At 63.8% G+C, this 57,671-nt stretch carries 46 protein-coding genes and 1 pseudogene (2 of these 47 cut by a window edge); 11 read left to right on the top strand and 36 right to left on the bottom strand.

Features of this window, described 5'->3' with window-relative positions; translation table 11 throughout:
- From VKR55_RS27170 to VKR55_RS27135, 8 genes are all read right to left on the bottom strand, one after another.
- Positions 1-678: the 5' portion of an adenylate/guanylate cyclase domain-containing protein gene (locus tag VKR55_RS27170; protein ID WP_324408254.1), read on the bottom strand. The gene continues 579 nt to the left of window position 1, outside the view; 678 of the gene's 1,257 nt are visible here — the first part of the coding sequence; the start codon lies at positions 676-678; the stop codon falls past the left edge of the window.
- Positions 675-1,064: a response regulator gene (locus VKR55_RS27165; RefSeq protein WP_324408253.1), complete on the bottom strand. Its 390-nt coding sequence runs from the start codon at positions 1,062-1,064 to the stop codon at positions 675-677. The genes VKR55_RS27170 and VKR55_RS27165 overlap by 4 nt, the downstream gene beginning before the upstream one ends.
- Positions 1,061-4,210: a GAF domain-containing protein gene (locus VKR55_RS27160; protein ID WP_324408252.1), complete on the bottom strand. Its 3,150-nt coding sequence runs from the start codon at positions 4,208-4,210 to the stop codon at positions 1,061-1,063. Before VKR55_RS27160 ends, VKR55_RS27165 begins: the two co-directional genes overlap by 4 nt.
- A 129-nt stretch (positions 4,211-4,339) precedes the next feature.
- On the bottom strand, positions 4,340-7,435 hold the full coding sequence (locus VKR55_RS27155; protein WP_324408250.1) for a multidrug efflux RND transporter permease subunit: 3,096 nt from the start codon (positions 7,433-7,435) through the stop codon (positions 4,340-4,342).
- A gap of 73 nt (positions 7,436-7,508) precedes the next feature.
- Positions 7,509-8,702, bottom strand: coding sequence for an efflux RND transporter periplasmic adaptor subunit (locus VKR55_RS27150; RefSeq protein ID WP_324408280.1), 1,194 nt, complete (start codon positions 8,700-8,702; stop codon positions 7,509-7,511).
- Between the two features lie 2 nt (positions 8,703-8,704).
- Positions 8,705-9,409, bottom strand: a complete 705-nt coding sequence (locus tag VKR55_RS27145; RefSeq protein WP_324408248.1) for a TetR/AcrR family transcriptional regulator — start codon at positions 9,407-9,409, stop codon at positions 8,705-8,707.
- A gap of 246 nt (positions 9,410-9,655) precedes the next feature.
- Positions 9,656-10,246 carry a thiamine pyrophosphate-dependent enzyme gene (locus VKR55_RS27140; RefSeq protein ID WP_324408246.1) on the bottom strand — a complete coding sequence of 197 codons (591 nt, stop codon included), beginning with the start codon at positions 10,244-10,246 and terminating at the stop codon, positions 9,656-9,658.
- Positions 10,243-10,785 (bottom strand): phosphonopyruvate decarboxylase, encoded by a 543-nt coding sequence (locus tag VKR55_RS27135; protein WP_324408244.1) that lies wholly within the window; start codon positions 10,783-10,785, stop codon positions 10,243-10,245. Before VKR55_RS27135 ends, VKR55_RS27140 begins: the two co-directional genes overlap by 4 nt.
- 203 nt (positions 10,786-10,988) lie before the next feature.
- Between VKR55_RS27135 and VKR55_RS27130 the strand changes: the two genes are divergently transcribed.
- A complete protein-coding gene (locus VKR55_RS27130; protein WP_324408243.1) occupies positions 10,989-12,212 on the top strand; it encodes a cytochrome P450 in 1,224 nt (407 codons plus the stop codon).
- Between the two features lie 301 nt (positions 12,213-12,513).
- On the opposite strand, the gene VKR55_RS27125 is transcribed toward VKR55_RS27130, so the two are convergent.
- From VKR55_RS27125 to VKR55_RS27105, 5 genes are all read right to left on the bottom strand, one after another.
- Positions 12,514-13,377, bottom strand: coding sequence for a sugar phosphate isomerase/epimerase family protein (locus VKR55_RS27125; protein ID WP_324408241.1), 864 nt, complete (start codon positions 13,375-13,377; stop codon positions 12,514-12,516).
- A 92-nt stretch (positions 13,378-13,469) separates the two neighbouring features.
- Positions 13,470-14,660, bottom strand: a complete 1,191-nt coding sequence (locus VKR55_RS27120) for a dihydrodipicolinate synthase family protein (RefSeq protein WP_324408240.1) — start codon at positions 14,658-14,660, stop codon at positions 13,470-13,472.
- Between the two features lie 139 nt (positions 14,661-14,799).
- Positions 14,800-15,951 (bottom strand): Gfo/Idh/MocA family protein, encoded by a 1,152-nt coding sequence (locus tag VKR55_RS27115; RefSeq protein WP_324408238.1) that lies wholly within the window; start codon positions 15,949-15,951, stop codon positions 14,800-14,802.
- An 887-nt stretch (positions 15,952-16,838) separates the two neighbouring features.
- On the bottom strand, positions 16,839-17,546 hold the full coding sequence (locus VKR55_RS27110) for a TetR family transcriptional regulator (RefSeq protein ID WP_414642462.1): 708 nt from the start codon (positions 17,544-17,546) through the stop codon (positions 16,839-16,841).
- Positions 17,547-17,650: 104 nt separating this feature from the next.
- Positions 17,651-18,493 carry a VOC family protein gene (locus VKR55_RS27105; RefSeq protein WP_324408236.1) on the bottom strand — a complete coding sequence of 281 codons (843 nt, stop codon included), beginning with the start codon at positions 18,491-18,493 and terminating at the stop codon, positions 17,651-17,653.
- Positions 18,494-18,704: 211 nt separating this feature from the next.
- On the opposite strand from VKR55_RS27105, the gene VKR55_RS27100 reads away from it, so the two are divergent.
- Positions 18,705-19,628 (top strand): sugar kinase, encoded by a 924-nt coding sequence (locus VKR55_RS27100; RefSeq protein WP_324408276.1) that lies wholly within the window; start codon positions 18,705-18,707, stop codon positions 19,626-19,628.
- Here VKR55_RS27100 and VKR55_RS27095 read toward each other — a convergent pair.
- Positions 19,609-20,829: an NAD(P)/FAD-dependent oxidoreductase gene (locus tag VKR55_RS27095; RefSeq protein ID WP_324408234.1), complete on the bottom strand. Its 1,221-nt coding sequence runs from the start codon at positions 20,827-20,829 to the stop codon at positions 19,609-19,611. The genes VKR55_RS27100 and VKR55_RS27095 overlap by 20 nt on opposite strands.
- A gap of 180 nt (positions 20,830-21,009) precedes the next feature.
- The gene (locus VKR55_RS27090) at positions 21,010-22,206 is read right to left on the bottom strand and encodes a cytochrome P450 (protein ID WP_324408232.1); all 1,197 of its coding nucleotides are present in this window, start codon (positions 22,204-22,206) and stop codon (positions 21,010-21,012) included.
- Positions 22,207-22,351: 145 nt separating this feature from the next.
- On the opposite strand from VKR55_RS27090, the gene VKR55_RS27085 reads away from it, so the two are divergent.
- The gene (locus VKR55_RS27085; RefSeq protein WP_324408230.1) at positions 22,352-23,155 is read left to right on the top strand and encodes an enoyl-CoA hydratase/isomerase family protein; all 804 of its coding nucleotides are present in this window, start codon (positions 22,352-22,354) and stop codon (positions 23,153-23,155) included.
- 1 nt (position 23,156) lies between these two features.
- Here VKR55_RS27085 and VKR55_RS27080 read toward each other — a convergent pair whose 3' ends face one another.
- The 6 genes and pseudogenes from VKR55_RS27080 to VKR55_RS27055 form a co-directional block, all read right to left on the bottom strand.
- Positions 23,157-24,500, bottom strand: a complete 1,344-nt coding sequence (locus VKR55_RS27080; RefSeq protein ID WP_324408229.1) for a TRAP transporter large permease — start codon at positions 24,498-24,500, stop codon at positions 23,157-23,159.
- 2 nt (positions 24,501-24,502) lie between these two features.
- Positions 24,503-25,081 (bottom strand): TRAP transporter small permease, encoded by a 579-nt coding sequence (locus VKR55_RS27075; protein ID WP_324408227.1) that lies wholly within the window; start codon positions 25,079-25,081, stop codon positions 24,503-24,505.
- A gap of 140 nt (positions 25,082-25,221) precedes the next feature.
- Positions 25,222-26,171, bottom strand: a pseudogene (locus VKR55_RS27070) (TRAP transporter substrate-binding protein).
- Positions 26,172-26,349: 178 nt separating this feature from the next.
- Complete coding sequence (locus VKR55_RS27065) at positions 26,350-27,348, bottom strand: TRAP transporter substrate-binding protein (RefSeq protein ID WP_324408226.1); 999 nt, start codon at positions 27,346-27,348, stop codon at positions 26,350-26,352.
- A gap of 93 nt (positions 27,349-27,441) precedes the next feature.
- A complete protein-coding gene (locus VKR55_RS27060; protein ID WP_324408224.1) occupies positions 27,442-29,148 on the bottom strand; it encodes an IlvD/Edd family dehydratase in 1,707 nt (568 codons plus the stop codon).
- A 102-nt stretch (positions 29,149-29,250) separates the two neighbouring features.
- Entirely contained in the window at positions 29,251-30,063 is an 813-nt protein-coding gene (locus VKR55_RS27055; protein WP_324408222.1) for an NAD-dependent epimerase/dehydratase family protein, read from the bottom strand.
- An 88-nt stretch (positions 30,064-30,151) separates the two neighbouring features.
- Between VKR55_RS27055 and VKR55_RS27050 the strand changes: the two genes are divergently transcribed.
- Positions 30,152-31,120: an SMP-30/gluconolactonase/LRE family protein gene (locus tag VKR55_RS27050; RefSeq protein ID WP_324408221.1), complete on the top strand. Its 969-nt coding sequence runs from the start codon at positions 30,152-30,154 to the stop codon at positions 31,118-31,120.
- A 116-nt stretch (positions 31,121-31,236) separates the two neighbouring features.
- Here VKR55_RS27050 and VKR55_RS27045 read toward each other — a convergent pair whose 3' ends face one another.
- Positions 31,237-32,667, bottom strand: coding sequence for an aldehyde dehydrogenase family protein (locus VKR55_RS27045; RefSeq protein WP_324408219.1), 1,431 nt, complete (start codon positions 32,665-32,667; stop codon positions 31,237-31,239).
- Between the two features lie 282 nt (positions 32,668-32,949).
- On the bottom strand, positions 32,950-35,310 hold the full coding sequence (locus VKR55_RS27040) for a transketolase (RefSeq protein ID WP_324408218.1): 2,361 nt from the start codon (positions 35,308-35,310) through the stop codon (positions 32,950-32,952).
- A gap of 134 nt (positions 35,311-35,444) precedes the next feature.
- Between VKR55_RS27040 and VKR55_RS27035 the strand changes: the two genes are divergently transcribed.
- Complete coding sequence (locus VKR55_RS27035) at positions 35,445-35,906, top strand: Lrp/AsnC family transcriptional regulator (protein WP_324408216.1); 462 nt, start codon at positions 35,445-35,447, stop codon at positions 35,904-35,906.
- 651 nt (positions 35,907-36,557) lie between these two features.
- On the opposite strand, the gene VKR55_RS27030 is transcribed toward VKR55_RS27035, so the two are convergent.
- Positions 36,558-37,451, bottom strand: a complete 894-nt coding sequence (locus VKR55_RS27030) for a LysR family transcriptional regulator (protein WP_324408214.1) — start codon at positions 37,449-37,451, stop codon at positions 36,558-36,560.
- Between the two features lie 128 nt (positions 37,452-37,579).
- Here VKR55_RS27030 and VKR55_RS27025 point away from each other — a divergent pair, with 128 nt between their 5' ends.
- The 5 genes from VKR55_RS27025 to VKR55_RS27005 all read left to right on the top strand — a co-directional run bounded on the left by VKR55_RS27025 (position 37,580) and on the right by VKR55_RS27005 (position 39,960).
- Positions 37,580-37,810, top strand: a complete 231-nt coding sequence (locus tag VKR55_RS27025; RefSeq protein ID WP_324408210.1) for a tautomerase family protein — start codon at positions 37,580-37,582, stop codon at positions 37,808-37,810.
- 40 nt (positions 37,811-37,850) lie between these two features.
- Entirely contained in the window at positions 37,851-38,246 is a 396-nt protein-coding gene (locus VKR55_RS27020; RefSeq protein WP_324408208.1) for a (R)-mandelonitrile lyase, read from the top strand.
- A complete protein-coding gene (locus VKR55_RS27015; RefSeq protein WP_324408207.1) occupies positions 38,227-38,559 on the top strand; it encodes a putative quinol monooxygenase in 333 nt (110 codons plus the stop codon). The genes VKR55_RS27020 and VKR55_RS27015 overlap by 20 nt, the downstream gene beginning before the upstream one ends.
- Positions 38,560-38,686: 127 nt before the next feature.
- Positions 38,687-39,565, top strand: a complete 879-nt coding sequence (locus tag VKR55_RS27010; RefSeq protein ID WP_324408205.1) for a transporter substrate-binding domain-containing protein — start codon at positions 38,687-38,689, stop codon at positions 39,563-39,565.
- A 113-nt stretch (positions 39,566-39,678) separates the two neighbouring features.
- Positions 39,679-39,960 (top strand): DUF3551 domain-containing protein, encoded by a 282-nt coding sequence (locus VKR55_RS27005; protein ID WP_324408203.1) that lies wholly within the window; start codon positions 39,679-39,681, stop codon positions 39,958-39,960.
- A gap of 15 nt (positions 39,961-39,975) precedes the next feature.
- On the opposite strand, the gene VKR55_RS27000 is transcribed toward VKR55_RS27005, so the two are convergent.
- From VKR55_RS27000 to VKR55_RS26965, 8 genes are all read right to left on the bottom strand, one after another.
- Positions 39,976-40,644: an amino acid ABC transporter permease gene (locus VKR55_RS27000; RefSeq protein WP_324408202.1), complete on the bottom strand. Its 669-nt coding sequence runs from the start codon at positions 40,642-40,644 to the stop codon at positions 39,976-39,978.
- A gap of 128 nt (positions 40,645-40,772) precedes the next feature.
- Complete coding sequence (locus VKR55_RS26995; protein WP_324408201.1) at positions 40,773-42,026, bottom strand: NAD(P)/FAD-dependent oxidoreductase; 1,254 nt, start codon at positions 42,024-42,026, stop codon at positions 40,773-40,775.
- A gap of 12 nt (positions 42,027-42,038) precedes the next feature.
- Entirely contained in the window at positions 42,039-42,797 is a 759-nt protein-coding gene (locus VKR55_RS26990; RefSeq protein WP_324408200.1) for an SDR family NAD(P)-dependent oxidoreductase, read from the bottom strand.
- Between the two features lie 165 nt (positions 42,798-42,962).
- On the bottom strand, positions 42,963-44,045 hold the full coding sequence (locus VKR55_RS26985; protein WP_324408198.1) for a zinc-binding dehydrogenase: 1,083 nt from the start codon (positions 44,043-44,045) through the stop codon (positions 42,963-42,965).
- 36 nt (positions 44,046-44,081) lie between these two features.
- Positions 44,082-48,014 (bottom strand): autotransporter domain-containing protein, encoded by a 3,933-nt coding sequence (locus VKR55_RS26980; protein WP_324408196.1) that lies wholly within the window; start codon positions 48,012-48,014, stop codon positions 44,082-44,084.
- A 456-nt stretch (positions 48,015-48,470) separates the two neighbouring features.
- On the bottom strand, positions 48,471-49,409 hold the full coding sequence (locus VKR55_RS26975; RefSeq protein WP_324408274.1) for a DMT family transporter: 939 nt from the start codon (positions 49,407-49,409) through the stop codon (positions 48,471-48,473).
- Between the two features lie 269 nt (positions 49,410-49,678).
- Positions 49,679-50,518 carry an aldo/keto reductase gene (locus VKR55_RS26970; protein WP_324408195.1) on the bottom strand — a complete coding sequence of 280 codons (840 nt, stop codon included), beginning with the start codon at positions 50,516-50,518 and terminating at the stop codon, positions 49,679-49,681.
- Between the two features lie 104 nt (positions 50,519-50,622).
- The gene (locus VKR55_RS26965; RefSeq protein ID WP_324408272.1) at positions 50,623-51,522 is read right to left on the bottom strand and encodes an SMP-30/gluconolactonase/LRE family protein; all 900 of its coding nucleotides are present in this window, start codon (positions 51,520-51,522) and stop codon (positions 50,623-50,625) included.
- 613 nt (positions 51,523-52,135) lie between these two features.
- Between VKR55_RS26965 and VKR55_RS26960 the strand changes: the two genes are divergently transcribed.
- The gene (locus tag VKR55_RS26960; protein WP_324408194.1) at positions 52,136-52,351 is read left to right on the top strand and encodes a hypothetical protein; all 216 of its coding nucleotides are present in this window, start codon (positions 52,136-52,138) and stop codon (positions 52,349-52,351) included.
- On the opposite strand, the gene VKR55_RS26955 is transcribed toward VKR55_RS26960, so the two are convergent.
- The 4 genes from VKR55_RS26955 to VKR55_RS26940 all read right to left on the bottom strand — a co-directional run.
- Positions 52,348-55,056: a nitrate reductase gene (locus VKR55_RS26955; protein WP_324408192.1), complete on the bottom strand. Its 2,709-nt coding sequence runs from the start codon at positions 55,054-55,056 to the stop codon at positions 52,348-52,350. The genes VKR55_RS26960 and VKR55_RS26955 overlap by 4 nt on opposite strands.
- 13 nt (positions 55,057-55,069) lie before the next feature.
- Positions 55,070-56,287: an NAD(P)/FAD-dependent oxidoreductase gene (locus VKR55_RS26950; protein ID WP_324408191.1), complete on the bottom strand. Its 1,218-nt coding sequence runs from the start codon at positions 56,285-56,287 to the stop codon at positions 55,070-55,072.
- 13 nt (positions 56,288-56,300) lie between these two features.
- Positions 56,301-56,726, bottom strand: a complete 426-nt coding sequence (locus tag VKR55_RS26945) for a globin family protein (RefSeq protein ID WP_324408189.1) — start codon at positions 56,724-56,726, stop codon at positions 56,301-56,303.
- A 124-nt stretch (positions 56,727-56,850) separates the two neighbouring features.
- Positions 56,851-57,671, bottom strand: partial view of an MFS transporter gene (locus VKR55_RS26940; RefSeq protein WP_324408187.1) — the 3' portion only. Its footprint extends 562 nt past the window's final position; only the last 821 of its 1,383 coding nucleotides appear in the window; its start codon lies off the right edge, out of view — the gene reads right to left on this strand; it ends in the stop codon at positions 56,851-56,853.

The raw sequence follows: 57,671 nt of genomic DNA, 5'->3' as shown, positions 1-57,671 counted from the left end.
GTCCCCAATCACCTTGGCCACCGTGCCCTCGTGCGCGAACACGATGTCGGTCATCCCCTCGACATACTCGTTCAGCAGCGCGCCGAGCACGTCCGGCTTGGCCGACTCCACCAGCGTCGTGAATCCCTGGATGTCGGTGAAGATGGTCCCGACATCGCGCCACTGCACCTCCATGCTGTCGCCCGCGCCGTGGGAGACAAGGCGTTTTGCGACTTGCGGCGAGAAATAGCGGGATAGCGAGGCGTGCGCCCGCTCGGCTTCCGCCTGGCGCAAACGCGCATCGCGCAACATCACGACATGGCGGATCGTCTTGTCGATGGTGGTTTCGAGGTCGCTGAAATCGATCGGCTTGGTGAGGAAGTCGAACGCGCCGCGATTCATCGCGGTGCGGATGTTGCTCATGTCGCCATAAGCCGAGACGATGATGGTGGATTTCCGGTCGTTGTCGTCGACCTCCTGCAGCCTCGCGAGCAGTGACAGCCCGTCCATACGCGGCATGTTGATGTCGGACACCACCATGTCGACGCCGGGATTTTGCTCGAGCGTCTGCAGTGCCTCGAGGCCGTCATGGGCAAACATGACCTTCACGGCCCCGTCGCGGATCTGCCTGCGGAATTTTTGCAGGACGAGCGCCTCGAGGTCGGGTTCATCGTCGACGAACAGGATCGTCGCTGTCATGCCGGCTGTCCGAGCCTGGTGTCGATCTCCTGGCGGAGCACCGCAAAGTCGATCGGCTTGGTCAACAATCCTTCCGCGCCGCGTTCGATCGCTTTCTTGCGCGTCTCCGTATCGCCATAGGCCGTGATCATGATCACGGGTACGTCGGGACGTTTGGCGCGCACCTCCGGCAGCATCTCCAGCCCGCTCATGCCGGGCATGTTGATGTCGGAGAGGATCAGGACCAGCGAGGGATCGCCGACATCGACCGCGCGCTCGAGCGCGGCCGGCGCCGACGGAGCAAATTCCATGTGAAACCGGCCCGCGCGCAAATCACGCCGGAACTGCTGACGGAACAAGGCCTCAACATCCGGCTCGTCGTCGACAACGAGGATGTAAACGCTCAATGTGGGCCTCCAGTATTTTTCTGTGCTACCAGAATACGCGGCAGCGTAATGATGAATTCAGTAAAAAGGCCGGGCTTCGTATCTACGTCGATCGTTCCGCCATGTTGTTTGACCACGATGTCGTGACTCATCGATAGCCCCAGCCCGGTTCCCTCGCCGGCCGGCTTGGTGGTGAAGAAGGGATTGAACATCTTCTCCTTTACGTCCTCCGGTATGCCGGTGCCGTTGTCGCGAATCCGGATTTCGACTTTGCTGCCGAGGTTCTTCGTGCTCGCGCTCAAGGTCGGCTCGAAGTCGCCGCCCGCCGCCTGCTTGCGCTTGGTGGCGGCATAGAAACCATTTGAGATCAGGTTGAGGAGAACCCGCGTGATCTCCTGCGGATAGAGGTCGACCTGGCCGGCCGCGGGATCGAGCTCGCGCTTGAGCGTGATGTTGAAGCCGCTCTTTTCGGCGCGCGCGCCGTGGTAGGCGAGATTGAGGCTCTCCTCGACGAGCGCGTTGATGTCGGTCGGGCGATGCTCGCCCGAACCCTCTCGCGAATGCAACAGCATGTTCTTGACGATCGAGTCCGCGCGCCTGCCGTGCTGCACGACCTTCTCGAGATTGCCCTTCAGCGTATGGGTCAATTCATCGAGCTCTTCACGCGACTTGTCGTCGAGACTGATATCCTTAAGCAAGTCGTTCATCTCGTCGATCAACTCCCCCGACAGCGCCGAGAAATTATTGACGAAGTTGAGCGGGTTCTTGATCTCGTGCGCAATTCCGGCGGTGAGCTGGCCGAGCGAAGCCAGCTTCTCGGTCTGGATCAGGCGATCCTGCGCGGTGCGCAGATCGTCCAGCGATTGCGACAGCTCGGTCGTTCGTTCGCGCAATTCGTTGAGCAGGCGCGCATTCTCGATGGCGATCACGGCCTGCTTGGTGAAGTTCTCCACCACGGTAACTTGCTTGTCTGTGAACTGGCGCACTTCCTGGCGAAAAATCGTTATCGCTCCGAGCAGCTCATCGTCCTTCAACATCGGCACGACGAGGATCGTCCGGGCACCCGCAATATCAGCCAACCCGACAACGTTGGGGACGCCGGCCTTGTAAGTCGGGCTATTCCTGAGGTCCTCAACCTGGACTGCTCGATGCGTTTCAACGACCGCCGCAAGGGAACTGCCGGCATGCGGAGGAATCGGCGCCCGCTGGCGGTAAGCCGAAAATTCAGGCGGTATGTTGTGGTCGGCGACGAGATTGTATTTCCCGCCGTCCCACAGATTCATGGTGCCGAAATTTGCGCCACAAACCCGGGTGGCATTTTCGAGCATCTTCTGGAATACGGGCTTGAGCTCGCCCTGCGACGACGAGATCACCTGCAGCACTTCAGACGTGGCGGTCTGCTGCTCGAGCGACTCGCTGAGATCGTTGGTGCGTTGGCGCAGCTCCCTGAGCAGTCGCGCATTCTCGATCGCGATCACCGCCTGACTGGCGAAGTTTGCCACCAGCTCGGTCTGCTTTTCTGTGAACGGCTTCACTTCCTGGCGGAAAATAGTGATCGACCCCACCAGCTCATTTTCCTTGAGCATGGGAACGATGACGATGGTCCGGGCCCCCGCAAGATCGGCCAGCGCACGCACATTCGCATTGCCTTCAACATAAGGCGCCTCAGCCCTGATGTCGGCGATGTGAACAGGCTGATGCGTTTTCTCAACCGCGCTCAGGCCGCTTTCCGGATGAGGACGAATGACTTTGTAGAGCTGAGTCTCCTCATAGACCTTGGGCGCGTTGTACAAGGCGACGGTGCGGAAGCCGCCGCCCTCGTAGAGGGTCATCGTTCCGAAATTGGCGCCGCAGATGCGGGTAGCATTCTCCAGCATCTTGTTGAAGACCGGCTCCAGTTCACCGGCTGACGAGGAGATCACCTGCAGCACTTCCGACGTCGCGGTTTGCTGCTCGAGCGATGCGGTCAATTCCGACGTGCGCTGCTCGACCTTGTTCTCGAGGTCGGCATAGGATTCCTGCAGCCGCGCGCCCATGTCGTTGAACTGGTTGGCAAGGCCCTCCAGCTCGTCGCCGGTTTTGATCGCAATGCGCTGGGCGAAATCGCCGCCGCCGATCCGCTCGGCGCCGGCGCGCAAGGCCTGGATTGGGCCGACCATGCGGCGAGCGAGGAAGATCCCGGCGAGCACCGCGAAGATCGAGGCCGCGAGCAGCACCACGGCCAGCCGCTGCAGCGCCGCGTAGAGCGAGGCGTAGGCCTCCTGTACCGGCAGCTCGACGAACATGGTCCAGCGCAGCGGCAGGATCGGCGCGGAGGCCGTCAGCACCTCCCGCCCCTCGATGTTTTTCGCGTCTTCGAGCGAATGCGGAATCACGCCGCCGTTGGCCTGTGCCATCTGCACCTGCGGCAGCCTGGACATGTCGGTGTTGCGCAACACAAGGCTGATGTCGGGATGCGCGATCAGGCGGCCCTGCGCGCCGACCACGTAGGCATGGCCGTGCTCGCCGACCTTGATCTGGGAGACGATGTCCCAGATCAGCTTCAGATTGACCTCCGCGATGGAGACGCCGGCGTCCTTGCGGGTGCCGGCGACCGCCAGCGTCATGTAGGGCTCGGACTCACGCCGGAAATAGACCGGCCCGTAATAGACCTTGTGGGCGACGGCTTCGGTGAATTTCGGATCCTTGGAGAGGTCGAGCCCGGAGTTGATCACGTCCATCGCAAGCCGCGAGACCCGCAAGCGCTCGTGTCCGGTCGCATCGACCTGCGCGAGCTCGGTGATGGCCGGAACCTGCCTGAGCAGGCGGAGCGCGTCGAATCGCCGGCTTTCGAGCGAGGACGCCGACCACGGGAGCTGGGTGGTCCAGCCGAGCTGGCTCTCGATTTCCTTGATGAACTGGCTGATCTTCGCCGCCGCCGCCTGGGCCTGCTCCTGCTGAATCCGGATCAGCGCCGCCTTGTGCTCGCGGTAATAGAAAATGACCTCGAAAATGCCGTTGGAAAGCAGCGCGACGGCGACCACCGCGACGAAAAGCGCGACATATTTGGTGAAAAGCCGGCTGCGGATCTTCGTCCCCGAGGCTCCCGCCGCCGGCGCGGCGCCCGAGACGGGCGGTCCCGCCAGCGTCCGGCCTTGCGGCGTATCTGGGTGAACGGACATCGTCATCGGGTGCCTTGTTTAGCAAGAAGGCACGCCCTTGTCTCTTGCCGCAACGCGGCTGGACACGCTCGGGGATAAGACGAAAGTGGCGGCGGTCATGCCGCCGCCCCCGGAAACGCCAGCGTGAATGCAACCTCAGGTCGGCTTGAGCTGCCGGCCGAGATCATATTCGGCGATCTGCTTGGTCCGTTCGGAGTTGGCCTCCGCCTGGTGGTCGGTCGCAATCGTCACATAGACGGCGGGCAGCACGAACAGGGTGAACAGCGTGCCGATCGACATGCCCGCCACCACGACGAGGCCGATCGAGAAGCGGCTCGCCGCGCCGGCGCCGGTTGCGGTGAGCAGCGGAAGCAGGCCGGTCACCATCGCCGCCGTCGTCATCAGGATCGGACGCAGCCGGATGCGCGCCGCCATCTCGATCGCCGAACGGCGGTCGAGCCCTTCATTGAGCTGCAGCTCGTTGGCGAACTCGACCATCAGGATGCCGTGCTTGGTGATCAGGCCGATCAGCGTCAACAAACCCACCTGGGAGTAGATGTTGATTGTCGTAATGCCAAAGAACAGCGGGACGAGCGCGCCCACGATCGCCATCGGCACGCTGATCATGATGACGAGGGGATCGCGCAGGCTCTCGAACTGCGCCGCCAGCACCAGGAAGATGATGATGACCGCGAATCCGATGGTGACGAGGAGCTGATTGCCTTCCTGCACATATTGGCGGGAGTCGGAAAGATAGTCATGGCTGAAGCCGGGCGGCATCTTCTTCGCCTCGCCTTCAAGGAAGTCGACCGCCTGCCCGATGGTCACGCCGGGCATCGGCACGGCCTGGAAGGTCGCGGAGTTGAGCTGGTTATAATGCGTCAGCGCGTTCGGATCGATGCCGGTCTCGATCGACATCACCGTCGAAAGCGGCAGCTGCTGGCCGGTCGCGGTCGTGACGTAGTAGCTGCCGAGCGCTTCCGGCGAGAGCCGCTTGTCGCGCGGCACTTGCGGGATCACCTGGTAGGACCGACCTTGCAGGTTGAAGCGGTTGACGTAGTTGCCGCCGAGCAGGGTCGCGAGCGCGCCGCCGATGTTTTGCATGGTGATGCCAAGATCGTTGGCCTTCGAGCGATCGACCTTGACCCGCACCACCGGCTGATTGAAGGCGAGATCGGAGTCGGAGACGATGAACAGGCCGCTCTTGCGCGCCGCGTCCTTCAGCTTCTCCATCTGCTCGTAGACGGCCTGAAAGCCCGCGGTCGAATTGATCACCATCTGCACCGGCAGACCGCCGACATTTCCCGGCAGCGGCGGCAGGTTGAAGGCGAAGGCGTTGACGCCCTCGATCTTGGAAAGCTCGGCCTGCACCAGCGGCTTCAGCTTGATCGAGGAGCGCTTGCGCTCATCCCAGGGCTTCAGCAGCATGCCGGCGATGCCGTTCTGCGGGCCGTTGATGCCGTTGAGCACGAAGCGCAGGTCGGTCTCCGGGAATTTCTTGAACGCGTTGTCAAGCTTCCGGCCATAGTAATCGAGATAGTCGATGTTGGCGTATTTCGGCGCCTTGGTCACCGCGAACACGATGCCCTGATCCTCTTCCGGCGCGAGCTCCTTGGAGGTGTGCATGTAGAGGAAGCCGACGAGACCCAGCATCGTCAGCGCGAACAGGCCGGTGATCGGCCGATAGTCGAGCGAGCGGTCGAGCCTGCGGCCGTACCAGCGGGTGATCGCGCCGAAGGCGCGGTTGACGAGCCTGGCGAAACGCCCCTCTTCCGCGCTCTTCAGGAACACCGAGCACATCATCGGCGACAGCGTCAGCGCGATCACGCCGGACACGATCACCGAGCCTGCGAGCGTGAAGGCGAATTCGCGGAACAGCGTGCCGGTGATGCCGCCGAGGAAGCCGATCGGCGCGTAAACGGCGGCGAGCGTGATGGTCATCGTGATGACGGGGCCGACGATTTCACGCGCGCCCTTCAGCGCCGCCTGCACCGGCGGCATGCCCTCTTCGAGATGGCGGTGGATATTCTCCACCACCACGATGGCGTCGTCGACCACAAGGCCGATCGCCAGCACCATGGCGAGCAGCGTGAGCAGGTTGAAGGTGAAACCGGCCAACAGCATCAGTGTGCAGACGCCGATCAGCGACAGCGGCATGGTGACGACCGGGATGATCACGGAGCGGAACGTCGCCAGGAACAGGAAGATCACGACGATGACGATGATCACCGCCTCGCCCAGCGTCTTCTCGACCTCGTTGATCGACGACTGGATGAATTTCGTGGAATCGAAGGCGACCTTCATCTTCATCGACGGCGGCAGATTGCGCTCCAGCTCCGGAAACAGCGCGCGCACGCCCTTCACCAGCGTCAGCGGATTGCCCTGCGGTGTCGCCTGCACGCCGATGAAGATCGCGTGCTCGCCGTTGAAGGCCACGCTCGCATCCGTGCTTTGGGCTGCGAGTTCGACGGTTGCGATGTCCTCCATGCGCACGAAACCGCCGTCCTTGGCCTTGACGATCATCCGCTTGAACTGCTGCACGTTCTGCAGATCGGTGTTGGCCGAGACGTTGGAGACGACGAAGTAGCCCTTGGCCTGACCGGCCGCGGCCTGGAAGTTGTTGGCGGCGATCGCGGCCGACACATCGTTCGGCGACACGCCGCGCCCGGCCATCTTCACCGGATCAAGCCACAGCCGCATCGCAAAGGTCTGCCCGCCCAGAATGTCGGCGGAGGCAACGCCATCGACGGTCGACAGCACCGGCTGCACCACGCGCGTCAGATAGTCGGAGATCGCGCTGCCCGACAGCTCATCGGAGGAAAAGCCGATATACATCACGGCCGTGGTCTGACCGGTGGTCTTGGTGACGATCGGGTCGTTCGATTCCTTTGGAATGAGATATTTGACCGAGTTCACCTTGGCCAAAACCTCGGTCAGCGCCTGGTTCGGATCGAAATTGAGCTTGATGTAGACCTGGATCGTCGAGGTCCCGAGCACGGACGACGAGGTGATGTAGTCGACGCCTTCGGCGGAAGCGACCGCCTGCTCGATCGGCGTGGTGATGAAGCCCTGGATCAGCTCCGCTGAGGCGCCGGGATAGGTGGTGGTGACGTTGACGACCGTGTTCGACAGCCGCGGGTACTGGCGGATCGGCATCACGGTCGCAGCGCGCAGGCCGATCAGCAGGATCAGCAGGCTGACGACCAGCGACAGCACCGGTCGCTTGATGAAGATATCGGTTAGACCACTCATCGCGGCAAAATCTCGTTCTATTTGCGCATGATCCTCATCGCGGGATCATGCTCTTTGGCAAGTGAAGCGCGTTTCAGTAACGCGGCGCGTGGGCCGGGATCGGCGGCGGCGGATCGGTCGAGATCGTAACCGCCGCGCCCGGTTGCAGCTTGAGCTGGCCGACGGCGACGACACGGTCGCCGGCCTTCAGACCTTTGAGGATCTCGACGCGCCCGTTGATCCGGTCGCCGGTCTCGACGAAGGTGCGCTCCGCAGTGAGCGAGGTCTTGCCGTCATCGCCCTTCTTCTCGGTGATCAGGAACACCGAGTCGCCATAGAGCGTGTAGTCGACGGCCGTCTCGGGCACCGTGATCACGGGCGGCTTGTCCGGCAACACAACCGTCGTGGAGGCGAACATGCCGGGCTTCAGGACGTGACTGGGATTCTGGATCGTCGCCTGCACGCGGATGTTGCGCGTATCGGTTGCGACCTGCGGCTCGATGGTCGTGATCGTGCCGTCGAAGGTGCGGCCCGGATAGGCGTCGACCGAGATGCGGACGACCTGGTTGACCTTGAGCTCCGCGCTGTCCTTCTCGGGGACGGTGAAGTTGCCATAGAGCTCGTCAAGGTCGGTCAGCGAGACGATCTTGGTGCCGGCCGTCAGATATTGGCCGACCTCGGCCTGACGCGTGCCGAGCTCGCCGTCGAACGGAGCCTTCACCAGCTTTTGCGAGATGATCGCCTCGGTCTTGGCGATTCCGGCCAGAGCCTGGTCATAAGTCGCCTGCGCCTGGTCGACAGTCGACTGCGGGCCGAACTGGCGCGCGGCGAGCTGCTTGGCGCGATCGAGCTGAAGCTGCGCCACGGTCGCCTGCGCCTTGAAGTTCGCGAGATCACCCTGGTCCGGTTCATCGAACAACTGCACCAGCGGCGCCCCTGCCTTCACCGAAGAGCCCGGCGTGAACAGGATCTTGGTGATGCGGCCGGAGACGTCGGAGGTGACGTCAACCTGATGCACGGCGGCAAGCCCGCCGACCGCGTTCAACAGGTTCGGCACGCTCTCGGATTTGGCCTCGGCGACGGTGACATTCGCCGGCGGCGGCTTATTGTGGGCGAAGAACTGCGCGATCATATGGGCGCGGAAGGCATTGAAGCCGACCAGCCCGCTGGCGACCAGCGCGAGCAGCAGGCCTACGATGATGAACCAGCGCACCATGCGCACCGGGCGCGTGCGGACCTTTTCGTCGATGGGCTGACCCTGGAGCTTGGCTTCGGTTACGATGTTCATGGTCATGCACTTTCTGCAGCGGCCGTCTCAGCCTGAACCTGCGGCAGCCGCGCCTTGAGATGCGCAGTGATTGCGGCTTCGTTAAGTCCGATCCCCCGGAGGAGAAATTCGCAAAGCTGCCGGTCCAGATCGGCAGCTTCGTCATAAGCGAGACACGGCACCGAAGGCAGCCGCGTCAGCGCCGCTGTCAGCACGGTGTGGTGGGCGAACCAGAACAGATTGAGCGGCCGGCTGCCGATCCGCACCGCATCTCCGGCAGCGATCGCGGCCTCGAGCGAGGCTGTGAACATCGCACCGATCAGCTTCTCGATCTTGGCGTAGAGCAGCCGCGCGAACTCGCCGTCCTCGAGATGGCTCGTGACCATCAGCCGCAGCCGCTGTGTCTCCTCCTCCTGATCAGGGGCGTCGGACACATGCATGAAATGCCGGACCATGCCCTTCATCAGCTCGACCAGCGCGCCGGTCGAAGGCTTCAGCCCCAACAGATGCGCCAGTTCCGGATCGGCCTCGCACTCCTCCGCCAGGATTTCGGCGTAAAGCGCCGCCTTGGAGGGGAAATGCTTGAACAGCAGCGCCTCGGAAATGGCCGCCGCCGACGCCACGCTCTTGGTCGTGGTGCCGGCAAAGCCATTGCGGGCAAAGCACCGCTTGGCGGCGCCGAGGATGAGCTGCCGCCGGAGATCGCTGGTCATGCGCAAGGAAGTCATCTTGTGAGTAAGCACTCACCAACGTCAAAAGTCAAGATTTCTATTGCGGCGCACCTAAACCATAGGTGTCCTGAAACCGGCAAGGAGCGGTGCCTGAATACCGACGCTGATGTGACCGGCGACGAGCGCCAGCCGGACGCGCTCGCTAAAGCGCGATGATTTGGGGATGAATCACCATCGCGCTTTAGCTTTTTGTTTGCACATGATCTTTCCGGAAAACCGCTTCGCACTTTTCCGGATCATGCGCTAGATCGGCGCGTGGCCGAGCGCGCCGCGTAGTCGCGTCAGCACGAACATGCCGTCGCGGTTGGAGAGCACGCGCTCCAGATCGGCGGCGTCGATCTTGACGTTGGCAAAGCGCGGCCCACTCCTCACGTCCTGCATGCCTTTCGCGAAGTCTGCGATCTCACCGAGCGTCGAGATCGCCTTGCTGTCGGCAATGCCGCAGGCGCGCGCGACGCCGACGAGGTCGGCCGCGGCCGCCGTGTGGCTCACCTGCCCGCCGGTCTCGCCATAGGCCTCGTTGTCGAGCACGAGGATGGAAAGGTTTTTCGGCTTCTGCAGGCCGACGGTGGCAAGGCTGCCCATGCCCATCAGCATCTCGCCATCGCCCGTGACCACGACGACCGGCAGATCGGGCTGCGCCAGCGCCAGGCCCAGCCCGATCATCACGGCGCCGCCCATCGCGCCCCAGAGATAGAGGTTGCGTGGATGATCGCCGCTGGCGGCAAGATCGTAGGTCGAGGCGCCAAGGCCCGCGACGACCAGCGCATCCTTACGGTCGGCCAAAAGGGTAGAGACAACCTGACGGCGGTCGAGAAGATTGGCTTTGCTCATTTCACGAAGACCTTGGTGCCAATCAGGCGCTGCGACAGCAGCAGTGCAGTGGGCGTGCAGGCATTATAGGCCTGGCTTGCCGCGGCCTCCATCACGTCCTTGACCTCATCCGGCTGGGACGCGCGCAGCACGCGGACGCCGGCGAGTTCAAGAACCCCCTGCGTCGAAGTTCCCATCGGCACCTGCCAGGGATTGAACTCGCCCCATTCGCCGCGCATGGTCACGAGCGTCAGGAACGGAAAGCGTAAGATCTGCGTCAGCGACAGCATGTTGATGCAATTGCCGACGCCGCTCGACTGCATCAACAGCACGCCCTTCTGGCCGCCGGTCCAGGCGCCCGCGAGCAGCGCCACGCCCTCCTCTTCGGTGGTGAGCGGAATGCCGCGCATGGTGGAGCAGCCGAGCACGCGATTGATGAGCTGCGAATGGCCGGCATCCGGCACATAAGGAACCTGGCGCACGTCGTGGCGCTGCAGAATGGCAAAGATATCCTCGGGCCATTGGGCCGCCTGTTCTGTGGCTTCAGTGCGGGCGTGCATTTCTGTTTCCGGCTCCCTGATTTTGGGGCGGACTGTAGACACGCCGGCGCTGTCCATCAAAGCGCAAAAACGCATGTCGCCCTGCAATAAGGAGGCCTCCCGTCGCACCCGTTGCTGTGGTCGCAAATTTTGTTGCGCCGGTCGGGCGACCCGGCTTAAGATAGTTGCAAGTGAGACTAATTAGACAATCCGGACCCAACGGGATGAATGGAAACGCGCGCGAGCTGGCGGCAAGCTTTGACCTCGAGAAGCTGACGCCGGAATTCTACGTCAACCCCTACCCCACCTATCGGGCACTGCGCGAGCACGAGCCGGTCAAGCTGATGCCGAACGGCTCCTATTTCCTGACGCGCTATGACGACCTCGTCACCGCCTACAAGAACACAAGAACGTTCTCCTCCGACAAGAAGAAGGAGTTCGCGCCGAAATACGGCGCCTCCCTGCTCTACGAACACCACACCACGAGTCTCGTCTTCAACGATCCGCCGATCCATACCCGCGTGCGGCGGCTGATCATGGGCGCGCTGTCGCCGCGCGCCATCGCCGAGATGGAGGGCGATCTGATCCGCCTCGTCGATCACCTGCTCGACGATATCGCCGCCAAGGGCTCGTTCGACCTGATCGGCGATTTCGCGACAGCTATCCCGATCGAGGTGATCGGCAATCTCCTCAATGTGCCGCGCCACGAGCGCGAGCCGCTCCGTGACTGGTCGCTCGCGATCCTGGGCGCGCTCGAGCCCGTGATCGGCGAAGCGGCGTTTGCGCGCGGCAACAAGGCGGTGCAGGACTTTCTCGCCTATCTCGAAACGCTGGTGGAACGCCGGCGGGCAAAGCCGGGCAATCCCGAGCGCGACGTGCTGACGAAGCTGATCCAGGGCGAGGCCGACGGCGAGAAGCTCACTGCCAAGGAGCTGCTGCACAATTGCATCTTCCTGCTCAATGCCGGCCACGAGACCACGACCAACCTGATCGGCAATGGCCTCGTCGCGCTGACACAGCACGCCGGCGAGAAAGCGCGCCTGATCAGTCATCCCGATCTCATCAAGACCGCGATCGAGGAGATGCTGCGCTATGAAAGCTCGAACCAGCTCGGCAACCGCATGACGGTGGAAGCGGTCGAGCTTGGCGGATTGTCGCTGCCGCCGGGCACGCCGGTCACGCTCTGCATCGGCGCCGCCAACCGCGATCCTGCGCAATTTCCCGATCCCGAACGCTTCGATATCGGTCGCACGCCCAACCGGCACCTCGCCTTTGCCACCGGCGCGCACCAATGCGCCGGCATGGCGCTGGCGCGGCTGGAAGCCGCGATCGCAATCTCGCGCTTCCTCGCGCGCTTTCCGAATTATGCGCTCAACGGCGAAGTGGTGCGCGGCGGCCGGGTTCGGTTCAGGGGATTCCTGAGCGTGCCCAGCGTGACGAACGCGTAGGGTGGGCGCAAATATTTCGCGGCCGGATAGCAACGGGCATTGCCGTCGCACGTTAATTCGAGGGCAGTCGAAGCTGGATCTCGGAGCTGCCAACATGCCCGATAAGGCTCAGGACATCATCGTCATCGCAGGACTGGCCGGCTTGTTCCTGTGGACATACGTCGTTCTGCCGCTGGCGTTTTTCCATAGCTGAAGCAGCGATCGGAATCGTAGGGTGGGCAAAGCGCAGCGTGCCCACCATTCCCGACGCATCCGTCAATGGTGGGCACGGCGCAAGCGCACCTTTGCCCACCCTACGAAGTTACACCACTGTCCGGTGCCGCGCGATGCAGGTCTTCAACACCTCATCCATCGGTCTTCCCCACCAGTCATTCGAGAAGATTTCGATCTCGGAATAGCCGCCAAAGCCAACCGCCTCGACGGCGGCGCGCAACCGCTTGATCTCGATGACGCCGTCGCCCATCATGCCGCGGTCGTTGAGGATATCTTTCGTGGGCACCAGCCAGTCGCAGACATGGAAGGCGAGCAGCCGCTCCTGGCCTGCGCGCGCGATCTGCGACAGCACCTCCGGGTCCCACCAGATGTGATAAACATCTAGCGCGACGCCGAGCGCACCAGTTCGCTGCGGATCGAGCCGGTCGCAGATGTCAAGCGCCTGCCTGGTGGTGTTCACGCAGGCGCGGTCGGCGGCATAGGCCGGATGCAGCGGCTCGATCGCAAGCGGCATGCTCGCCTCTCGCGCATAGTCGAGCATCTCGGCAAGCGCCTCGTCGACTTGCGCGCGGGCCGCCCCGATATCCTTGGACACTACGCTTCCCGGCCGCGAATATTGCGGCAGGCCGCCGACGACGAGCACGATGCAGGGCGCGCCCAGCGCCCTGGCCTCGTCGATGCAGCGGCGGTTGTCGTCGCGCACCTCGCCGCGATGCGCGGCGTCGGATGCGAACATGCCGCCGCGGCAATAGCCCGACAGCTCAAGGCCGGCGTCCCGCGCGGCGCGCACCGCGCGATCGAGGCCGACGCTAGCGACCTGATCGCGCCACGGGTCAATGGCGCGGATGCCATGGCGCGCGCAGGCCTCGATGATCTGGGTTAAATCCCCCTGCTTGCGGACGGTTGCCGTGTTGAGCGACAGCCAGCGATGATCAACCGAAAAATCGCGCATCAGCGCATGATCCGGAAAAGTGTGCAGCGGTTTTCCGAAAAGATCATGCGCGAACAAAAAGCTAAAGCGCGATGATGGTTCATCATCGCGCTTTAGCCATCAATACCGCGGGTGGCGAGCACCGCCTTCATCCGCCGCGTTGCCAATTCCGGATTAGCGAGCAACCCGGCCTTGTCGGCGAGGCGGAACAACTCGGCGAGATGCAGCGTCGAGCGGGCACTCTCCTGTCCGCCGACCATGGTGAAATGATCCTGGTGGCCGTTGAGATGGGCCATGAACACCACGCCGGTCTTGTAGAAACGGGTCGGCGCCTTGAAGATGTGGCGCGACAGCGGCACCGTCGGCCCGAGCACGTCGTGGAAGCCGGCCTCGTCGCCGGCGGCGAGCCGCGACAGCGCGTAGGAGGCAGCCGGCGCGATCGCATCGAAAATGCCGAGCAGCGCGTGCGAAAAGCCTTGGCTATCGCCGGCGATCAGTTCGGCATAGCTGAAGTCGTCGCCGGTATACATCTTGACGCCCTTGTCGAGCCGGCGGCGCATGTCGATCTCGCGCTGCTTGTCGAGCAGCGACACCTTCACGCCATCGACCTTTGCGGCATTGGCGTTGATGATGGCGACCGCCGTATCCATCGCGCGATCGAGATCGGCGCTGCCCCAATAGCCTGCGAGCTGCGGATCGAACATGTCGCCGAGCCAGTGAATGATCACGGGCTCGCGGACCTGCGACAGCACGCGGTCGTAAACCCTGGCATAGTCGTTGGCGTTACGGCCGAGTTTCGCCAGTGCCCGCGAAGCCATCAGGATGATGCGGCCGCCGACTTTTTCGATTGCAGCGATCTGCTCCTCATAGGCACGGATCACATCGTCGATCGTGCGCGCGTCCTCGGCGGCGAGATGATCGGTGCCGGCGCCGGAAAACACCAGCGCGTTGCGCGCCTTCGCCGCGCGCACCGAGCGCGTGATCAATTCCAGCGACGTGGTCCAGTCGAGCCCCATGCCGCGCTGAGCGGTATCCATCGCCTCCGCCACGCCAAGGCCGAGATCCCAGACGTGCTCGCGAAAGGCAATCGTCTTGTCCCAATCGACGGCGGCCACAAGCCACGGATCGACGTCGGCGCGCGGGTCGGCGACCACATGCACCGCGGAGAAGGCGACGCGGTTGAGCGTGCGATCGAGTTTCGCGGGGAAGCTTCGCGACGCCGCGAGGCGATAATCCTCGAGGCCGCCATCAGCTAGTGGCAGCTTCAGCGACAACGACGACATCGGCAAGACGGGTTTGTTCATTGGTTCGGACCTCTCTCCGTCATTGCGAGGAGCGAAGCGACGAAGCAATCCATCTCTCGACTCGTGGTACCATGGATTGCTTCGCTTCGCTCGCAATGACAGCTTGGCACTCCAGTCCAATCTGTCGTACTTCAATAGGTCACACCCTGATCGGCTCGACATCGACCCAGCGCCGCTCCTTCCAGCTTTGCAGCGCGCATTCGGCGAGCTGCACGCCCTTGGCGCCTTCGAGCAGCGTATATTTGTAACCAGCGCCTTCACAGACGTGGCGGATGAACATCTCCCACTGTTCCTTGAAGCCGTTGTCGTAGGCGACGTTGTCCGGCAGCTTCTGCCAGTCGGCATAGAAATCGTGCATCCGCTTCTCGTCCGGGTTCCACACCGGCCGCGGCGTCATCTGCCGTGCCTGGATCATGCAGTCGGTCAAGCCCGCCACCGCCGAGCCGTGGGTGCCGTCGACCTGGAAGGTGACGAGATCGTCGCGATAGACCCGCGTCACCCAGCTCATGTTGATATGCGCGATCACGCCGCCCTTGAGGCGGAAGGTGGCATAGGCGGAATCATCCGCCGTCACCGCATAGGTCCTGTTCTTCTCGTCATAGCGTTCGGGGATGTCGGTGTTGCCGATGCAGACCACGCTTTCGACCTCGCCGAAGAGATTGTCGAGCACGTAGCGCCAGTGGCAGACCATGTCGAGGATGATGCCGCCCCCGTCTTCCTTGCGGTAGTTCCACGACGGCCGCTGCGCCTCCTGCCAGCCGCCCTCGAACACCCAATAGCCGAACTCCCCGCGCACCGAGAGCATGCGGCCGAAGAAGCCGGAATCGCGCAGGAACGCGAGCTTCTTTAGGCCCGGCAGGAACAGTTTGTCCTGCACCGTGCCGTGCTTGACGCCCCTGGCGTTGGCGAGCTTCACGACGTCGATCGCCTCTGCAAACGTCGTCGCGACCGGCTTCTCGCAATAGACATGCTTGCCGGCGTTGATCGCTTTGGTCAGCAGGAAGGGGCGCGCCTGCGTGGTCGCGGCATCGAAGACCACGGTGTCGTTCTTGTCGGAAAGCGCCTTGTCGAGATCGGTGGTCCAGCGCGCGATATCGAATCGCTTGGCCAGCGCCTCGACCTTGCCGGCGTCGCGTCCGACCAGGATCGGATCAGGCATCACGCGATCGCCGTTGCCGAGCACCACGCCGCCCTGATCGCGGATCGCGACGATCGAGCGGATCAGATGCTGATTCAGCCCCATCCGGCCGGTGACCCCGTTCATGATCAGGCCGAGGCGTTGGGTGGTCATTCCGTTTGCTCCCGATAGATCTTGTCGTTGGTCGCGGATGCGACGGAGAAATTAACTTTTCAGATAAATACTTGTCCAGCGGGTTTTATTCGGTCACAGCCAACTTTCGGAACAGCCACCTTCTACCAGATATTTTCACGGTTTTTCAGATTCTGGACTCCCGAAATATTTATTTCTATTTTTCGTAACTTCTGCTTGACAGAAATGTGGAAGCAGGCGTATAGCGCTCCCGTCCCGCCTCCTCGGAGGGGCGCTTCGCCGTCGTCACGAAACGTTGGGTGCGGGATGCGATGGACGTTTTTGCGTCATAGGCGAATGACGCGGGAACGGACGGCAAAAGCGTGTGGTCCTGGCACCCCGACGCTGGTGTCAACCCCCGGGTCACGAGCCCGGGGCGACGGGGGCTAACAAGCCCGGTACCCCGAGGAGAGCGCGCTATAAGCCGTAAACCATTGCGCAGGGAATGCCGGACTGTTTCGGCTGCCCTGTTGTTGCTTGCGTGCGCAAAGTGCAGTTTCCTTGCACGCAAGGCTCGCGGGTGCGGCCAGCATCCGGTGTTCCCTGCGCCCTCGATTCTTCATGGGGGTCTTGATGGCATAGCTCGGGCAAAACCTGCCGCGGGAACGTAGTGGCTCGTCATTGCGAGGAGCGATAGCGACGAAGCAATCCAAACTGTCTCCGTGGAAGCACTTTGGATTGCTTCGCTTCGCTCGCAATGACGGCGGGCTGTTTGACATTTGAATCCGACAATCATCACCGGGACTCCGTCATTGCGAGGAGCGAAGCGACGAAGCAATCCATTCCTCCGTTGTCGCAAGATGGATTGCTTCGCGGAGCCCGTCATCGGGCAGCGCTTCGCGCGGACCCGTTGGCTCGCAATGACGAACTCATGCGCCCGAATGCGCCGGAACGCGCGTCCGCGGCGCCTTCTCCCGCCCGAACATCGCCGACGATTTCCCCGTCAGCGCCGCCAGGACCAATGCCACCATGTGGTCGAGCCGCGAGTCTCTGGCCTCCCTGGTGAGGAGATCGCGGCCAAAGATGACGCCCAGCGTCGCGCTGTTGGAGAGATAGAAGAAGCCCAACGCCGCGATCGAAATGTAGAGCTGCACCGGATCGACGGCAGCCTGGAAGTCGCCGCTCGCAACGCCGCGCTGCACCACCGCGCCGATCATCTCGACGAACGGCGAGTGCATCGACTTCACCTTGGTCGAGCGCTTCAGGTGTTTGGCGCGCGCCAGATTCTCGCTGTTGAGCAGCGCGAGGAACTCGGGGTTGCGCAGGAAATAACTCCAGGTGAAGGCGATCAGCGTCCTGATCGCCTCGGGCGGATCGAGCTGTTCGAGATCAAGCGAGCGCTCCTCGGCGCGGATCTTCTCATAGGCGCCTTCGAGCACCGTGAGGTAGAGGTCTTCCTTGTTGCCGATGTGGTAATACAGCATGCGCTTGTTGGCGCCGGCTTTCTCGGCAATGCGGTCGACGCGTGCCCCGGCGAGGCCGTGGGCGGCAAATTCCTGCTTCGCCGCCTCGAGGATGCGCAGCCGCATGCCCTCGGGGTCGCGCTGCCATTTCAAACCTCGCTTCGTCCTTGCCAAGGGCTCCGCCCGTGATGGTGCGAGAACGGATGTATCATGCAACCGGCGGCTCGGTCCATGCAGCAACTCGCGGTGTGCAGGGGAATAGCGGCGGGCGTTCGGTGTTAGTCCCGCGCCGCACGCTCCAGGAACAGCGTCTGCACGCCGCAGGTGCCGCTGCGGATACTCATCACCCGCGTGCCGGGCTTGCGGCCGGTGCGCACCTCCGACACCTCGATGCCGGACGCCAGCAATCGCGCACGCGCCGCATCGACATCGCCGACCCGCCAGCTCAGGCCCCAGAGCTTGTCGTGTGTCGCGTCGCCGCCCGCGACCGGCCGGCGCACCACCTCGACGATGAGGTCGCCGCAGCGGAAGAACATGAGCTGACCCCAATCCTGGTGCGTGCGATCGAGCGCCATGTCGAGGCCGAGCCGCGCGCCGTACAGCGCCGCGGCGCGCTCGGAATCCTCGGTCGAGACCACGACATGGTCGAGACCCGTGACCGGCGACGGCGTGGTTGCGCGCGAACGGGGACGTTCGCCGTCGAGCTCCAGGAAGAACATCCGCACGCCGCGCGTGAGCTCGGTCAAGGCGCGGGTGCGCTTCCAATGCATTGTCGCCCCGGAGATGGCATCGCTGCTCTCGACCTCGGCGACCGGCTCCGGTTTCAGCGCGACGCGGTCAAGCCGCCGGTGCATCGTCGCGATATCGCCGGTCGCAAAGCAGATGCTCGCAAGCCCCTCGCCGCTCGTCGTGATCACGTTGCGGACGCGGTCGGCGGCGACCGAAAAGCCGCCCGGCGCCATCAGCTCCAGCGTCATGTTATCGAGCGTGAACAGCACGCGCTCCGCGCCCTCGCCGGAGTTCTGCCAGGATGGCGCGCAGCCCAGCAGCGCCTCATAGGCGGAAGCCCCCTTGCCGATGTCCTCGACAAGCACCACGATATGGTCGAGCCCAGCGATCATCCTGTCCCCTTTCGATCGCACGCGCCGGAACCGGTCGCGATGGCAGGCCGTTATTGGCGGCGTGCCTTTAGGTGGTATTCTCTCGACATCCCCATCTCAAGCGACTAAGTGGCAGAGCTTGCAAATAAAACCAGCGAACATCCGAAACATCCGGTGCTAAGCTATCGGCGCCGGGCCGGGACCACTGATCAAGCGCATGACGGATAACCTTATGCAGGCCCTCTTCATCGGACAGACCTACATCGACGTCACCTTCATCACCGACCATCTGCCGACAGGTGACGAGAAGCATGTGGCCGAAGCCTACGCCGTTTCCTTCGGCGGCAACGCGGTCACCGCGGCGTTCTGCTGCGCCAAGCTTGGCATCGTGCCGGACCTGATCTGCACGGTCGCCAACGACTGGCTGGGGCGCATGTTCCAGGACATGAGTGCGAAGTATGGAATCTCGGTGCATCCGCGCAAGGTCAACTCGTCGTCGCTGTCCTTCATCATGCCCAAGGACGGCAAGCGCGCCATCGTCCGCTGCCGCGACGATCACCATATCCATCCCTTCCCGCTGCTCAACCTCGGCAGTTGCCGGGCGCTGCATCTCGACGGCCACCAGCCGGATGCCGCGATCCATTATGCAAAACTCTGCCGAGAGGACGGCATCCTCACTTCGCTCGACGGCGGCGGCCTGCGCACCAACACCCATGAACTGCTCGAGTTCATCGATGTCGCGATCGTCGCCGAGCGGCTGTGCGAGCAGATGGACCTGACGGTGGAGAAGATGCTCGACTATCTCAAGAGCCGCGGCGTCCGCGTCGGCGGCGTCACCATGGGTGAAAAGGGCCTCATCTGGTACGACGAGGCCGGCACGGTGCATGCGCTGCCCGCCTATCCGATTCCCTCCGAGCGCGTGATCGACACCAATGGCGCGGGCGATGTCTTCCACGGCGCTTACATCTATTCCTATCTCGCCCACCCCGACAAAAGCTGGCACGACCATTTCAATTTCGCGCGCGCGGCCTCGACCTACAAGATCCAGCGCCTCGGCAACGAAGCGGGATTGCCGACGTTGGCCGACATCGAAAAGGTGAGACAGGAATTTTCGCCCAGCGCGGAAGCCGTGCCCATCAGGCGAGTGCAGCTTTGAGGTCGAATTTCAGATCGGCGGCTTTCTCGGGCGGCAGCGAGCGATCCATTCCGAGAAAGCGCCGGCCGAACATGTGGTCGCCTGCGCGGTTGACGGACTCGATGCCGACCAGCTTGCCGGCCTTGTAGCAGAACGCTGAGAACGCCTTTTGGGAGGGATCACCGCGCAAAACCACCTGGTCGTAGCCGGTCGTGAGGCCAGCGATCTGCAGCTTGTCGTCGCCCTGGTCGCTCCAGAACCAGGGCTGGCCGTCGTAGGGCTTGTCGTTGCCGGTCAGCCGCGCCGCCACGCAGCGCCCATGGTCGGTGGCATTCTGCACCGATTCCAGTCGCAGCGAGCCGCCGAAGCGCGGGCTTTCGAACAGCGCACAGTCGCCAATCGCAGAGATGTTGGGATCGGAGGTCAGCAGATGCTCGTTGACGATGATGCCCGACGCGGTCGGAAGGCCGGCTTCGGATGCGAGCTCGACATTCGGCAACACGCCGACGCCGACCACGACGAGGTCGGCCGGGATATGGCGGCCGTCGCTGAGACTGACGCCGGTGATCTTATCGCCATCGGCTTCGATCGCCGTCGCCATCACGCCGAGATGGATGCGCACGCCCGCTTCCGCATGCCGCTTCTGGAAATAGTCGGAGACTTCCGCGGTCACCGCCCGCGCCATCGCGCGGTTCGCAAGCTCGAGCACATCGACCTCGAGTCCCTTGATGCGCGCAGTTGCCGCGAATTCGAGCCCGATGAAGCCGGCGCCGATCACGACGACGCGCTTGCTCGCGGCAAGGCGCGCGCGCAAATCCTCGCTGTCGTCGAGGATGCGCAGGTAGCGCACATTCGGCAGCTTCGCGTTGGGAATATCGAGCAGGCGGTTGCGCGCGCCGGTCGCGAGCACGAGATGGCCGTAGTCGAGCGCGGCGCCAGACGCCAGCTTCAGCTTGCGCCCGGCGCGGTCGATCGCGATCGCATGACCCGCAATCAGCTCGATGGTCTGGTCGTCGAAGAATTTTTGCGGCCGGAACATCAGCGTGTCCGGACCGCCGGTGCCCTTGAGGTAAGCCTTCGACAATGGCGGCCGCTGATAGGGCAGATGCCCCTCGTCGTTGATGACCGCGACGCGGTCCTTGTAGCCGAGCTGGCGCAAGGAAGCCGCGACCTGAAACCCGGCGTGGCCGGCCCCCACGATCAGAACCGCTCCTTGCGTCATCGCGAGAGCCCAGCTTTCAGGGCACGGAAATCGTCCATGTCGCCACCTCTTCCCACGGATTTTGGCTTGCCATCATCCGTGAAGAGCGGCGCTCGTGTCCGAGTCCCGGGCGATGAGGCCCCATTAAGCCTCATGGTCAAGTCGGGCGCAAGCCCGGCGCATGGACGTGAGGGCGAGGCGTCAGGCTGGAACCAGTCGCAGCGGCAGGGTATCGCGGCCGCGCAGCGTGTTGTTCAGCCGCAGCATCGGCTCGCCGGTGAGCTCAAATGCCGTGACCCGTTTGGCGAGCGCGCCGAATACAGCCTCCGCCTCCAGCCGGGCCACCGCCTGGCCGACGCAGCCATGGATGCCGGTGCCAAATGTCATGTGCCCGGTGGCCCGGCGCTTGACGTCGAACTCGTCCGGCCGCTCCCAGCGGCGGGGATCGCGGTTGGCGGCGGCGAGGAACAAGAGCACCTTCTCGCCCTCGCCGAGGTGGACGCCGCCGACATCGACCGACCTGGTGGTGGTGCGGAAGAAGGTCTGCACCGGCGCCTCGAAGCGCAGCACCTCTTCGAAGGCGAGACGGATCAGCGAGGGATTTTCCCGCAAAATCGTCCATTGTTGCGGATAGGTCGCAAAGCAATAGAGCGCATTGCCGAGGCCATAGACGGTGGTGTCGACACCGGCCGACAGGAACGAGCGCACCAGCATGCCGGCCTCGGCTTCGGTCAACTCACCCGCATCAACGGCGCGGAAGATCTGCATGCCGAGCCCGTTCGGCGCCAAAGCGGCGCGGCTGCATTTCGACATGATCCAGTCGCGCACCGGGCCGGCATTGCACATCGCCTTGTCGAACAGGTCGTTGCGCGGGCCGAAGCCGTTGAACACCATGCTGCCGTAGGGCAGCAGGTTCTCGCGCCCCTGCTCGGCAATGCCGACCGAGTCCGGAAACACCTTCAGCGGATAGGCCTCCGCGAGATCGGCGATGCCGTCGAACTCGCGCCGCGCCAAGAGCCGCTCGACCAGGCTCTCGGCTTCACGCATCAGCGTCTCGCGCAATACGCTGATAGCAGCCGGCGACAGGATGCGGGTCAGCACCGCGCGCGTCCGCGTATGCAGCGGCGGATCGGCTTCCAGCACGATGCTCGGCGGACGCCAAGGCGGCTCCTTGCGGAAATCGCTCAGACCTACGCCCGCGCCGGAGCAATAGGTCTGCCAGTCCGTCAGCGCGTCGCGCACCTCCTGGTGCCGCGCCATCGCCCAGATGCCGTAATGCTCCAGCCACACCACGGGGCCGGCTTCGCGGAACGCCTCGTGATGCGGATAGGGATTTTCCAGGAACGCGTGGGAGAACGGATCAACGGCGGAAACGGCACGTTCGACCAGCGTATCCATGGTTCCTCCTCCCGTTCTGCCGCACCGCATCCAGCGCGGCCGTTTGGCCGCATCTTGCAGCCGGCGACGGGGATTGTCACCCTGCCCGTTCCGCGATTTAAATGCCGGCAAAAGCCAAAAAAAACCCAAGACCCAAGGATTTGATATGTCGACCGCGCCCGCCACCGTCTCCCAGCCCGACGATCCGGCCCTGCTCAGGGTGGACGGCCCGGTCGCCACCATCACCTTGAACCGCCCCGCGGCCTTCAACTCCATCAACCTTGCGATCGCGCAAAAGCTGGAGGCGCTCAGCGCCGAGGTCGAGGCCTCCGACGAAATCCGGGTGCTGGTGATCGAAGGCGAAGGCCGCGCGTTCTGCGCCGGCGGCGACCTGCAGACCATCGGAGCTGCGGCGGCGAGCGATACCATCGCGCCCGTCGTCGGCGAACTGCTCAAGCATTATCACGCCTTCATCACGACGCTCCGCCGCATGCCGAAGCTCGTGCTCGCGAGCGTGCACGGCTCGGCCGCGGGCGCCGGCCTGTCGCTCGCCTTCGTCGCCGATCTCTGCGTCGCGACCGAGGACGCGCGCTTCACGCCCGCGTATTCCAAGCTCGGTGTCTCGCCCGACGGCGGCGGCACCGTCGGCGTGGTCGCAAGCGTCGGCACCCGCCGCGCGCTGCAGATCTTTCTCGGCGAAGACAGTTTTACGGCGCAGCAGGCCCATGAATGGGGCCTGGTCGCCAAGGTCGTGCCGGCTGCGGAGCTGAAGGCCGCCACCCGCGAGTTCGCGCTGCGGCTTGCACAAACCGCGCCCGCCGGCATTGCCGCAACCAAGGCGCTGATCTATCGCTCCCCTGTGAGCCCGATCGAGCAGCAGCTCGACGCCGAGCGCGACGGCATCATCGACTGCATGCACACCGACGAGTTCAAGGTCGCGGTGAAGAAATTCACGAGCAAGGGGAAATAACCTAGCTGCTCGGGCAGATATAGCCCGTGCCTGCCGGCGACTTGAAGCAGCCGACGGATTCCGGGAGCACGTGCTTGGGCAGCCACAGCACAACGCTCGGGAAATAGATGATGAAGATAATAGTGACCAGGAACACCACATAGATCGGCAGAGCGGCGCGCAGCGCCTTGCCGAAATTGATGCCGACGAATTTCGAGGCCATCAGCAGCACCAGGCCATAGGGCGGCGTGATCAGGCCGAAAGCGAGCGTTGCGATCAGCACCACACCCATATGCACGCCATTGATATCGCCGGCTTGCGTCAGCGCGTTCACCAGCGGCATGAAGATGATGATGGTCGGCACCGGCTCGATGAAGTCGCCGACCACGGTGAACAGGAGCACCATTAGGAGCATGATGTAGTGCGGATCGTGGCCGGCGATCGAAGTGATCCAGTCCGCGATCACGATGGCGCCGCGCAGATAGGCGAGCATCCAGCCGAACGCGTTGGCGGCGCCGATCGTGATCAGAGGCAGCGAGAAGATCAGGCCGGCGAGGCAAAAATCAAAAGGTATCTTCCTGATGTGCCCGCGGTTGAGCGCGGGGATCACGACCAGAATGATCCAGATCACCGCGACCACGCCGGCTTCGGTCGGCGTGAACCAGCCGGTCAGGATGCCGCCGAGCAGGATCACCGGGATCATCAGCGGCAGCGCGGCGTCGCCGGCCGCGAACACCACCTGCTTCAGGGGCGCGCGCGGCTTGCGCATGCCCGACGGCCCGAAGAAGTAGCAGTAGATCATCAGCCCAAAGCCGATCATGAAGCCGGGCACGACGCCCGCCATGAACAGCCCCGCAATCGACACGTTGCCGACCGCGCCATAGACCACGGCCGTGATGCTGGGCGGCACCAGGGCTGCAATCGTCGAGGCGGCAGCAATGATCGCGGCAATGAAGGCAGACTCGTAGCCTTCGCGCCGCATCGGTCCGCCAAGCGCGCGGCTCATCACCGCGACATCGGCGGTGGTCGATCCCGACATTTCCGAGAAGAACATCGAGAAGACGACCACGACTTGCGATAGCCCGCCCCGGATGTGGCCTACCAGCGAAACCGAGAGGTTGGCGATGCGCACCACCACATTCGCCGAGCTCATGAGCTCGCCGACCAGGAGGAAAAAGGGAATCGCGAGCAACGCCTCGGAATCGACGCCGTCAAAGACCTTCTGCACGATCGCGGCGAGCGAGACGTCGGCAAGAATCGCGCCCACGAATACGCCTGCGAGCAGCGAGAATGGCACGGGCACGCCGAGATAGCCGAAGAACAGGAAGCAGAACGACATCAGCGCGAGGATGACCGGCGAGCTCAAGGCTAGACTCCCGGCTCGCTGACACGGATCTGCGGGATCGCGTGGTCGTCCTCGGCTGGAGGCTCGGGATGATCGAATCCGTTGACGAGCCCGTTGACGATCTGCTCGACGGTGAACAGGGCGATCAGGATCCCGCTGAGAGGAATGATGATGTAGAGATAGGCGATCGGCAGGCCCGACGGCAGGCGGAACGAACCGAAGCCGCGAAGATAGTTGACATAGCCGAACCAGATCAGGCCAAAGGCAACGCCAAGCACAACGAGCCGCGTCAACAGCTCGACAATCAGGCGCGGCGTGCCATGCATCGATTCCGAGATCGCGGTCAGATAGAGGTGGTCGTTGCGGCGGGTCGCCGCCGCCGCGCCGATGAAGATCGCGTAGATGAAGAGCGCCGAGGTGAACTCCTGCAGCCACAGCCAGGGATGGCCGATGGTCCGGGTCACGATGTCGGCGGTGACCGACATCGAGAAACCGAAGCACAGGATGCCGCAGAGGATCATCAGGCCGAGCTCGAGCCGGTCGAACGCCCGCCATTTCAGATGACGGTGCCGCTGCAAGACGAGTTTATCGGCGATGGGCATCAATTCCCCCGTCGTCCCGGTGAGCGCCGGGACCCATAACCACAGGCGTCAACTATATTGTAGAGACTATCGACCGCCATCGTGCCCGAAACTTCCGCCGCGGGCTATGGGTCCTGGCTTGGCGACGTGCCGCGAGTGGCCTATTTGATCGCCCGGATCAGGTCCTTGATCTTCTCGGCGTGCGGCCCGAGGTCCTTCGCCTCCTTGTCGAGCAAGGGGTCGGCGATCGTCTTGAATCCCGCCTTGTCGACATCGGTGACGATCTTGACACCCACCTTCTGCAGCTTGGCCGCCGCCGCATGATCGAGCTCGAAGCCGCGCTTCGGCTCCTGCAGGCTGACCTCCCGCGCCGCTGTCAGCACCCACTGCTTCTGCTCCGCCGAGAGGCTCTGCCAGAGCTTGTCGCTGATCCAGACGATGGCGTTGTTCGCCTCATGCTCGGTCAACGAGATCACGGGCGCGACCTCGTAGTGGCGGTTGATGAGATAGACGTTCATGCCGTTCTCGGCGAAATCCACCACGCCCGTCTGCAGCGAGGTGTAGACGCTGCCGAAGGGCAAGTGCACGGTCTGGGCGCCGTAGGCGGCGAAGGTCGTGTCCTCCGTCGCGGTCGCCTGCACGCGGATCTTGAATCCCTGATGTCGTCGACCTTGTGGACTTCCTTCTTGCCATACATGTAGCGGAAGCCCTGGGTGCCAAGCCCGATGGCGTGAATGCCCTGCGTGGTCTGGTCGATCATGTCGCGGATCGCGGCAAAGACCTTTTCATCGGCGAGCGACTTGATGATGTGATCCTCGTTGCGGAACAGGAAGTGCAGCGACATCACGCCCGCCTGCGGCGAAATCGTTGAGGTGTTGGCGGAAGAGACGATCGCAAAATCGATGTCGCCGGACTTCACCAATTGCAGGATCTGCGGCTCCTGCCCGAGCTGCGCGCCGGGATACTGGTCAACCAGCATCGTGCCCTTGCTCAATTCCTTCAGCTTGGCGGAAAAGATGTCGTAGGCGACGCTGTAGCCGGAATTGAGCTGCTGATCGTGGGCGAAGCGATAGTGCTTCACGCCCTGGGCGTTGGCGCCGGCGGCAAGCATCGTCGCCGCCAGGATCAAAACGCCCGCTATTTTGCTCTTAAAAGACACGGTTCCCCCCTGTTCTGATTTTGCGCGGATCAAACCATTGGGGTTGCCGGATTGTCAATTGAACATCCGAGGATTGCAATTGTGACAGCAATATCTCGTCCCGACGAAGGCCGGGACAAGCTGCGCTGCGCTATTTGATCGCCCGGATCAGGTCCTTGACCTTGACCGCATGCGGACCGAGCTCGCTGGCCAGCTTGTCCAGCAGGGGGTCGGCCACCTTGATAAAGCCCGACTTGTCGACGTCGGTGACGATCTTCACTCCCATCGATTTCAGCTTCTCCGCCGACTGGTGCTCGAGCTCGATCGCCTTGGCCGGCTGGGTGCGATTGACGTCGTCGGCCGCGGCCTGCACCCAGCCCTGCTGCTCGGGAGTAAGGCTGTTCCAGAGCTTGTCGCTGATCCAAACCAGCGAATTATTGGCCTCGTGCTCGGTCATCGACAGCACGGGAGCGACTTCATAGTGCTTGTTGGCGAGGTAGACGTTCACGCCGTTCTCGGCGACATCGACCACGCCGGTCTGCAGCGAGGTGTAGACGCTGCCGAACGGCATATGCACGACCTGCGCGCCGTAGGCCGGGAACGTCACATCCTCGGTGGGCGTCGCCTGCACGCGCACCTTCAGTCCCTTGATGTCGGCGATGTTCCTGATCTCGCGCTTGGAATACATGCTGCGCAGGCCAAGTGTCGCGAGCGCAATGACGCGCGCACCCTTGACCGTGTCGGAGATCATGTCCTTCACCGCCCTGGCAACCGCGGGATCGCCGATCGCCTTGATCAGATGCGCTTCCGAGCGGAACAGATAGTGCATCGACATCACGCCGGCTTGCGGCGACAGCGTCGCGGCGTTAGCCGAAGCCGAGATGCAGAACTCGACATCGCCGGCCTTGACCAGTTGCAGGACCTGCGGCTCCTGCCCGAGCTGCGCGCCGGGATACTGGTCGATGATCATGGTGCCCTTGCTCAATTCCTTGAGCTTGTCGGCGAAGATGTCGGCCAGGATGCCGTAGCCGGTATCCTTCGGCTGATCATAGGCGAAGCGATAATGCTTCACCTCCTGCGCGCTCGCGCTTGCGGCGGCGAAAACGGATACGGCAACGACCGCACCGAGAAGCTTGCTCAGGCCTGCCATCGTCTCCCCTCCCTGAATGATTTTTCTTTGATCATCCCACCGGGGTCGTTTGGTTGTCAATCAAGCTTCCGCTCTAACGCAACTGCGAGATGACTAGCCTTTCCCCTTCGCTCGCATGAAATCGAAGTCGCAGCCTTCGTCCGCCTGCAAAATGGTCTCGTTGAAGAGGTGGGCGTAGCCACGCCGTGCCCAATCCGGCGTCACCACCGGCTTCAGCGCCGCTTGCCGTTTCTTCAATTCGGCCTGGTCGACCAAAAGGTCGATGCTGCGCTTTTCGACGTCGAGCCGGATCATGTCGCCGTTCTGGACCAGCGCGAGCGGGCCGCCGACCGCGGATTCCGGCGTGATATGCAAGACGATGGTGCCGAACGCAGTGCCGCTCATCCGCGCGTCCGAAATTCGCACCATGTCCTTGACGCCGGTCCGTCCGAGCTTCTTCGGGATCGGCAGATAGCCGGCCTCCGGCATCCCCGGCGCGCCCTTCGGCCCGGCATTGCGCAGCACCAAAACGTCGTCGGCTTTGACATCGAGATCGGGGTCGTCGACCCGCAAGGTCATGTCCTCGACCGACTCGAACACCACGGCGCGGCCGGTGTGCCGCAGCAGCTTCGGGCTCGCGGCGGCATGCTTGATGACGGCGCCGCGCGGGGCGAGATTGCCATGGAGGATCGCCATCGAGCCTTCCGGCTTGATCGGATTGTTCCGAGCGCGGATCGCGTCCTGACCAGGCACCTCTTCCGCGTTAGCGACGATCTCACGCAACGTCTTGCCTTCGATGGTTTTGGCGTCGAGGTCGAGGAGATTGCCGAGCTGCGCCATCAGCTTCGGCACACCGCCGGCATGATGGAAGTGCTCCATGTAGTGCTCGCCCGACGGCTTCAGGTCGACCAGCACGGGCACGTCGCGGCTGAGCTTGTCGAAGGCTTCGAGATTGATCGTGTGCGCGGTACGATTTGCCATCGCGGTCAGATGAATGAGGCCGTTGGTCGAGCCGCCGATCGCCTGCAGCACGACCTGCGCGTTGCGGAACGAGGAATTCGTCAGGAACTCGCTCGGCCTCGGCCCCTTGGCCTTCGCCATCGCGGCCGCGACCTTGCCGCTCGCCTCCGCCAGACGAAAGCGTTCGGCATGCGGCGCCGGGATGGTGGCGCTCATCGGCAGCGACAGGCCCAGCGCCTCGGTGACGCAGGCCATGGTAGAGGCCGTGCCCATCACCATGCAGGTGCCGACCGACGGCGCAAGCCGGCCGTTGACCGCCTCGATCTCGTTGTCATCGATCTCGCCGGCGCGGTATTTCGCCCAGAGCCGCCGGCAATCGGTGCAGGCCCCTAGCACCTCGCCCTTGTGATGGCCGACCACCATGGGCCCGACCGGAATGACGACGGTCGGCAGGTCGGCCGAAAGCGCGGCCATGATCTGCGCCGGCAAGGTCTTGTCGCAGCCGCCGATCACGATGACCGCGTCCATTGGCTGGGCGCGGATCATCTCCTCGGTATCCATCGCCATCAGATTGCGCAGATACATCGAGGTCGGATGCGAGAAGCTTTCCGCGATCGAAATGGTCGGGAACACAAAAGGCATCGCGCCACTCAGCATCACGCCGCGCTTCGCCGCCTCGATGATGTCAGGCACATTGCCGTGGCAGGGATTATAGTCGCTGTAGGTGTTGGTGATGCCGACAATCGGGCGGTCGAGCGCGTCGTTGGAATAGCCCATCGCCTTGATGAAGGCCTTGCGCAGGAACAGCGAGAAGCCTGCATCGCCATAGCTTGCCAGTCCCTTGCGCAATCCGTCGGTCATGTTCGCATCCTCTTGCTTGCTGTCATTCCGGGGCGGTGCAAAGCACCGAACCCGGAATCTCGAGGTTCCGGGTTCGCGCTTCGCGCGCCCCGGAACGACTCGCTACTTCTTGATCCGGCTCCGGTCGCCCGAAAACTCCATGCTGCAGAACGCACCGCCCTGGTAGAAATCACCGACGGGATCGGATTTCAGCTTCGCCTGCTCGGCAAAAGCATGCTCGCGGAAATCTTCGGCCTTGCCGGTCGGGCGATAGCCCAGATCATAGGCGCGATGGTTGTCCCACCAGGAGCGCTCATTGTCGGAGGCGCCATAAAAGATTTCGAAATGGATCGCCGGATGTTCAAGGCCGATGCGGCAGAGCTGAACGAGGTCCTCGGGCTTCAGCCAGATCGACAGCCGGCGATGATCGAGCGGCTTCTCGCCGAAATTGCCGATGCGGATACAGGTGACCTTGAGGCCGTATTTGTCGGCGTAGAGCGCGCCGGTCGCCTCGCCAAAGGCCTTGCTCACGCCGTAACGGCTGTCGGGGCGCGTGGTCACGTCAGTGCCGATGCGGTGATAGCGCGGATAGAAGCCGACTGCGTGGTTCGATGAGGCGAACACCACGCGCTTGACGCCCTTCCTGCGCGCCGCCTCGAACAGGTTGTAGCCGCCGATGATGTTGGACTGCAGGATCGCATCCCAGGGGCCTTCGACCGAATAGCCGCCGAAATGCAGGATGCCATCGACGCCCTCGCAGATCGCCTCGACCTGAGCCATGTCGGCGAGATCGGCGGCCTTGAACGTCTCGTTCGCGGCGAGATCGCTGGGCGCCTTGAGATCGGAGAGCAGGAGGTCCGGATAGATCGGCGGCAGCAATCTGCGCAAGCTTGTGCCGATCCCGCCGGCCGCACCGGTCATCAATATGCGTGGCATTCTTCCCTCTTTGAACCCGCTGGTTTGCGGTCATGCGCGAGGAGTGATAGCAAACTGCCCGGCGAGGAAACAACAACGAGAACCGCAAATGTCCGATGCATCCTCTCATGCGGCTGGCTGGCATCCGGCCACTTATTACCCCGACCCCGCGATCCATGCCCTCGACCCGCGATTTGAAAAATACTGGCTGAAGCTGTCGGCGGTGGAACGGCTCGCGACGGGGCTGCGCTGGGCGGAAGGCCCGGTGTGGGTGGGCGACGGGCGCTATCTGCTCTGCAGCGACATCCCGAACCAGCGCATCATCAAATGGGAAGAGGAAACCGGTGCGGTCTCGATCTACCGAAAACCCTCGAACTTTGCCAACGGCAACACCCGCGACCGCCAAGGCCGGCTCGTCACCTGCGAGCATGGCGGCCGCCGGGTGGTCCGCATCGAATATGACGGCTCGATCACCGTGCTGATCGATCATTTCGACGGCAAGCGGCTCAACTCCCCGAACGACGTGGTGGTAAAGTCCGACGGTTCGATCTGGTTCACCGATCCGATCTTCGGCCTGCTCGGCAATTACGAAGGCTACAAGGCCGAGCCCGAGATCGATCCCAACGTCTATCGGATCGATGGCGCCACCCGCAAAGCCACCATCGTCGCCGAAGGCGTGCTCGGGCCGAACGGGCTCTGTTTCTCGCCGGACGAGAGCATCCTCTACGTCGTGGAATCGCGTGGTGTGCCGAACCGCAAGATCCTTGCCTACGACGTCTCGGCCGACGGCACGAAACTCTCCAACAAGCGCGTTCACATCGATGCGGGTCCCGGCACGCCGGACGGCATGCGCTCCGACATCGACGGCAATCTCTGGTGCGGCTGGGGCATGGGCGATCCGAAGCTCGACGGCGTGATGGTGTTCGCGCCCGACGGCGCCCCGATCGGCCGCATCGCGCTGCCAGAGCGCTGCGCCAATGTCTGCTTCGGCGGCTTGAAGCGCAATCGGCTCTTCATGGCGGCGAGCCAGTCGATCTATGCACTGTATGTGAACACGCAGGGCGCGGTCGGGGGATAATCTCGAAAATCGTAGGGTGGGCAAAGGCGCGTTTGCGCCGTGCCCACCGCCATGATTGCATGTGCCGAGTGGTGGGCACGCTTCGCTTTGCCCACCCTACCCGGCTCACGCGCGGCTTACGCGGCGTTGAAGCCGGCGACCGCCTTCGCCTCGAGATATTCCTCCATGCCGTAGCGGCCCCATTCGCGGCCGTTGCCGGACTGCTTGTAGCCGCCGAACGGCGCGGAGCGTTCATTGGGCACGCCCTGCAGGTTGACGTTGCCAGCGCGAATTTGCCGGCCGACCTTGCGCGCGCGCTCGACGGTACCGGCCGAGACGTAGCCGGCCAGACCATAGGGCGTGTCGTTGGCGATCTTGACCGCGTCGGCTTCGTCCTTGGCGCCGAGGATGGTCAACACCGGTCCAAAGATTTCCTCGCGCGCGATCGTCATGTCATTGGTGACGTCTGCGAAGATGGTCGGACGGACATAGAAGCCCTTGTTGACACCCTCGGGCAGGCCCGGGCCGCCGGCGACGAGGGTCGCACCCTCGTCGATGCCCTTCTTGATCAGCGCCTGGATCTTGTCCCACTGCGTGCGGTTCACGACCGGGCCGATGTTGGTGCCTTCGGCGCGGGGGTCGCCCGCCTTGGTCTTCTCGGCGACGCCCCTGGCGATCGCGGCCACTTCCTTCATCTTCGACAGCGGCACGATCATGCGCGACGGCGCGTTGCAGGATTGGCCGGAGTTGTTGAACATGTGCATCACGCCGCCGGTCACCGCCTTGGTGAGGTCGGCGTCGTCGAGGATGACGTTCGGCGACTTGCCGCCGAGCTCCTGGCTGACGCGCTTCACCGTCGGCGCGGCGCGCTTGGCGACATCGATGCCGGCGCGGGTCGAGCCGGTGAACGAGATCATGTCGATATCAGGATGCTCGCTCATGGCGGCGCCGACTTCGGGGCCAAGGCCGTTGATGAGGTTGAACACGCCCTTCGGCACGCCCGCTTCATGCAGGATTTCGGCGAAGATCAGGGCCGAGGTCGGGGTGAACTCGGACGGTTTCAGGATCATGGTGCAGCCGGCGGCGAGCGCGGGCGCGACCTTGCAGGCGATCTGGTTGAGCGGCCAGTTCCAAGGGGTGATCATCCCGACGACGCCGACCGGCTCGCGCACGACGACGGCCGAGCCCATGGTCTCCTCGAACTCGTACTTCTTCAGGACTTCGAGGGTGTTCATGAGATGGCCGAGGCCGGCGCCGGCCTGCAGGCGCTCCGCCATCGGCAGCGGCGCCCCCATCTCGTCGGAGACGGCCGCACCGATCTCTTTCATGCGGCCCTTGTAGATCTCGACGATCTTGGACATCAACGCGACGCGCTCCTCCCGGCTCGTCTGCGAATAGGCCACGAAGGCGCGCTTGGCGGCGGCGACCGCCTTGTCGACGTCGGCCTTGGAGCCGAGCGCAACCTCATACATCGCTTCTTCCGTCGCCGGATTGACGACGGGCGTGGACTTCTTGACGGCGGGATCGACCCAGGCGCCGTCGATGTAGAATTGCATGCGGTTGACCATCGAAAACCTCTTTTGATTCAGGGCGTAAGGAGGGGGAACGGAGCGTTCGGCAACCATCCTTGCACGAAAGCTCAGGGAATTGAACCCGCCATATGCGGGACGCCGGGCTGCGGCGGACACTGGATATAAGGATGGTGGAGCGAGGGAGGCAAGTCTCTCTCGACATCGTCATTCCGGGACGCGCCTTTTGGCGCGGGCCCGGAATCCATAACCACCATCGCCAGGTATGGATTCCGGGTTCGCCGCTTTGCGGCGCCCCGGAATGACGACGTCAGTTTGGCGTCACACCGCCATCTTGCGATGCAGCACCGGGGCGCCGGAGGTGAGGCTTTCGGCAGCGTCGATGATGGCGTTGGCGTCGATGCCGTAGGCGCGATAGAGGTCGTCGATGGTGCCGGTCTGGCCGAACTGCTCGACGCCGAGCGCCTCGACGCGATGGCCGCGCACGCTGCCGAGCCAGCCGAGCGCGGCCGGATGGCCATCGATCACCGTGACGATGCCGCAATCGCGCGGCAAGGGCGCCAGCATCTTCTCGATATGGCTCAAGTGCTGCACGCCGCGGCGGTCGCGCCGCAAATTCCGCGCGGCAGTCCAGCCTGCGTGCAGCCGGTCGACGGAGGTGATGGCGAGCAACCCGACATCCCGCCTGCTCTCGCCGATGAAACCGGTCGCCTCGATCGCTTCCGGCGCCACGGCGCCGGTATAGGCGACGATGACTTCCGCGTTCGGTCCGGGCTTGCGCAGCCAATAGGCGCCCTCGGTGATGTCGCGCTGCAAATCCGGCGTCATGATCCGCTGCACCTGGTCGATCGCGCGCGTCGACAGGCGCAAATAGATCGAACCGCCCTCCTCGGCCTGCATGTGCTCAAAGCCGAAAGCCATGATCGCGGCGAGCTCGTCGACGAAGGCCGGCTCGAACGACGCGAGCCCAGGCTGCGCCATGCCGATCAGCGGCGTCGCGATCGACTGATGCGCGCCGCCTTCGGGCGCGAGCGTGATCCCCGAGGGCGTCGCCGCCAGCATGAAGCGCGCATCCTGGTAGCAGGCATAGTTCAGCGCATCGAGGCCGCGCTCGATGAAGGGATCATAGAGCGTGCCGACGGGCAACAGCCGCGCGCCATTGATGGAATGCGACAGTCCCAGCGCCGACAACAGGATGAACAGGTTCATCTCGGCGATGCCAAGCTCGATATGCTGGCCCTTCGGCGAGGCATCCCAGTTATAGGTCGAGGGAATCTTCTCGCTGCGGAAGGTATCGGCCTTCTCGGCGCGCGCGAACAACCCGCGGCGATTGACCCAGGCGCCGAGGTTGGTCGACACCGTGACGTCGGGCGAGGCCGTGACGATACGCGCGGCGAGCTCGCTATTCTCCCGCGCGATCTCGTTCAGCACCAGACCAAAGCCCTGCTGCGTCGACATCTGCGCGACCGGCTTGAACGCGAGCTGCCGCGGCACCTCGATGGTGGGTGCCACCAGCCGCCGCGCGGTGTCGCGGTTGAAGGGCACCTGGGAGAGGAAGGCCGTGAGCGCGGCGGGATCCTGCGACAGGCCCTCGAATCTCTCCCATTCATGGCCGGGGCGGATGTTTTGCGAGGCGCGCCACTTCTCCATCTGCGCCACTGTCATCAAGCCGGCATGGTTGTCCTTATGGCCCTGGAACGGCAGGCCGACGCCCTTGATGGTGTAAGCGATGAAGCAGACCGGACGGTCGTGATCGATTGCCTCGAACGCCTCCAGCATGCTTTCCATGTCGTGGCCGCCGAGATTGGACATCAGCGCCAGCAACTCCTCGTCGCTGCGGCGGTCGATCAGCGCCGTCACCTCGCCCTGGTCGCCGATCTCGTCCTGCAGATGCTTCCTGAAGGCCGCGCCGCCCTGGAAGCAGAGCGCGGCATAGAGCGCGTTCGGGCAATTGTCGATCCAGCGCTTGAGCGCTTCGCCGCCAGGCTCGGCAAAGGCCTGCCGCATCAGCCGGCCATATTTCACGATCACCACGTCCCAGCCGAAATTGCGGAACATGGTCTCGAACTTTTCCCACAGCCCCTCGCGCACGACCGCGTCGAGGCTCTGGCGGTTATAGTCGACCACCCACCAGGTGTTGCGCAGGCCGTGCTTCCACCCCTCCGCGAGCGCTTCGAAGATATTGCCCTCGTCCATCTCGGCGTCGCCGACGAGCGCGATCATTCGCCCTTCGCGACGGTCCTTCGCCCAGCCATGCGCCCTGACGTAATCCTGCACCAGCGACGAGAACAGCGTCTGCGCGACGCCCAAGCCCACTGAGCCGGTGGAGAAGTCAACGTCGTCAGTATCCTTGGTACGCGACGGATAGGACTGCGCGCCCTTGAAGCCGCGGAAGTTCTCCAGCTTGTCGCGGGTCTGGCGGCTGAACAGATATTGGATGGCGTGAAACACCGGGCTTGCATGCGGCTTTACCGCGACGCGGTCCTCGGGCCGCAGCACGTGGAAATACAGCGCCGACATGATGGTGGCGAGCGAGGCGGAGGAAGCCTGATGCCCGCCGACCTTCAGCCCATCGGTATTGGGCCTGATGTGGTTGGCGTGATGGATGGTCCAGGACGACAGCCACAGCACCTTCCGCGACAACGCGGAGAGTATTTCAAGACGTGCGGGTTCAATCGCCATGGCTGCCTCCCAGCTTTGGACGCTGGCGAATCCTAAACCTCCCGAGGCCCCGAAACTTCTCAAATTTTCACACCATACCTTAACATATTAGGATATTTTATCACGACCAGGTCAATCAGCCGGATTTTGTTCCAATGCCAGAGCTCGACGCCATCGACCGCAAGATCCTGTTCTCACTGCAATCGGACGGTCGCATCACCATGCAGGAGCTGGCCGACAAGGTCGGGCTGTCGGTCTCGCCGTGCCATCGCCGCGTGAAACTCCTGGAGGAGCGCGGCGTGATCACGCGCTATATCGCAACCGTCGATCAGAAATCGCTGGGGCTGCATGTCTCCGTCTTCATCTCCATCAAGCTTGCGCGGCAAAAGGAGGAGGACCTGAACCGCTTCGAGCGCGCGATCTCGAAATGGGACGAGGTCCTGGAGTGCTACCTGATGACGGGCAATCGCGACTATCTGCTGCGCGTCGTCGCCGCCGATCTCTCCTCCTATGAGGCGTTCCTCAAGACCAAGCTGACGCGGCTGGACGGGATTGCATCGATCGAATCGAGTTTTGCGCTGAGTCAGGTGAAGTATTCCATCGCGCTGCCGGTGTGACTCGATCGTCATTGCGAGAAGTGTAGGGTGGGCAAAGCGAAGCGTGCCCACCATACCAACCGAAGTCCGCTGATGAACTGTGGGCACGGCGCAAGAGCGCCTTTGCCCACCCTACACTTCTCGCAATCACGGTGCTCCTCATGCGAAATCGTTCCCGCGGCACGAAAATGTCCGGGTCCTGCATCGTCGATGGCCCTCGGAAGAGAGAGGGCGCAGGGAACACCGGGTGTCTGGCACATCCGCAGCCTCGTGTGCGCAAATGTGCGCAAAGAATGCACACGAGGTTAAACTACAGGTACGCCGCAACAGTCCGGCATTCCCTGCGCAATGGTTTACGGCTTATACGCGCTCCCCGGGGTGCCGGGCTTGTTAGCCCCCGTCGTCCGCAAGATCATCACTTGCGAACTTGATGCCAGCGTCGGGGCATCAGGACCACGCGATTTTGCCGTCCGCCTCGGCGTCGCTCGTCAGTTGACACCGCCTGCGTCCATCGCATCTCCGGCCCAACACTCGTGACGATCGCGAAGCGTCCCTCTTAATCGGGCCGGGACGCGCGAACCAAATCACATTCTTCCGAAAACCGGAAGCAAAATATTTTTCACGGAGGGCTGGACAGATGGCGCAAATCAGTTTTCGAAAAATCAGTAGCGATCAGCGCCGGTATCGCAGCACATCGACCAGCAGCGAGAATGCGGGCGAGGCCTGGCGGCGGCTCGGATAATAGAGGTGATAGCCCGAGAACGGCGGACACCAGTCCGACAGCACACGCACCAGCCGGCCCTCGACGATGTAGGGCTGGACGTGGCTCTCCATGAGATAGGCAAGCCCAAGGCCCGCCAGCGCGGCGCGGAGCAGCGCGCCGGCGCCGTTGAACACGAGCTGGCCCTCGACCCGCACATTGAGGGCGCGCTTGTCCTTCTCGAACTCCCAGGCGTAGAGACCGCCATGGGTCGGCAGCCGCAGGTTGAGGCAGTTGTGACTCGTCAGTTCCTGCGGCGTGCGCGGCTTCCTGCGCGCGGCGAAATAGGACGGTGCGCCGACGACGGCCATGCGCAAATCCGGCCCGACGCGCACCGCGATCATGTCCTTTTCAACGAGCTCGCCCGGGCGAATACCGGCGTCGTAGCGCTCGGCCACGATATTGGCGAGGCCGTAGTCGACGACGATTTCGACGTGGATGTCGGGATATTTCGGCAGGACCCTCGCGAGCGCCGGGATCAGGATCGCTTCCGCCGCATGCTCGGTCGCGGTGATGCGCAAGTGGCCGGCGGGCTTTTCGCGCAGCTCGCTCAGCGCAGCAAGTTCGGCATCCATCTCGTCGAAGCGCGGACCGAAGGTCCGGAACAGCCGCTCGCCGGCTTCGGTCGGTGCGACGCTGCGCGTGGTGCGGTTGAGCAGGCGAACCCCGAGCCGCTCCTCGAGCCCACTGACGGTCTGGCTCAGCGCCGATTGCGAGATGCCGAGCTTGGCCGCGGCACGCGTAAAACTCCTCTCGCGGGCTACCGCCAGGAAGGCGATGATGTCGCTGGCATTGTCGCGGTCCATTCATAAGCCTTGCTAATAATTCTTTCCGCGTTTTATCACCTAGTCGGTGTGCCTTGAAGGGCTTAGGTTCGCCTCGCCCGCGAAGAGCGAGTTCCCGATGGGCAGCATCGCTGAAGGGAGAAACGAAAATGCCGCATGTCGTCGTCAAGCTGCATTCCGGCCGCACGCGCGAGCAGAAGACGAAGCTCGCAGCAGCAATCACGCAGGCCGTAACGAGCGCGCTCGGCTCCGCCGAGGACGCAATCTCGGTCGGCATCGAGGATGTCGCGCCCGCGGACTGGACCGAGCGGGTCTTCAAGCCCGACATCCTCGGCAAGGCCGAGACCATCTACAAGCAGCCGGGCTATCATCCGCTGTGACGGCCGTGCCCGCTCAGCGAACCGAACAGGGAGCAACAGAATGGAGATCAAGCGAAGCGGCTCGCAGCCGTCACGCAAACCGCCGGAGGAGTATTTTACGGGTACGGTGCGGCTCGACCCGCTGTTCCAGGCGAACGCGCCCGCGCGCGTCGGCGGCGCCAGCGTGACCTTCGAGCCCGGCGCGCGCACGGCCTGGCATACCCATCCGCTCGGCCAGACCCTGATCGTCACCTCAGGGCTGGGCTGGGCGCAGCGCGAGGGCGGCCCGGTCGAGGAGATCCGGCCGGGCGACGTGGTCTGGTTCCCGCCGGGTGAGAAGCACTGGCATGGCGCGACGCCGACGACGGCCATGACGCATATCGCGATCCAGGAGGCGCTGGACGGCAGGAGCGTCGACTGGCTGGAGAAGGTCCCGGATGCGCAATACCGAAAGTGAGCGCATGCCTTACGTCCGCATCGCTGAGATCGATGTCGATCCTGCCCGGCTCGAGGCCTACCGCATGGCCTTGAAGGAGGAAATCGACGCAGCGATTCGGTTGGAACCGGGGGTGCTGGCGCTTCATGCCGTGTCCGACAAGGAAAATCTGGCACGCATCATCGTGTTCGAGAGTTACGGGGACGAGGCCGCCTACAAAGCGCATCTCGAAACGCCACACTTCCGCAGCTACAAGGCCGCAGTCGAAAGCATGGTTACCTCCTTGAAGCTGACGGAGACCGTGCCGATCGTCCTCGGCTCCAAGTCCGACTGAGCAAGCCGGCTGACCAGGTCTCGCTGAGCAAGTCCGGCGTAATCGCCTGCCTGCTATTCGCCCGCGCGCGCTATTGCCGACCCGCGGCACCGACGCTAGGCTTCGTGCCAACAGGTAGGAGGCGCGCGTGACCCGATCCGACGAGACGAAGATTTCCGAAGACCGCCGCGAGGCCTTGCGCTACGCGCTCGCGATCGGCAGTGGCGCAGCGCTGACATCCGCGCTCGCCACGTCCGCCTCGGCGCAGACCGCGGCCGACAACACGCTCGATCAGGTCCGGGGCGCGAAAGTGCTGCGCATCGCGGTGCTGCCAGGCGAACTGCCCTATTTCAACAAGGACCTCGCCAGCGGCACCTGGTCCGGCATGTGCATCGAGATGGCGAATGACATCGCCAAGCTGCTCGATGTGAAGCTGGATTACACTGAATCGACTTACGGAAATTCGATCCTTGATCTGCAATCGAACAAGATCGACCTTGGCTTTGCGCTCAACCCGACGCCGCAGCGCGCGCTGGTGGTCGATTTCACCAATTTGGTGTTTCCCCATCCGTTCGGCGCCATGCTGAGGAAGGGCCTCGAGGCGAAGACCTGGGCCGACATCAACAAGCCCGAGATCAAGATCGCGGTCGATGTCGGATCGGCCAACGAGGTGGTGGCACGGCGCTTTGCGCCGAAGGCCACGATCACCTCGCTGAAGACGCGCGACGACGTCATGCTGCAGATGGCATCGGGCCGCGTCGATTGCGTGGTGAACGCGCTGGTGCTGGGGCTGACGGCGATCGCCAAGAACCCCAACCTGGGCACCTACAAGATCCTGCAATCACCGTCAGTCACGATCGCGAGCAGCATGGCGGTGCGGCGCGAGAGCGACAAGCGCTGGCGCGATTTCCTCTCGGTGTGGGTCGACTACAACCGCGGCGTCGGCCAGATGCGCGAATGGTTCGTCAAGGGCCTGGCGCTATCAGGCGTGAAGCCTGAGGACGTGCCGGTGGAGTTGAATATTTAGCGATTAGGCAAGCTGCCTGAGCTTCGGAGGTGCCACCTCTCCCCTTGTGGGAGAGGTGATGCGAACCGCGGCTCAAGCGGTAATGATTTCTCGACGCCGGTATGGAGATTCGGATGCGCGTTGTGATTCCTGCAATTCTGGCAATCGGCGTGGTCGCGTCGGCAACGCCTTCGCGCGCCCAGACTTACGATCCCGACTATCCCTATTGCGTTCAGGTCTACCAGGGCTTCATGGACTACTACTTCGACTGCAGCTATCGAACGGAGGACGCATGCCGGGCTTCGGCGTCGGGCCGAGCGGCGCAGTGCGTGGTCAATCCATATTACGGAGGGTCGGCGGCCAGACCCGCTCATGGCCATCCCGTTTATCGCCACAGGCGATCGCACCGGCACTGAAGATTGATTCGCGCCTCACGCCTTGTCGTAGGTCATGCCGCGCTCGAGGTGGCGGCCCACCAGCGTCGCCGGAAACAGGATCGCGAAATAGATCAGCGCCACGACAGTGTAGACCTCGAGCGGGCGGTAAGTGTCGGCGTTGATCAGGGTCGCGTTGTAGACGAGATCGGGGACCGCGATGACCGACACCAGCGAGGTGTTCTTGAGCTGTGTCACCGACTGGTTGACGTAAGGCGCCATCATCGGCTTCAGCGCCTGCGGGATGATGACGAGCCGCAGCATGCGCCAGAATGACAGTCCCAGCGCGCGGGCCGCGTCCCACTGGCCGCGCGGCACGCTCTCGATGCTGCCGCGCACGATCTCGGCATAGAACGCGCCGCCATAGAGCGAGAGCACGCTGACGGCGGCGACATTGGCCGGGATATTCACCCCCAACACGACCGGGAAGGCATAGTAGAACCAGATGATCTGCACCAGGAGCGACGTGCAACGGAACAGCTCGATATAGGCGACCAGCAGCCAGTCGATGACCGGCCAGCGCCCGAGCCGCGCGACGCCGACGAATAGTCCGATCACAGTGCCGAGGAAAATGGTGCCGATGGTGTAGGCGACGGTGAAGCCGAGCCCAAGCCAGAACAGATGGCTGTACTTTGAGAGGATCGCGAAGTCCCAGACGTAGTGCATGGCAGCCCCGGCTTTCTCCTAAAGCCCGATGATGAGACGATATTTCATCATCGGGCTTTAGGTTATTGTTTGCGCATGATCTTTTCGGAAAACCGCTGCACACTTTTCCGGATCATGCGCTGGCGCGATCAAAGGTAACGTTTCGGCGAGAACGCTGACGTGTCGAAGCTCGGCGCGCTACCTGCAATCATCGCGGCGACGGCATCGCCCGTTGCGGGTCCCGTGGTGAAGCCGATGTGCTGGTTGCCGAAGGCGAACCACAGGCCGGAATGCCGCGGCGCCGGCCCGATCATCGGCAAGCTGTCGGGCAAGGTCGGCCGCGCCCCGCGCCAGACGTCGCCGACGGGCTCGCCGAACTCGACGACGCTGCGCGCCAACGGCACCACCGCATCGAGCTGGGCATAGGACGACGGCGCATCGCGATCGGTCAGCTCGACGCCGGAGGTGACGCGGATGCCCTGCTCCATCGGCGTCATCAGGAAGGCGTTTTCGGCATCGTGAATCGGCCGCCGAAGCGGGCGTGCGGCGTTCGGCTTGAACTCGCGATGATAGCCGCGTTCGGTCGCAAGCGGTACGCGATAGCCGAGCGGCTTGAGCAAATCGGCCGACCACGGCCCGAGCGCGACCACAACGTGGCGCGATCTGATCTCGCCGTCCGCGAGCACGACGCGCCAGCCGTCCGCATCGGCCGCAATCGACGTGATCTCCGCGCGGCGCACTTCGCCGCCCGCGGCAGAAAACATCCGCGCATAGGCCTTGGTGACGTTGCCCGGTGAATCCACTGAGGCGGTTTCGGTATGCAGCAGGCCGACGCTGTAGACCGGCAGGATATTTGGCTCGAGCGCGGAGATCGCCTGGCGGTCGAGCAGCTCGCTCTTGATGCCATAGTCGGTCAACGCCGCCTGATCCGCTTTCGCCGCGGCGACATTGTCGCTGCGCCAGGCCTTCAGCCAGCCGGTCTCGCGGATGCGACTGCCTGCGCCCGCCTTGACGATCCACTCGCGGTGCAGTTTCAGCGACGCCTTGATCAAGCCGCGCAGCGCGAGCGCGCGGGGCTTGACTTGCGACTGCGCGGAATTGGCGAGAAAGCGCGCGATCCATCCGGGATGGCGCAGCGCCCAGCCCACGTCCCAGCGCAAGGCGGGGTGTTGATTGGACAGATATTGCGGCAGCTTGCCGAGAAGGCCGGGCTGATTGAGCGGAAAGATCGAACCGCTCGAGAGAATGCCGGCATTGCCGTAGGACGTCTCGCTGCCGGGCTCGCGCCGGTCAATGAGAATAACCGACATCCCACGCTGCCGCGTGGCGAAGGCTGCCGACACGCCGACGATACCGGCGCCGAGCACGACGACATCGGTCTTGTTGGCTGTTTGATCCGGCATCTTGTTCATCCCTTACATCAACGTCAGCCCGCCATCGACCGGCACCGTCGCGCCGGTGACATGGCCCGCGTCCTTCGACAACAGAAACGCGACCACGGCAGCGACCTCGTCCGGCTCGGCCAGCCGCGCTTGCGGATTTGCGTTCGCGACCTTGTCCCACGCGCCTGCATCGAGCGCGCCGAACAGGCCCGGATCTTTCCGCGTGTAGCCGGGCACGACGATGTTGGCGGTCGCGCCCGACGGTGCAAGCTCGATCGCGAGCGACTTGACCAGCACTTCCAGCGCAGCCTTGGCCGATGCAGACGCGGGAAAAATGCCGTCGGGAACAAAGCGATGCGCGCCGAAGCTGGAGATTGCGACCACGCGGCCTAACTTATTGCGCGCGAGATCCGCCATCGCCGATGCGGTGAGCTCGTGAAACGCGGCGGCCATCACCGCGAAGGCCCGCTCCAGCGCCTCGCGCGGCAGGCTCGCAAAACCGCGCCGGTCGGCAAAGCCCGCGGCATGAACGATCGCATCGATGGCCCCAAAGGAGGCACGCGCCGTGCTGACAAGCTCGGCGACCGTGCCCGCTTTGGCGAGATCGCCTGCCAGCCATGCGACCCTGGCGCCGGCGCTCTCGCATTCGCCTGCCACCGATTTCAATCGCGATAGCCCGGCGTCGTCCGCGCCCTGCCCGTGCAGCATCAGGCATTGATCTTCGCCGGCGAGCCGCCGCGCGATCGCCGCCCCGATCCCGGAGCCGCCGCCCGTAATGATGGAAACCCGCATGCGCCGTCGTGTGCTGCTGCCTATCCCCGCCGAACTATAGGTGCCGCGGATTCAAAAGCAAATGACGCGCCAATGGACGATGCGTGAGAGCCGCCACACGGCGAGGCACTTGTCGCGCCAGCCATCGCAGCAGCGCAGCGGGCTCATCACAATGAGGAGCATCCGCTAGCGCCAGGGCTCGACGATGATCTTGGTGTGGGCTTCCGGGTTGGCGAGGTCGTCGAAGGCCTGCGCGACGCCATCGATGCCGACGCGGCCGGTCACGAGGGCGGCGCCGTCGACCTGCCCTTCTGCCAAGAGGCGCAGCGAGGCCGAAAACTCCTCCGGCGTATAGCCCAGCACGTATTGGACGCTCAGCTCCTTGATGATGCCAAGCATCGGCTCGGATGTATCGGTCTCCATGCAAACGCCAACCACCACGATCCGCGCATCGCGCGGCGCACCTTCGAACACCTGCTGCAACAGGCCGGGTACGCCGACGCATTCGAAGATCAGCGCCGGCTTCAGCGCGGCGAGATGCGCCTGGAACGGCGGCCGCGCGGCCTTTTCGGCTTCCGACATTGCGGCATGCTCGGCCCAGGTCGCATAGGGCTGCGTCGTCGCGGGATCGACCACGACATCGGCGCCCATCTTCTCGGCGAGCCTCCGGCGTGTCGGCGAATAATCCGCGGCGATGATCGGATGCAGGCCCTTGAGCCTGAGCGCAGCGATCACCGCAAGCCCCACCGGCCCACAGCCGATCACGAGAGGCACCTCTCCGCCCCTGATATTGGCCTTGGCGACCGCATGGACGCCGACCGCGAGCGGCTCCGTCAGCGCCGCATGCTCCGGCGATAATCCGTTCGGCACTTCGAGCAGCAGCGGCTCGCTCAGCAGCATCGCTTCCGCATAACCACCGATATTGTCGTTGGAATAGCCGATGCCTTGCGGGCCGGTCGGCGTGATCAGCGCGGGCAGCGAGCAAACGTGCGTGCCCACTTTCAGCCTGCGCTGCGTTGCAGGGCCGTAATCGACAACCTCGCAGCAGAACTCGTGTCCGAACACGACGTCGCGCTTGAGGTCCATTGGCTTGCGGCCTGGACTATATCTGGCCATCGCGACCATGCGATGGGCATGCTTGCGCGCATGCAGGTCCGAGCCGCAGATGCCGCAGGCAAGCGTCTTGACCAGCACCTGGCCTGCGCCGGGTTTCGGTTCCGCTATATGATCGACAACGATCGCCCCGTTCCGGAAAATGGCCGCGCGCATCAAATCGTCCCCGTGATGACTGGAAAGTCCTGCCGCCTACCAGGCGTAGCGTATGACAGCCTTGCCGGCGTAGGAATTCAAGACATCCGAGAACTCGCCATCGAAGGTCGCAGCCGCCGACCAGCCGTTCAGCCATGTCCTTTCCAGAGACACCGTCGTCAGCGCCGAATCGTGCGCTACCGCCGCGCCGTTGACGACAAAGAAGGTGCCGGGCAGCGACTGGAACACTGCGGCCGCGCTGCGGTCGGTGTTGAAATCATGCGCCCAGGCGAGCCGCCCGCGGAGGCCGAGGATGCCGTTCGGCTCGGCCCAGGATTTGTCGGTGCGGACGCCGAGCTCGGTACGGGCATCGGTCACGTCCTTCGCATTGTAGTTCAGCGCAAAATTGCCGGCGCCCGCGACCACCTGCTCGGCATAGGACGGCAGGTCGATGGTGGTGAACTGCGCAGCCGCGTAGGGCGTGATCCCCATCCATGGCGTCACGGTGCGGTAGCCGCCTTCCAGGCGTCCCGACCAGGAATTGGCATTGAACTGCGCCTGCAGGTGATCCAGACCTGCGATGGTGACGGTGCGATCGGTGGTCACCTCTTGGCCGCCATAGGCGAGCGCGCCGGTCACATAAGCAGCGCCCATCCTGTGACGCACAAAGGCGCCGGCCTGGAACATATCGGAGCGGCCACTGCCGGAATTGGCCACGCTGAAATTGGTGCCACCGCCGGCGAGCGCGAAGCCAGCGAGCGTCGCCGGCGAAATCCGGTAATCGGCACCGGCGGCAAAGCCGAACGCGCTCACGTCGGCGGAATTGGAGCCGACCGCAGCATTGCCGCTGATATTGGCGCCGCCGCCAAAGGCCGAACCCCACACGCTCCAGCGGTTGTCGAGGAGATCGTTGCGCGCGACCTCGGCCTTGGTCGGGATTTTCGCCAGCGCCGCGCGCGCGGAGCCGGATTTGCGCGCGGCATAGGCCAACGCGTCGTCTTCCTCGGCATAAGGCTGGGCCCCGCTGTTGGCCGTCACGCCGCCGCTGCGGCCCGAGACGAAGGGATCGGTCAGAAGTTGCAGGAACATGTTCACGGCATTGAACGTCGCCTGCTGGATTCCCGTCGCGGTCTCGCCCGAAGCCTGGCTCAATCCAGCCGGCGTCAGCGAGGCGAACACCGTGGCGATGCCGCCATTGGCATTGAAGAAGTTCGAAAGCGTGTTGGCGACGTTCTGTTGGTTGGTGTTGAGGTTGTTCTTGGCGCCGTAGTTCAGGTCGAAATTGAGATAGGCGTGGGTCGGGTCGTAAGTGACGGTGCCGATCAGCCCGCCGGGCGTCGCGCCGACACCGCTGAAGGCACCAGACACGCCGCCCGCGGCCTGCAGGATCACGTACTGCTTCTTGACGAAGCTCGCGCTCGGATCGAACGCTACGCCGACAGTTCCGGCGAGGGATGCCGTGCCGGTGACATTGGCAAAGGTCGACGTCGTTGCATTGACCTGGACCAGATAGAGCGCGGCGGACTGGAAGGCGAGATTGCCCTGCACCGTCATGGAGGTACCGAAGCCGACACCCGGCGCGAAGATGCCGCCGGCGTTGACTTGCGTCGACCCGACGGTACCGGTGCCCATCAACAGGCCGCCGGAATTGACGGTGGGATCGATGATCGAGCCGATCACATCCAGGATGCCGCCGTTGACCGTCGTCGGCCCGGTGTAGGTATTCGTGCCCAGGACGAATGTCGTGCCCGCGGTGGTGGTGAGACTCGCAGCGCCGCCGATGCCGTTGATGACGCCGCCGGCGGAAGCGATTGGCGCGTTCAGCTTGCCGTTCTGCAGCGTGCCGCCGGCAAGGTTCAACGCGGCAAGCGTCTGCGTGGTGCCGCCGAGATCGAGTGTGCCGGCCGAGACGGTCGCCGTGCCGATGGCAGCTCCCAGCGTGCCGGCGCCCGTGAGTTGTAGTGTGCCGCCCGAGACGATGGTGCCGCCAGAATAGGTGTTGGCGCCCGCGAGCACCAGCGTGCCTGGTCCCTGGACGTTGACCACGCCCGGCGAGGCTCCGTCGGAGATCACGCCGGACAACGTCTGTGTCGTGCCCGAAGGCGGCGCGAAGTTCGGATCGCCCGACACCTTGATGGCGTTGGCGAGGGTGAAATTGCCGGTGTTGAGAAACGACAGCGTCGTCGCGGCCGCCATGGTGAGGGTGCCGCTTCCGAGCGCGGAATTGTTGCCGATGATCAGGGTCCCGGCGCTCAGCAGCGTGCCGCCCGAATAGGTGTTGGCACCCGACAGTGTCAGCGCGCCGCTGCCGTCTTTTTCCAGCACGCCCGAACCCGTGGTGCAGCCGCAAGGATTGTTGTCGGCGATCACGCCGCTGACCGTGGTCGAGAGATTGTTGCCGCCGACCGCAAGCGTGTGCCCGCCGCCGATGTAGTAGAGGCCCGAGCCCGCAATCGAGCCGGCCGTGATCCTGTTGTCGCCGTTTGGACCGACGCCTTCGCCGAAATCGACGTAGCCGGTGCCGTTGGTGATGAACTGCGCGTTGCCGCCGTTCGCATTGTTTGCGAATTCGGCGAAGCCGCCGCTATTGACGGTGATGATCGCGCTGCCTGCGTCGGAGTGGTTGAAAAAGCCGAGCTGGCCGCCATTGTTCGTGACGATGTTGGCGTTGCCAGCGGTGCTAAAGTCGAAGAACGCCGTCGAGCCACCGGAATTGTTGACGATGGTCGCGGACGCGCCGGAGGCATGATCCTGAAAGTCGATGCCGCCGCTATCATGGTTTGTGATGGTGGCGTTGCCGGCGGTGCTGTCGGCGCGAAAGAAGACGCCGCCGCCAAAGGAATTGTCGATGCTGGCGTTTCCCGCGGTGCTGGTGTCGCTGCCCCCGGATCGGCCGAACTGTGTGACGCCGCTGTTGGTGTTGACGATCCTGGCCTGCCCGGCAGTGGAGGTGTCATCGAAGATGGTCCTGCCGCCGAATACGTTGTTGATCGTCATCGCGGCGGCGGACGTCGAGTTAAAAAACGTCGTCACACCTCCGTCGTTGGTGAGCGATGTGATGCCCGACGTGTTGGCGTTGAAGACCCCGAAAGCACCCTCGTTCTCGATCGCGCCCACGAGGCTCGCGGTATGGGTGGCATCGCCCAGCTCCAGCGTTCCGCAAAGGCAGATGGTCGTGCCGCCGGTATAGGTGTTGTTGCCCAGCAGCACGACCTTGCCGCCGCCGAAACTGTCCTGCACGGTCAACTGGCCCGGCCCGCTGCCGTCGCTGATGTTGCCGGCGATCGTGAGTATTTTGCCCGCGGCGTCGATCGAGCTGCCGATCGCCGAATGATTGATCCTGAAATTGTTGGCGAGGGTGAGATTGCTCGCGCCGGCCTGCAACAGACCCTGATCGAGCGTCACTGTGCCCTTGCCGAACGAACTGTTGTTGGTGACGATCGCCGTCGTCCCGTTCACCAGCGTGCCGCCGCTATAGGTGTTGACGCCCGATAGCTGCACGCTGCCGGTGCCAAGCGAGTCGGTCAGCCGCAGCACGCCGCTGCCGGCGCCATCCGCAATCACGCCCTGAAGGTTGACCTGGGCACCCGCCGTATCGACGGTGCCACCTGCAACATTGACGGTGAGATTGTTGGTGAAGGCCACGGTGGTGACCGTGGGATGCTGCATCTGAAACGTGCCGCCATTAAGCGTCACGGCGCCGGAGCCAACCGAATTGGCGTTCGTCACCTGCACGGTGCCGGCGGAGATCAGCGTGCCGCCGCTGTAGCCGTTGGTGCCGGACAGCACGAGCGTGCTGTTGCCAAGCTGCTGCACCCCGATGGCACCGCCGCCGCCATCGTTGATGTTGGCGGAGATGGTGATGGTCTGCGCGGCATTGGCGTTATTGATCACGCCGCCGGTCGATCCTCCCAGGCTGAACGAAACGGGGTTGCCGGTGATCGTGTAGGACTGGGCGTTGCCGGTGAAGGTCCAGGAGTCTGGGAGCATAGGACCCGCACCGATCGTGACGGTCGTCGATCCTGTGTTAGCGAAAATGGCGGATTGGGTCGGGGCGATCGGCGGTGCGCCGGCCGGTGGACTGGACCAGTTGGTGCCGAGAGTATAGGCGGATGTCGCCGTCGTGCTGCCAGTGCCGCCCCAGGCAAAAGCCTGAGCGTGCGCAGCGACCGGCAACAGCGATATGGTACCGGACCAAAGCGCCACCACGCTCCGGCTGAACCAGCCCCGCATCCGCGATGGCAGATGAATGTCCACGCCCAACCCCTGTGCAGCCGCCCACGTTGAGGGATGGGGCGGGTCCGCGGGCGCAACTTCGCAAACTGAGGGGTTGGAGTCACGGAACCGCGCCGGCCGAGGTTCCATTTCGGGGCGGGTTGTGGCTTTGGAGCCGCACCCTGAGTTGTCTGTTTTCCGCCGTTGTGAGCGAAGGAATACGCTTGTCTTTCAAGCGTTTGGGCTGGCTTCGCCTTCCAGTGCCAGAAGCTGCGAGCGCCGGACACGCTCGCGATGGGCGGTGTAGAGGCCACTGCCGACGATGAAAGCCGCGCCGACCACGGTCCAGACGTCGGGGACCTCTCCAAAGACCAGGAAGCCGAGGCTCGAGACCCAGACGAGCTGGGTATAGGAGAACGGCGCCAGCACCGAGGCATCGGCGTAGCGGAAGGCAAGCACCACGATCCACTGCCCCGCGGTCGAGGCCACCCCGATCAGGAGGCCGAACAGGATGTCGTGCCAGCTCGGTGCCACCCAGACGAATGGCACCAGCGCCGACATGATCGCGCCCCCCGCAATCGAGGAATAGGTCATGACGGTGATGGCGTGCTCCTTGCCGCTCATCATGCGCGTCATGATCAGCGTCGTGGCCCAGCAGAATGCCGAGACGATCGGCAGGAAGGCTGCGACATGAAACGCTGACGTGCCCGGGCGCAGGATGATGAGCACCCCGGCGAGGCCGGCCGCGGTCGCAAGCCAGCGGCGCACGCCGACCTTTTCCGACAGGAAGATGATCGAGAGCGCCGTAACGAACAGCGGCGAGACGAAGCCGGTCGCGGAAGCTTCCGCGATCGGCAGATAGCGCAGGCCGGTGATGAAGAGCAGCGACGAGCCGAGCAGCGCGGCGCCGCGCAGCAATTGCAGGCCGAGGCTTCTCGTCGGCAGCGCATAGAGCGGCGAGCCCGGCACCATTGCCGGTACCATGATCATGGCGAACACCAGAAAGCGTAGCCAGGCGATCTCGATCGAAGGCAGGCTCCCCGAAAGATATTTCGCTGTAACGTCGGAGGTGCCGAGGAACACCGTGGAGAGCAGGATCAGCGCGATGCCCTTGAAGGGCCGGTCGGCACGCGCCGGCGCGCGGCGCAGCCCGGGCTTGGCTTCAAGCAACGGCCGAGGCGTTGCGTCCACCTTGGCGGCAACAGCGGGGTTCTTCTCGGGCAACGGAAATGGAGCGCGGTCGATCCTTGCGACAGCGGCGGGCGGCGGGGTCACGACAAAGCTCGGGCTGAAATTTCCGAATCAAGCGAAGCCCTAAAAGACGCGAATTGCGCGGCGGCGGCAACACCCGATAGCGGGATGCGGATATGCGCTGAAGGCGCGCAGGCGCGGGAAATTGAAACATTTTGTTAAGAAGCGTGTGAGCGGGCGATGTGTATTCACAGCATCGGCAGGCTGCGCGGTTTTGCCCCGCGCGGAAACGCGGCATCCAACTCTTCTATCTCTGCTGCATCAAGCACGAGAGCTCCCGCGGCGGCATTTTCCGCGGCGTGTTCCGCGCTCGCCGCTTTCGGAATCGGGAACACCGGAGTTTCACGGGCGAGGAAGCTGAGCGCCACCTGGCGCGGTGTGGCTTTGTAACGAGCCGCGATCTTCGCGAGCAGCTTGCCGCCGGCGCTCGAAGGCGGCGGAAAATCATTGTGGCCGAACGGCGAATAGGCGACGACGGCCACGCCATGCCGCGCGCACCACGGGATCACCGCGTGCTCGATCGCGCGCTCCTTGAGATGATAGAGCACCTGATTGCAGGCGATCTTGCCTTCGCCCGCCACTTTCAAAAGCTCGTCGAGATCGTCGGCGTCAAAATTGCTGACGCCCCAGGATCTGATCTTTCCGGCACGCTTGAGCTCCTCGAAAGCGGCGACCGTCTCCGACAGCGCATAGGATCCGCGCCAATGCAGCAGATAGCAATCGAGGTGGTCGGTCTTCAGCCGTTTCAGCGAGCGCTCGCAGGCAGTGATGGTGCCGCGTCGCGAGGCGTTGCTCGGCAGCACTTTTGAAACGAGAAACACCTCGTCGCGGATGTCTGCGATGGCGTCCGCAATGACAAGCTCGGCGTCGCCATACATTTCGGCGGTGTCGATATGGGTCATGCCGAGCTCGATGCCGTGGCGGAGCGCCGCCATGGCACCCTTGCGGTCGCCACGGTCGAGATACCAGGTGCCCTGCCCGATCACCGAGACATCAGGGCCGCCTTTGCCGAATTGCTTTGTTTTCACGATTACCTCGCAAGACCTGCGCCGTCATTGCGAGCGAAGCGAAGCAATCCATCCATCGGCTTGCCGAAGCATGGATTGCTTCGTCGCTTCGCTCCTCGCAATGACTAGCCGAGTACGCTGATGTCGGCGACCAGCACGCTGCCGCTGGTCGATTCCGTGATGTAGAGGCGATCCCGCTTCGCGCCGCCGATCGCGACATTGGTGCAGGTCGTGCCGGCGCAGGACTTGATGCGCGCGATGCATTCGCCGTTCGGTGCGAACACAAAGACATGGCCGAGCGACGCATGCGCGACGAACAGCCGCCCTGCGCCGTCCATCGTCATGCCGTCGGGCCCGCTCGGCCCGAACAGCGAGCAGAAGCGGCCCACCTTGGACACGCCGCCGTCCTTCATGAAGGGCAATCGCCACACCGCATTGTCGCGCGTCATGGCGACGAACAGCACGGCCTCGTTGGGATCGAGCACGAGACCGTTCGGGCTAACGCCGGTGTCGATCAGGCAGTCGAGCCGACCGCCCGGCGTCAGCCGATAGACGCGGCCGGTCGGGTCGTGCAGGCCGGTCTGGCCCTGATCGGTGAAATAGATGTCGCCGCTGGAGGCGAGATGCAGATCGTTGCAGCCGCGGAAGGATTCCGAATTGCGCGAGGCAAGCACCGGACGCAAGCGTCCCGCCTTGGCATCGAGCTCCAGGATGCCGCGCCGATAGTCGGCAACGAGAATGCGCCCATCGCGAGCGATCTTCAGCCCGTTCGGCCAGCCCTCATATTCGGCGACCAGCGACCATTGGCCGTCGGGGCTGATCCTGAAGATGCGGCCGAACGGAATGTCGACGATAAAGAGATTGCCTTCTGCATCGAATGACGGGCCCTCGATAAAGCAGTCGGTCGGCTGGCCCGGCCGGTTGGCGTCGGCCCATTCGGTCGCGACGCCCTTGCGGCGGAAATGGCCAGGCATCGCTGAAAAGATTTTGGTCTCGATCAGTTTGGGCGGGGCTTCCAGGTACATCATTCTTGTTTGTTTACCTGCACTCTTGAGGCGCGGCACAATAGAGGACTGGCTGCACGGCGTCGATTGGCCTTCCGCTGGCTTGACAATCTCCTTGCTGGGCCGCTGGCCGGGCTGCCCGAGGAAAGGCAACGAGCAGCGCGAATAACGTCAAGCGCATCGCCATCAACGCGCACTGAAGCTCAACGGAAGCTGACCAGAAGGAGGCGACGGTAGCGCCGCCCCCTTGCGGTGCGGCCGTCGCACCCGTGTCGAGCCAAACGCCGCGATGCGTGGCAACGATCCTGGGTTGCGGGCACGAGCCAACGATGATCTCCGCGATTGTCAGCGGTGGTTTTCCCCAACGAATCGCCGTCGCAAATGACAAGGGCGAATTGTGATTACGATCACGTCCCGTTCATGGAACCCGACATAATCTGGTTCCCGTAAGTTCTTTGAGGTGACTAATCCAATGCCAGCCAGGACCGCCGCCGTCTCGACCCGGGTCGCGCTGCTGCCGTGCTATGAAGCGATGCGGGATTTTGTTTGCCTGCCATTCCCGCCGCGACTATTCCTCTCGGCACCGTGCCAGGCTGGCTCGACCGTGCCGCCCGATGACGGGGTATTTTGACCGATGTCGATCCAGACACAGCTTGAAAGCCCCCTGTTCGAGACCGTCATCACCCGGCGGCGGCTGCGCTGGGACTGGTGCCTGCGCGACCGCGCCGGCAGAATCGTGATGCAGGGCCGGGAGAAATCGCGCCCCGAGGCCAGGTATCAGAGCGAGCGAGCGCTGTTCCTGATGCTCTTGGCAAGTTGCCGCCGCGGCGTGAGCCGCGCGACAGGCTAATTCGCCGCCGCCAGTGGTCGCGGCGCGGCTTCCGCCTCTGCAATCAGCCGCTTCAGTTCGGGAATGCAGGAGCCGCAATTGGTGCCGGCCTTGAGCTTCGCGCCGAGATCGGCGGCACTCCGAACGCCAGAGGCGATCGCATCGCAAATGGTGGCGCGACCGACGCCGAAGCAGGCACAAACGATCGGACCGGAGCCCGCCACGCCTTCGCTCGAGCGGCCGGACAGCAGGAAGCGACGCTGATCATCGCTGAGTTCATCCAGCGCGAACAGGCTCTTGACCACCTCCCAGTCGCCGGCGTCATGGCCGGGACCAACGAACAGGCAGGTCTCGATGCGGTTGCCGGCAAAGGTCGCGGCGCGGTAGACGCCACCGCCAAAATCCCGGTACTCCGCAACATCACACTCGGCAACATCATGGCCGGGCGTCGCGCGCAGGAACTCGGGCCAGCGCGCAAGATCGGCATTGTCGGCCAACAGATAGGCATAGCCGCCGGCAATCGCCGCCCTCGCCCACCACGCATTTTGCGGCAGATCGATTTGCCTGCGCGATAGCATGAAGCCGCGGAAGACGTATTCAAAAGGCGCGATCGAGGCCGGCGTCGCCTTGCTCTCGGGTTGTCCGGAATAAGGATCAGTGACAGGCGCGGCCAGCGCGCCGACGCGCGCGCTCGAGGCATTCGCCTCGCTCCAGTGGATCGGCGCGAACAGCATGCCGCGCTGCTGACCTTGGCTGACCACGACCTTAAGGATGCACTGTCCGTAGTCCGTGGCGACGCGCGCAAAGCTGTCACCAACCAGACCGTATTTGCCCGCATCGTCGGGATGGATCTCGACAAACGGTTCGGGCAGATGCGCACCGAGCCGTGGGCTCAGGCCGCTGCGCGTCATGGTGTGCCATTGGTCGCGGATGCGGCCGGTGTTGAGCCGCAGCGGCCTGCCAGCACTGGTCTCGGCGCGCAGCGCGGGCACTTCGGGCGCAACAAAACGGGCCTTGCGGTCCTCGAGGTAGAACTGGCCGCCGGCGAAGAACCGCGGCTGCGGTTCGCTACCCTCGCGAAGCGGCCATTGCACGGGCACAAGCGCGTCGAATTCACCATCCGACAGCGAAGTCAGTGCGCCGATGTCGAAGTCGCGGCTGCCGCTATTTTCAAAGGCGGACAACGCCGCGTGCTCGCGGAATACATCGGCGGCGGATTTGTAGTCGAAGGCGTCGGCGAAGCCGAGGCGCTTGGCGACCTCGCTCAAGATCCACCAATCGGGCCGCGCCTCGCCCGGTGCGGACAGGAACGCGCGTTGGCGCGAGATGCGCCGCTCGGAATTGGTCACCGTGCCGGATTTCTCGCCCCAGGCGAGCGCCGGCAGCAGCACGTGCGGTCCGGCGTTGACGGTATCGTTGCTGCGGACGTTCTCCGAGACCACGAACAGCTCGAGCCTCTTCAGCGCCGCGCGTACATGATCGGCATCGGGCAGCGACACCGCGGGATTGGTGCCGATCACCCACAGCGCCTTGATCTCGCCTCGCGCGATCGCCTCGAACATCTGCACCGCCTTCAACCCGTCATGGGTGGCGATGCGCTGCGCTTTCCAGAACCGGCGCACGCGGTCGACATCCGGCGGCGTGAAACCCATATGGGCGGCGAGCTGGTTGGCTAGCCCGCCGACCTCGCGGCCGCCCATGGCGTTGGGCTGGCCGGTTAGCGAGAACGGCGAGGCGCCCACCTTACCGATGCGTCCCGTAGCGAGATGGCAATTGAGAATCGCGTTGACCTTGTCGGTGCCCTGCGCCGACTGGTTGACGCCTTGCGAATAAAGCGTGACCACGCGCTCGGTCTCGTGGAACATCCTGAAGAAGGATGCGACTTCGGCCTCCGTCAGGCCGGTCGCAAGCGCGGTCGCCGCCACGCTGGGCGCGATCTGTCGCGCTCGCGCCAGCGCCTCCTCGAAGCCCGTGGCGTGATTTTCGATATAGTCGCGGTCGAGTGCGCCGTTGTCGGCAAGATTCACCAGCAGACCCGAGAACAGCACGGTGTCGGTGCCGGGCTTCACGGCCAAGAACAGCTCGGCATCCTCCGCGGTGCTGGTGCGGCGCGGATCGATCACGATCATGCGCGCGCCGCGCTCCTGCTTGTTGGCAAGCATGCGCTGGAAAAGGATGGGATGGCACCACGCCGCATTGGAGCCGACCAGCACCAGGAGGTCCGCCTCGTCGAGGTCCTCGTAGCAGCCCGGCACGGTGTCGGCGCCGAAGGCGCGGCGATGGCCTGCGACGGAAGAGGCCATGCACAGCCGCGAATTGGTGTCGACATTGGCCGAACCGATAAAGCCCTTCATCAGCTTGTTGGCGACGTAATAGTCCTCGGTCAGCATCTGGCCGGAGAGATAGAACGCAACCGCCTCCGGACCGTCGCGCGCGATGACGTGTTGCAGGCGATGAGCCACATGGTCGAGCGCGTCGCTCCAGGCAACACGTTCCAGCACGCCCTTGCAGCGGATCATCGGATGGAGCAGCCGGCCTTCCAGCGCCAACGTTTCGCCGAGCGCCGAGCCCTTGGAGCAGAGCCGGCCGAAATTGGCGGGATGCTCGGGATCACCCGATATCGCCGCCCCGCCGCTCCCGTCGGGGGTGGCGAGCACGCCGCAGCCGACGCCGCAATACGGACATGTGGTGCGGGTGGCACGAAGGGCAGGATCTATGGCGGTCATGGTCTCGAAATTGTCATGCAGCCTTCGGCGCGAGCGCGAGCGAGCGGCCGAACATCATGTCCCGTCGGATGCCGGCGACTGTTTTGCGATTGCGGATCATCTCGAGATACCAGAGAGCATCGGTGGTATCGCCGATCAGCACCGCTCCGGTGAGCCTGCCGTCCGCGATCACCAGCTTCTTGTAGGTACCGCGCCTGACATCGCTGAGCAGGATGCTTTCGCTGGCGTCGCTGCCCAAAAAATCGCCTGCCGAAAAAACACTCACACCGGAGACCTTCAGATTGGTCGCCACCACGCTGCCCTGATAAGCGGCATCGCGCGCCGAAAGATGCCGCGCCAGCACCTGCGCCTGCTCATAGGCGGGCTCGACCAGGCCGTAGCAGATGCCGCGATGCTCGGCACACTCGCCGAGCGCGAAGATGTTTTCCACGGAGGTGCACAGATGATCGTCGACCACCACGCCGCGGTTGACCGAAAGGCCGCCCTCCTTCGCAAGCTCAGTGTTCGGCCGGATGCCGGCGGCGAACACCACCGCATCGGCCTCGATCCGCCGCCCGTCCGCCAGCTCGACGCCTTCGACGCGGGCTTTGCCGTGAATGCGCACGGTGTTGGCATTGAGCAGCACCTTGATGCCCTTGCGCTCGACCAGATTTTTCAGGAGATCGGCTGAGGGCGCGTCAAGCTGGCGCTCCATCAGCCGGTCCATCAAATGCAACAGCGTCACCGGCGTGCCGGCTTTGGCCAAACCATAGGCGGCCTCGAGCCCCAGCAATCCGCCGCCGACCACGACAACCGGCTTCCTGCGCGCCGCCAGCGAGAGCAGGAGATCGACGTCGCGGCTGTCGCGAAAGGTATGGACGCCGGCCAGATCCGCACCGGGCACGTTGAGCCGCAGCGCCGTCGAGCCGGTGGCGAGCACCAGCCGCGAGTACTCGATGCTCTCGTCGCCCGCGACCTTTAGCTCATTGCGGCCGACGTCGATCTCGGTGACGCGGCAGCCATATTTCACGGTGACGCCGCGGTCGCGCCACCAGTTGGCAGGCCTGAGCTCGATCTCGTGCGAACCGGTCTCGCCGGCGAGCACCGACGAGAGCAGCACGCGGTTGTAGGCAAGGCGCGGCTCCTCGCCGATCACCGCGATAGCGTGGCGGCCGAGCGAGGTCTTCACGAGCTCGTCGACCAGGCGGGCGGCCGCCATGCCATTGCCGACGATGACGAGTGGTTCACTCACCGCGGGCCCCCAATTATTCCGCCGCCTGCGGCCGGCCGTAGGCCTGCGCAATCATGAAGGCGGAGAGCGTGGTGTAGGCCGCGGTCCAGGCGTCTGCGACGTCCGCCGTCCAGTCGGGGCCGAGCCCCCTTTCCAGCGTCCAGAGCAGCGCCTCGCCGACTACCGGATAGTGCTCGGGCCTGGCGCCGTAGGCGACGTGGCGGGTCGCGAGCGAGCTCGCTGCCGGCAGGATCATTTCGAGATTGGAAAGCCCATTCACGACGATCGCAAGCGTTGCCATCAGCTTGCGCCGCTGCTCGCCCATCTCTGCGGGAAACATGGTTTTCACCGCCGGCGCGATCTCGAACAGGCGATCGTAGAACATCACTGCCGCCTGATCGGCGATCGGCCCGACCTTGGCGAAACTTTGCTGAACGATGCTGACCTGGTCCGGTGTCATGTCTCGCTCCTTGTTTCTGTCGTCATGCGCGGGCTTGACCCGCGCATCCATCTCAAAAGAGTCTTGCGCTTTCGATGGATTGCCGGGTCAAGCCCGGCAATGACGAGAGCGCATCGAACCGCACCTACACGCGCGCTTCGGCGAGGCTCGGCGCGCCGGCACTCTCCAGGCCCTTGCGCAGATAGAACCACCAGGTCATGGCAAGGCAGACTGCGTAGAAAGCGAGGTAGATCATCAGCGCGAGCTGCGGGCCGCCGGTGATCGCAATCGATTTGCCGAAGCCGGAGGGAATGAGATAGCCGCCGCAAGCTCCGATCGCGCCGATAAAGCCGAGCGCAGCACCGCTTTCGATCGAAGCGGCCTTCAGCGCCATGGCGCGGGCGGCGTCACCCTTGCCGCGGGCCTTGTGCAGGTTCTCCTCACGGAAAATCGAGGGGATCATGCGGTAGGTCGAGCCGTTGCCGATGCCGGTGGCGACGAACAGGATCAGGAACATCGCCAGGAAACCCGTGAAATCCTTGGCGCCGACGAAATAGAGCACGCCGATCGTCGCCGCCGCCATCGCGATGAAATTCCAGAAGGTGATGATCGCGCCGCCGACCTTGTCGGCGAGCAGACCGCCGAACGGTCGCGCGATCGAGCCGACCAGCGGGCCGAGGAACGCGATGGCGATCGTCATCGCCGGGAACTGCGTCTTGATCAGCAGCGGAAACGCGGCGGAGTAGCCGATGAAGGAGCCGAACGTGCCGATATAGATGAAGGACATGATCCAGGTGTGCTTGCGCTTGACGATCGCGAGTTGGTTTGTGATCGAGGCCTTCGCCGAGGTCAGGTTGTTCATGAAGAAGACGGCGCCGAACACCGCGATCGCAATCGGCAGCACCCACATCAGGCCTGCATTCTGCAGGTAGACGCCGCCGACGGGAGCGGCCCGGTAGAGGTTGA

The sequence above is a fragment of the Bradyrhizobium sp. genome (assembly GCF_035309285.1).
In the GTDB taxonomy this organism is placed as follows: domain Bacteria; phylum Pseudomonadota; class Alphaproteobacteria; order Rhizobiales; family Xanthobacteraceae; genus Bradyrhizobium.
Note: the sequence above shows the minus strand (reverse complement) of the source record. Positions and strands in the feature narration are given on the sequence as shown.

Coding starts and splice junctions, on each gene's coding strand:
- VKR55_RS27120 (WP_324408240.1), bottom strand. CDS start 14,660: ATGAACAAACCCGTCTTGCCGATGTCGTCGTTGTCGCTGAAGCTGCCA.
- VKR55_RS26985 (WP_324408198.1), bottom strand. CDS start 44,045: ATGCGCGCGGCCATTTTCCGGAACGGGGCGATCGTTGTCGATCATATA.
- VKR55_RS27125 (WP_324408241.1), bottom strand. CDS start 13,377: ATGCGCGATTTTTCGGTTGATCATCGCTGGCTGTCGCTCAACACGGCA.
- VKR55_RS27130 (WP_324408243.1), top strand. CDS start 10,989: ATGAATGGAAACGCGCGCGAGCTGGCGGCAAGCTTTGACCTCGAGAAG.
- VKR55_RS27160 (WP_324408252.1), bottom strand. CDS start 4,210: ATGACGATGTCCGTTCACCCAGATACGCCGCAAGGCCGGACGCTGGCG.
- VKR55_RS27015 (WP_324408207.1), top strand. CDS start 38,227: ATGCGCAATACCGAAAGTGAGCGCATGCCTTACGTCCGCATCGCTGAG.
- VKR55_RS26995 (WP_324408201.1), bottom strand. CDS start 42,026: ATGCCGGATCAAACAGCCAACAAGACCGATGTCGTCGTGCTCGGCGCC.
- VKR55_RS27045 (WP_324408219.1), bottom strand. CDS start 32,667: ATGGTCAACCGCATGCAATTCTACATCGACGGCGCCTGGGTCGATCCC.
- VKR55_RS26980 (WP_324408196.1), bottom strand. CDS start 48,014: ATGCTCCCAGACTCCTGGACCTTCACCGGCAACGCCCAGTCCTACACG.
- VKR55_RS27105 (WP_324408236.1), bottom strand. CDS start 18,493: ATGATCGCTGGGCTCGACCATATCGTGGTGCTTGTCGAGGACATCGGC.
- VKR55_RS26955 (WP_324408192.1), bottom strand. CDS start 55,056: ATGACCGCCATAGATCCTGCCCTTCGTGCCACCCGCACCACATGTCCG.
- VKR55_RS27135 (WP_324408244.1), bottom strand. CDS start 10,785: ATGCACGCCCGCACTGAAGCCACAGAACAGGCGGCCCAATGGCCCGAG.
- VKR55_RS27090 (WP_324408232.1), bottom strand. CDS start 22,206: ATGGATACGCTGGTCGAACGTGCCGTTTCCGCCGTTGATCCGTTCTCC.
- VKR55_RS27005 (WP_324408203.1), top strand. CDS start 39,679: ATGCGCGTTGTGATTCCTGCAATTCTGGCAATCGGCGTGGTCGCGTCG.
- VKR55_RS26945 (WP_324408189.1), bottom strand. CDS start 56,726: ATGACACCGGACCAGGTCAGCATCGTTCAGCAAAGTTTCGCCAAGGTC.
- VKR55_RS27050 (WP_324408221.1), top strand. CDS start 30,152: ATGTCCGATGCATCCTCTCATGCGGCTGGCTGGCATCCGGCCACTTAT.
- VKR55_RS27100 (WP_324408276.1), top strand. CDS start 18,705: ATGCAGGCCCTCTTCATCGGACAGACCTACATCGACGTCACCTTCATC.
- VKR55_RS27140 (WP_324408246.1), bottom strand. CDS start 10,246: ATGAGCAAAGCCAATCTTCTCGACCGCCGTCAGGTTGTCTCTACCCTT.
- VKR55_RS26965 (WP_324408272.1), bottom strand. CDS start 51,522: ATGTACCTGGAAGCCCCGCCCAAACTGATCGAGACCAAAATCTTTTCA.
- VKR55_RS27075 (WP_324408227.1), bottom strand. CDS start 25,081: ATGCCCATCGCCGATAAACTCGTCTTGCAGCGGCACCGTCATCTGAAA.
- VKR55_RS27055 (WP_324408222.1), bottom strand. CDS start 30,063: ATGCCACGCATATTGATGACCGGTGCGGCCGGCGGGATCGGCACAAGC.
- VKR55_RS26990 (WP_324408200.1), bottom strand. CDS start 42,797: ATGCGGGTTTCCATCATTACGGGCGGCGGCTCCGGGATCGGGGCGGCG.
- VKR55_RS27115 (WP_324408238.1), bottom strand. CDS start 15,951: ATGACCACCCAACGCCTCGGCCTGATCATGAACGGGGTCACCGGCCGG.
- VKR55_RS27020 (WP_324408208.1), top strand. CDS start 37,851: ATGGAGATCAAGCGAAGCGGCTCGCAGCCGTCACGCAAACCGCCGGAG.
- VKR55_RS27065 (WP_324408226.1), bottom strand. CDS start 27,348: ATGGCAGGCCTGAGCAAGCTTCTCGGTGCGGTCGTTGCCGTATCCGTT.
- VKR55_RS27035 (WP_324408216.1), top strand. CDS start 35,445: ATGCCAGAGCTCGACGCCATCGACCGCAAGATCCTGTTCTCACTGCAA.
- VKR55_RS27030 (WP_324408214.1), bottom strand. CDS start 37,451: ATGGACCGCGACAATGCCAGCGACATCATCGCCTTCCTGGCGGTAGCC.
- VKR55_RS27025 (WP_324408210.1), top strand. CDS start 37,580: ATGCCGCATGTCGTCGTCAAGCTGCATTCCGGCCGCACGCGCGAGCAG.
- VKR55_RS27155 (WP_324408250.1), bottom strand. CDS start 7,435: ATGAGTGGTCTAACCGATATCTTCATCAAGCGACCGGTGCTGTCGCTG.
- VKR55_RS27150 (WP_324408280.1), bottom strand. CDS start 8,702: ATGAACATCGTAACCGAAGCCAAGCTCCAGGGTCAGCCCATCGACGAA.
- VKR55_RS27040 (WP_324408218.1), bottom strand. CDS start 35,310: ATGGCGATTGAACCCGCACGTCTTGAAATACTCTCCGCGTTGTCGCGG.
- VKR55_RS27145 (WP_324408248.1), bottom strand. CDS start 9,409: ATGACTTCCTTGCGCATGACCAGCGATCTCCGGCGGCAGCTCATCCTC.
- VKR55_RS27095 (WP_324408234.1), bottom strand. CDS start 20,829: ATGACGCAAGGAGCGGTTCTGATCGTGGGGGCCGGCCACGCCGGGTTT.
- VKR55_RS27000 (WP_324408202.1), bottom strand. CDS start 40,644: ATGCACTACGTCTGGGACTTCGCGATCCTCTCAAAGTACAGCCATCTG.
- VKR55_RS26960 (WP_324408194.1), top strand. CDS start 52,136: ATGTCGATCCAGACACAGCTTGAAAGCCCCCTGTTCGAGACCGTCATC.
- VKR55_RS27085 (WP_324408230.1), top strand. CDS start 22,352: ATGTCGACCGCGCCCGCCACCGTCTCCCAGCCCGACGATCCGGCCCTG.
- VKR55_RS27060 (WP_324408224.1), bottom strand. CDS start 29,148: ATGACCGACGGATTGCGCAAGGGACTGGCAAGCTATGGCGATGCAGGC.